Annotated in this window: 40 protein-coding genes; 12 read left to right on the top strand and 28 right to left on the bottom strand. The window is 69.7% G+C overall.

Going from position 1 to position 45,991, the window contains the following annotated elements:
• Positions 1-267 precede the first annotated feature (267 nt).
• From tyrS to ACFFJD_RS17290, 11 genes are all read right to left on the bottom strand, one after another.
• A complete protein-coding gene (tyrS, locus tag ACFFJD_RS17340) occupies positions 268-1,554 on the bottom strand; it encodes a tyrosine--tRNA ligase (RefSeq protein ID WP_382366453.1) in 1,287 nt (428 codons plus the stop codon).
• The gene (locus tag ACFFJD_RS17335) at positions 1,551-1,775 is read right to left on the bottom strand and encodes a Trm112 family protein (RefSeq protein WP_382366451.1); all 225 of its coding nucleotides are present in this window, start codon (positions 1,773-1,775) and stop codon (positions 1,551-1,553) included. Before ACFFJD_RS17335 ends, tyrS begins: the two co-directional genes overlap by 4 nt.
• Positions 1,776-1,802: 27 nt before the next feature.
• Positions 1,803-4,805: an AMP-binding protein gene (locus ACFFJD_RS17330; RefSeq protein WP_382366449.1), complete on the bottom strand. Its 3,003-nt coding sequence runs from the start codon at positions 4,803-4,805 to the stop codon at positions 1,803-1,805.
• Between the two features lie 65 nt (positions 4,806-4,870).
• Positions 4,871-6,313 carry an argininosuccinate lyase gene (gene argH / locus ACFFJD_RS17325; protein ID WP_382366447.1) on the bottom strand — a complete coding sequence of 481 codons (1,443 nt, stop codon included), beginning with the start codon at positions 6,311-6,313 and terminating at the stop codon, positions 4,871-4,873.
• Between the two features lie 51 nt (positions 6,314-6,364).
• Complete coding sequence (locus ACFFJD_RS17320) at positions 6,365-6,868, bottom strand: arginine repressor (protein ID WP_382366445.1); 504 nt, start codon at positions 6,866-6,868, stop codon at positions 6,365-6,367.
• The gene (gene argF / locus ACFFJD_RS17315; protein WP_382366443.1) at positions 6,865-7,788 is read right to left on the bottom strand and encodes an ornithine carbamoyltransferase; all 924 of its coding nucleotides are present in this window, start codon (positions 7,786-7,788) and stop codon (positions 6,865-6,867) included. The genes ACFFJD_RS17320 and argF overlap by 4 nt, the downstream gene beginning before the upstream one ends.
• Positions 7,785-8,981: an acetylornithine transaminase gene (locus ACFFJD_RS17310; RefSeq protein WP_382366441.1), complete on the bottom strand. Its 1,197-nt coding sequence runs from the start codon at positions 8,979-8,981 to the stop codon at positions 7,785-7,787. The genes argF and ACFFJD_RS17310 overlap by 4 nt, the downstream gene beginning before the upstream one ends.
• A complete protein-coding gene (gene argB / locus ACFFJD_RS17305) occupies positions 8,978-9,880 on the bottom strand; it encodes an acetylglutamate kinase (RefSeq protein ID WP_382366439.1) in 903 nt (300 codons plus the stop codon). Before argB ends, ACFFJD_RS17310 begins: the two co-directional genes overlap by 4 nt.
• Positions 9,877-11,064, bottom strand: coding sequence for a bifunctional glutamate N-acetyltransferase/amino-acid acetyltransferase ArgJ (gene argJ, locus ACFFJD_RS17300; RefSeq protein ID WP_382366459.1), 1,188 nt, complete (start codon positions 11,062-11,064; stop codon positions 9,877-9,879). Before argJ ends, argB begins: the two co-directional genes overlap by 4 nt.
• A 41-nt stretch (positions 11,065-11,105) precedes the next feature.
• Complete coding sequence (gene argC / locus ACFFJD_RS17295) at positions 11,106-12,143, bottom strand: N-acetyl-gamma-glutamyl-phosphate reductase (RefSeq protein ID WP_382366437.1); 1,038 nt, start codon at positions 12,141-12,143, stop codon at positions 11,106-11,108.
• A gap of 77 nt (positions 12,144-12,220) precedes the next feature.
• Positions 12,221-12,457 (bottom strand): amphi-Trp domain-containing protein, encoded by a 237-nt coding sequence (locus tag ACFFJD_RS17290; RefSeq protein ID WP_382366435.1) that lies wholly within the window; start codon positions 12,455-12,457, stop codon positions 12,221-12,223.
• A gap of 234 nt (positions 12,458-12,691) precedes the next feature.
• On the opposite strand from ACFFJD_RS17290, the gene ACFFJD_RS17285 reads away from it, so the two are divergent.
• Positions 12,692-14,122 carry a wax ester/triacylglycerol synthase family O-acyltransferase gene (locus ACFFJD_RS17285; protein ID WP_382366433.1) on the top strand — a complete coding sequence of 477 codons (1,431 nt, stop codon included), beginning with the start codon at positions 12,692-12,694 and terminating at the stop codon, positions 14,120-14,122.
• Positions 14,123-14,163: 41 nt separating this feature from the next.
• Here the strand turns inward: ACFFJD_RS17285 and ACFFJD_RS17280 are convergent, their stop codons facing one another.
• The 3 genes from ACFFJD_RS17280 to pheS form a co-directional block, all read right to left on the bottom strand.
• Positions 14,164-15,324 (bottom strand): metallophosphoesterase, encoded by a 1,161-nt coding sequence (locus ACFFJD_RS17280; protein WP_382366431.1) that lies wholly within the window; start codon positions 15,322-15,324, stop codon positions 14,164-14,166.
• Between the two features lie 17 nt (positions 15,325-15,341).
• Complete coding sequence (gene pheT, locus ACFFJD_RS17275; RefSeq protein WP_382366429.1) at positions 15,342-17,840, bottom strand: phenylalanine--tRNA ligase subunit beta; 2,499 nt, start codon at positions 17,838-17,840, stop codon at positions 15,342-15,344.
• Between the two features lie 70 nt (positions 17,841-17,910).
• Entirely contained in the window at positions 17,911-18,963 is a 1,053-nt protein-coding gene (gene pheS / locus ACFFJD_RS17270; RefSeq protein WP_382366427.1) for a phenylalanine--tRNA ligase subunit alpha, read from the bottom strand.
• A 240-nt stretch (positions 18,964-19,203) separates the two neighbouring features.
• On the opposite strand from pheS, the gene ACFFJD_RS17265 reads away from it, so the two are divergent.
• Positions 19,204-21,603 (top strand): protein kinase domain-containing protein, encoded by a 2,400-nt coding sequence (locus ACFFJD_RS17265; protein ID WP_382366425.1) that lies wholly within the window; start codon positions 19,204-19,206, stop codon positions 21,601-21,603.
• A 143-nt stretch (positions 21,604-21,746) separates the two neighbouring features.
• Positions 21,747-22,985, top strand: a complete 1,239-nt coding sequence (locus ACFFJD_RS17260; RefSeq protein ID WP_382366423.1) for a metal-dependent hydrolase family protein — start codon at positions 21,747-21,749, stop codon at positions 22,983-22,985.
• Here the strand turns inward: ACFFJD_RS17260 and ACFFJD_RS17255 are convergent.
• The 4 genes from ACFFJD_RS17255 to infC form a co-directional block, all read right to left on the bottom strand.
• Entirely contained in the window at positions 22,982-23,797 is an 816-nt protein-coding gene (locus tag ACFFJD_RS17255) for a TrmH family RNA methyltransferase (protein WP_382366421.1), read from the bottom strand. The genes ACFFJD_RS17260 and ACFFJD_RS17255 overlap by 4 nt on opposite strands.
• Positions 23,798-23,837: 40 nt before the next feature.
• Positions 23,838-24,218 (bottom strand): 50S ribosomal protein L20, encoded by a 381-nt coding sequence (gene rplT / locus ACFFJD_RS17250; RefSeq protein WP_382366419.1) that lies wholly within the window; start codon positions 24,216-24,218, stop codon positions 23,838-23,840.
• Between the two features lie 33 nt (positions 24,219-24,251).
• Entirely contained in the window at positions 24,252-24,446 is a 195-nt protein-coding gene (gene rpmI, locus ACFFJD_RS17245; protein ID WP_246996383.1) for a 50S ribosomal protein L35, read from the bottom strand.
• 91 nt (positions 24,447-24,537) lie between these two features.
• Entirely contained in the window at positions 24,538-25,092 is a 555-nt protein-coding gene (gene infC / locus ACFFJD_RS17240) for a translation initiation factor IF-3 (RefSeq protein WP_382366457.1), read from the bottom strand.
• Positions 25,093-25,352: 260 nt separating this feature from the next.
• Here infC and ACFFJD_RS17235 point away from each other — a divergent pair, with 260 nt between their 5' ends.
• The gene (locus ACFFJD_RS17235) at positions 25,353-25,730 is read left to right on the top strand and encodes a DUF1844 domain-containing protein (protein WP_382366416.1); all 378 of its coding nucleotides are present in this window, start codon (positions 25,353-25,355) and stop codon (positions 25,728-25,730) included.
• A 22-nt stretch (positions 25,731-25,752) separates the two neighbouring features.
• Here the strand turns inward: ACFFJD_RS17235 and ACFFJD_RS17230 are convergent, their stop codons facing one another.
• Both ACFFJD_RS17230 and uvrA read right to left on the bottom strand, forming a co-directional pair.
• Positions 25,753-26,019 (bottom strand): hypothetical protein, encoded by a 267-nt coding sequence (locus ACFFJD_RS17230; protein WP_382366414.1) that lies wholly within the window; start codon positions 26,017-26,019, stop codon positions 25,753-25,755.
• 32 nt (positions 26,020-26,051) lie between these two features.
• Positions 26,052-28,925 carry an excinuclease ABC subunit UvrA gene (uvrA, locus tag ACFFJD_RS17225; RefSeq protein ID WP_382366412.1) on the bottom strand — a complete coding sequence of 958 codons (2,874 nt, stop codon included), beginning with the start codon at positions 28,923-28,925 and terminating at the stop codon, positions 26,052-26,054.
• Between the two features lie 169 nt (positions 28,926-29,094).
• Between uvrA and ACFFJD_RS17220 the strand changes: the two genes are divergently transcribed.
• From ACFFJD_RS17220 to ACFFJD_RS17210, 3 genes are all read left to right on the top strand, one after another.
• A complete protein-coding gene (locus ACFFJD_RS17220) occupies positions 29,095-29,793 on the top strand; it encodes an MBL fold metallo-hydrolase (protein WP_382366410.1) in 699 nt (232 codons plus the stop codon).
• A gap of 105 nt (positions 29,794-29,898) precedes the next feature.
• A complete protein-coding gene (locus ACFFJD_RS17215; protein WP_382366408.1) occupies positions 29,899-30,642 on the top strand; it encodes a DoxX family protein in 744 nt (247 codons plus the stop codon).
• A 57-nt stretch (positions 30,643-30,699) separates the two neighbouring features.
• Positions 30,700-32,982, top strand: coding sequence for a HelD family protein (locus ACFFJD_RS17210; protein WP_382366406.1), 2,283 nt, complete (start codon positions 30,700-30,702; stop codon positions 32,980-32,982).
• Positions 32,983-32,991: 9 nt separating this feature from the next.
• On the opposite strand, the gene ACFFJD_RS17205 is transcribed toward ACFFJD_RS17210, so the two are convergent.
• Positions 32,992-33,438, bottom strand: a complete 447-nt coding sequence (locus ACFFJD_RS17205; protein ID WP_382366404.1) for a universal stress protein — start codon at positions 33,436-33,438, stop codon at positions 32,992-32,994.
• An 89-nt stretch (positions 33,439-33,527) separates the two neighbouring features.
• Positions 33,528-35,681 carry an excinuclease ABC subunit UvrB gene (gene uvrB / locus ACFFJD_RS17200; RefSeq protein ID WP_382366402.1) on the bottom strand — a complete coding sequence of 718 codons (2,154 nt, stop codon included), beginning with the start codon at positions 35,679-35,681 and terminating at the stop codon, positions 33,528-33,530.
• Between the two features lie 85 nt (positions 35,682-35,766).
• On the opposite strand from uvrB, the gene ACFFJD_RS17195 reads away from it, so the two are divergent.
• Positions 35,767-36,246, top strand: a complete 480-nt coding sequence (locus ACFFJD_RS17195; RefSeq protein WP_382366400.1) for a QcrA and Rieske domain-containing protein — start codon at positions 35,767-35,769, stop codon at positions 36,244-36,246.
• Between the two features lie 16 nt (positions 36,247-36,262).
• Here ACFFJD_RS17195 and ACFFJD_RS17190 read toward each other — a convergent pair whose 3' ends face one another.
• Positions 36,263-37,519, bottom strand: coding sequence for a hypothetical protein (locus ACFFJD_RS17190; protein WP_382366398.1), 1,257 nt, complete (start codon positions 37,517-37,519; stop codon positions 36,263-36,265).
• Positions 37,520-37,618: 99 nt separating this feature from the next.
• On the opposite strand from ACFFJD_RS17190, the gene ACFFJD_RS17185 reads away from it, so the two are divergent.
• The gene (locus tag ACFFJD_RS17185) at positions 37,619-38,059 is read left to right on the top strand and encodes a VOC family protein (protein ID WP_382366396.1); all 441 of its coding nucleotides are present in this window, start codon (positions 37,619-37,621) and stop codon (positions 38,057-38,059) included.
• Positions 38,056-38,574 (top strand): ribonuclease FAU-1 family protein, encoded by a 519-nt coding sequence (locus ACFFJD_RS17180; protein ID WP_382366394.1) that lies wholly within the window; start codon positions 38,056-38,058, stop codon positions 38,572-38,574. The genes ACFFJD_RS17185 and ACFFJD_RS17180 overlap by 4 nt, the downstream gene beginning before the upstream one ends.
• A gap of 5 nt (positions 38,575-38,579) precedes the next feature.
• Here ACFFJD_RS17180 and ACFFJD_RS17175 read toward each other — a convergent pair whose 3' ends face one another.
• The 5 genes from ACFFJD_RS17175 to ACFFJD_RS17155 all read right to left on the bottom strand — a co-directional run bounded on the left by ACFFJD_RS17175 (position 38,580) and on the right by ACFFJD_RS17155 (position 43,906).
• Complete coding sequence (locus ACFFJD_RS17175; protein WP_382366392.1) at positions 38,580-39,944, bottom strand: MFS transporter; 1,365 nt, start codon at positions 39,942-39,944, stop codon at positions 38,580-38,582.
• A 174-nt stretch (positions 39,945-40,118) separates the two neighbouring features.
• A complete protein-coding gene (locus ACFFJD_RS17170) occupies positions 40,119-40,937 on the bottom strand; it encodes a LuxR C-terminal-related transcriptional regulator (RefSeq protein ID WP_382366455.1) in 819 nt (272 codons plus the stop codon).
• A gap of 149 nt (positions 40,938-41,086) precedes the next feature.
• A complete protein-coding gene (gene dmpG / locus ACFFJD_RS17165; protein ID WP_382366390.1) occupies positions 41,087-42,139 on the bottom strand; it encodes a 4-hydroxy-2-oxovalerate aldolase in 1,053 nt (350 codons plus the stop codon).
• Positions 42,136-43,098 (bottom strand): acetaldehyde dehydrogenase (acetylating), encoded by a 963-nt coding sequence (locus ACFFJD_RS17160; RefSeq protein ID WP_382366388.1) that lies wholly within the window; start codon positions 43,096-43,098, stop codon positions 42,136-42,138. Before ACFFJD_RS17160 ends, dmpG begins: the two co-directional genes overlap by 4 nt.
• The gene (locus ACFFJD_RS17155; protein WP_382366386.1) at positions 43,091-43,906 is read right to left on the bottom strand and encodes a 2-keto-4-pentenoate hydratase; all 816 of its coding nucleotides are present in this window, start codon (positions 43,904-43,906) and stop codon (positions 43,091-43,093) included. The genes ACFFJD_RS17160 and ACFFJD_RS17155 overlap by 8 nt, the downstream gene beginning before the upstream one ends.
• A 68-nt stretch (positions 43,907-43,974) precedes the next feature.
• On the opposite strand from ACFFJD_RS17155, the gene ACFFJD_RS17150 reads away from it, so the two are divergent.
• Entirely contained in the window at positions 43,975-44,727 is a 753-nt protein-coding gene (locus ACFFJD_RS17150; protein ID WP_382366384.1) for an IclR family transcriptional regulator, read from the top strand.
• Positions 44,728-44,769: 42 nt separating this feature from the next.
• Positions 44,770-45,708: a dephospho-CoA kinase gene (coaE, locus tag ACFFJD_RS17145; RefSeq protein WP_382366382.1), complete on the top strand. Its 939-nt coding sequence runs from the start codon at positions 44,770-44,772 to the stop codon at positions 45,706-45,708.
• Positions 45,709-45,991 lie beyond the last annotated feature (283 nt).

Below are 45,991 nucleotides of genomic sequence, written 5' to 3'. Positions count from 1 at the left end.
GAACTTCAATGAGCAGAGCTTGTCACTTCAGATCCGCTACCCGACTTGCGGGCAACTTCTCCAGCCTAGCCACCTGGCTTCCTGACTGTCAAACCGGGCTCGGCGACCCCATCCGGGACCACCTGGCTCGACCGCAACCAGTGAAAGTAACTCTAGAAGATTTACTTCCTCGTTGTCAACCCAATCTCTCGCATTTCTGCGGGAAACTTGCTCGCTGACGACTTGGATTAAGTTACACACCGCCGAGTGCGAACACAACTCGGCTGGTCAGCGACCGATCCGTGCACCCGCGAAGGTCTTCTTGCCGCGGCGCAGGACCAACCACCGTCCGTGCAGCAGGTCCGCCGGCGCCGGAGTCCAGTCCGCATCGGCGATCTTGACGTTGTTGACGTACGCGCCGCCTTCGTCGATCGCCCGCCGCGCGGCCTTGCTGCCGGCGACCAGTCCGGAGTCGACCAGCAGTTCCACGATGGTGGGCGTGGCACCGGCGTCGTACTCGGCGATCTGGGTCTCACCCAGCGCCGCGGCCAGGGTCGCCTCGTCGAGTTCGGCCAGTTCCCCGCGACCGAACAGTGCCGAGCTGGCCAGTTCGACCGCGGCGGTCTGGTCCGCACCGTGGATGAGGGTGGTGAGTTCGGCGGCGAGACGCTTCTGCGCTTCACGCAGGAACGGCTTCTCGGCGACGGCGACCTCCAGTTCGCTGATCTCCTCGCGGGTCAGGAACGTGAACCACTTCAGGTACTTGATGACGTCGGCATCGGCGGTGTTCACGAAGTACTGGTACCAGACGTACGGCGAGGTGAGCTCGGGGTCCAGCCACAGGCTGCCGCCACCGGTCGACTTGCCGAACTTGGTACCGTCCGCGGCGGTCACCAGCGGCACCGTCAAGGCGTGCGCACTGCCGCCGTCGACCTTGCGGATCAGGTCCACGCCGCCGAGGATGTTGCCCCACTGGTCGGAGCCGCCGATCTGCAGGACACATCCGAAGCGGCGGTACAGCTCCAGGTAGTCGTTCGACTGCAGCAGCAGGTAGCTGAACTCGGTGTAGCTGATGCCATCGGATTCGAGCCGGCGCTTGACCGTCTCCCGCGCGAGCATCACGTTGACCGAGAAGTGCTTGCCGATGTCGCGGAGGAAGTCGATCGCCGACAACTGGCTGATCCAGTCGAGGTTGTTCACCAGGACCGCGGACGTCGACGACTCGTCGATGGCCACGAAGCGCTGCAACTGCCCGACGATCTTGTCGGCCCAGCCGGCCACGGTGTCGGCGGAGTTCATGGTGCGTTCGCCCACGTCCCGCGGGTCGCCGATGAGCCCGGTCGCTCCACCGGAGAGCACCACTGGACGATGACCGGCCGACTGGAAGCGGCGCAGGGTCAACAGCGGCACCAGGTGCCCCGCGTGCAGGCTCGAGGCCGTGGGATCGAAACCGGCGTAGAGCGAGATCGGGCCGGCGTTCAAGGCCGTGCGCAGTGCCTCGGGATCGGTCGACTGGCCGATCAGGCCGCGCCAGGCCAGTTCGTCGAAGAAGTCGGTGTCCACCGCGTCACTCACTTGTCCTGCCCCTCGCCCACCAGCAGGCGGTGCTCGTCGTCGCCGACCTTGCGCGCATCGGCGATCAGCATGTTCGGGATCCCGAGGTCGTCGATCGCATACGCCACCCGCAGCCGCGGGTTGTACAGCTCGTCCCCGGCGTCGATCAGTTCGCCCAGGTCCTGGGGGCAGACGAGACGCGCCCGCACCACCGGGTCCAGTTGCTCTGCACGTGAGGTCATGTGTGTTCCCTTTCGCCGCGCACCAGGCTACTCGGCGGCCGCGGGGGCCTCCCCGGAAGGTCGGTGCGGCACCGGGGGCGGTGTGGGACGGGACCAGTCGAGGGTCTCGGCCGCCGACTGGGTATACCGCCGGTAGCGGCCGTCCGCATCGCGGAACCAGGTCCGCGCGCCCGGTCGCGGCATGCGTCGGTCGACGACCAGCGGCCGGTACGACTCGCTGACCGGAATGTCCGCGATCACCGTGATCACGTGGGGCCGTTGCCGTGCGGGGAGCTCGCCGAGCGCGATGCGCAGCTGGGTGGGGGTGGTGGAGGTGACCCCCGCGCGGAGCGTGACCGCCGCGACGACGACCTCCGCCCCGGGCTCGCCCACGCTGTAGACCACCACCTGGTCCACCGTCGGTGCCTCGGCCAACGCCTGCCGGATCGGTTCGGGATACACGACGCCGTCGGCGCTGCGCATGAGCGCCGACACCGATCCCATGTACCAGAGGTCGCCGTCGTAGTCGCGCCGGAACAGCAGGCCGGACACCTCCCAGCGATCGTGGCGACGGAAGACGTCGCGCAGCACCTGACCGCTGACCTCGAACCGCTGACCGGCGTGGGCCATCAGCATGCCGACCTCGTTGGGTTCGGTCTGCCGGACGAACCCTGTGTCGGCGTCGACCTCCAGTTGTCCGTGCTCGGTGTCGAAGGCCGCCACCGCCACCGCGTTGGTCTCCGGCAGCGGCTGCCCCATCGCACCGATCTTGCTGCCGTCGATGTTCGACAGGATGGCCGAACCGTCGGCGGTGGCGAAGAACTCGAGCACCTTGGCGCGCGGGAGGCGTTCGTCGATCTCGGTCCACAGCCCGGACGGCAGACCCGATCCCATGAACAGCCGCACGCTGGCCAGTTGCGCCGGATCGAAGCCGGGCGCGTGCAGCACCTCGCGCAGCATGGTCCAGGTGTAGGACACCACCGTCACGCCGTAGCGACGGACCTCCTGCGTGAACCGTTCGGGATCGACCCCGTGCGACAGCGCGATCCGGGAGCGCCCGGCGACGGCGGCGCCCAGCGTGGTCAGCAGGCCCGAGGCGTGGTGCAGCGGGGGCAGGCAGTAGACCGTGTCGTAGGTCGACAGTCCGGCGGCCGCGGCCGCTCCGAAGGCCGACATCGCGAACCGGTGATTGGTCACCGACCACCGGGTCAGACGACCCTCGACGCGGGTGAACAGCACGAAGGCCAGGTCGCCGGCCTGTCCCGGGTCCGGTCGGTACCAGGCCGGCAGGCGCACCTGCTCCGGCTCGATCTGCTCCATGTCGACGATCTGGACACCGTCGGCCCGATCGATGACGCGCTGGTCGCCGCCGCCGAGCACCAGCACGCGGTCGCTGACCGCGGCGGCCGCGTCCAGGTGCACGGGGTCGGTGACGATGGCGCGGGTCTGGGCGATGGTCAGCATCTCGTCGAGGTCGTCGGCGGTGGACAGCAGCACGGCGACCGCGCCGAGCCGCGACAGCGCGGCGATGGCCACCAGCGCACTCGGGCGCGGATCCATCATCACCCCGATGTGCTCACCGGGCCGGACGCCGCACTCGATCAAGCCGGCGACGACGTTGTCGATACGCGTGTTGACCTGCTGGTGGGTGAGCACCCGATCCTCGAACAGGAACAGGTCCGCGTCGGGTCCGCGGCGGTTGTTCTCGCTCATCAGCTTGCCGAGCGAGATCCGCGTCGACGACTGGATCTGGCCCAGTCGGAACAGCCGGGGAACGGTGCGCACCGACTCGGCGGCCACCGCGCGGGAGGTGCGCTGGATGGACTCGACCGCTTCGACGACCTCCTTGGTCAGCGCCGTGCCCGCGCCGGCCACCTGCCCCACCCCGTAGGTGAGGCGGTTGGACCAGCTGATCCCGGTGCCGCTGCCCTGCCGGTCCGGATCCATGGGGACGATCTCGGCGGGCTCCTCGCCCTCACCGTCGCGCCAGCGGATCCATTCGGCGGTGGTGGGCCAGGACAGCCGACCGGCGGTGGAACCGACCACCAGACCGAAGTGTCCGGCAGGCACCAGGGTCTCGTACACGTCCGCGTCCGGCGAGGCGTCGACGATTCCGCGGACGGCGAGCGGTTGTCCGATGTCGTCGGTCTCGCCGACGAAAGCCAGGACGGGGCAGCGGATCTCGGTCAGGGAGACGATGTCGCCGTCGATGACGAAGCCGCCGGAGACCATCCGGTTGTGCGAGACGAACTGGCGCAGCAGCTCGGCCACGGCGGGACCGGACCAGGCGACCCAGCCCTCCTGCTCGATGAAGCGGCGCTGGTCCTCGCGCGGGAGCAGCGCGTCGCGGTCGTGCAGTTTGCGCAGGAAGTCGATGCGGCTGCGTGCGGTCTTGACCGGGTCGGCGAGCTGAAATCCGGTGCGCGCGAGCCAACTCGGAATCCAGAGCCGATTGAAGACCCGGTCGGCGAGGATCTCCGCGCCCGGAACAGCCAGGGCCGCAGGCAGACCCAGCGGGAGCGCGGCCAGCACGTCCACCGGGCTGCCGTAGGTCACGACGCTGGCGATGCCCTCGGACCGGCGATAGGCCGCCGTCTGGTAGGCGAACATGCCGCCCTGCGAGTACCCACCGAGGTGGACGTCCCGGCCCACCACGCCCCGCACGAGGTCGACGACCCGGCTGATCGCCAGCACGTGGTCGGTGAGGGTGCGCTCCATGCCGCCCTCTTCGTGATCGGGCGAGCCGAAGTCGATCACCCACGGGATGATCCCCTGCCGGTGCAGGATCGAGACCGCGCCGTTGTCCTCGGTGACGTCGTAGACGTTGGCCGAGACCATCATCGGCGGGATCAGGATCACGTGCGAGTAGCCGTCGCCCGGATCGTCGGGGAAGTAGCGCCGCAGGCGGTACATCTGCTCGGTCTCGACCACGCGGAACGGAGCCGGTTCGGTGCCGGTCTCGAAGCCTCCCATCCGGATGACTTCCAAACCGTTCTGCGCCGTCGCGACGATCCGATCGATCGTTCCCCCGATGTTCGGCAGTCCTGCCACGGCATTACCTTCTTTCCCCAATGCGATGCCGATCACTCTAGCGAACCGGAAAAGCCCGGCTCACGCTAGGCGAGGGCGGAGCGCAACTGGGCGATGGTGGCGGTGGCGACGTCGATCTGGCGCGCAACCTGTACCGACGCGGTACCGCCCAGCGCGTTGCGGGACTCGATCGAGCCGGTGACCGTGAGAACCTCGCGCACGCCGGGCGTGAGTTCGGGGTGGATGGTCCGGAAGTCCTCGTCGCTCAGGTCGGCCAGGCCCAGGCCGCGCGATTCCGCCTCACGCACGCAGGCACCGGCGACCTCGTGCGCCACGCGGAACGGAACGCCCTGGCGGACAAGCCATTCGGCGATGTCGGTGGCGAGAGTGAAACCGGCCGGGGCCAGCTCGGCCATCCGATCGGCGTGGAACTCCAGGGTGGCGATCAGACCGGTCATGGCCGGCAGCAGCAGATCGAGCTGCGCGACCGAATCGAAGACCGGCTCCTTGTCCTCCTGCAGGTCGCGGTTGTAGGCCAGCGGCTGCGCCTTGAGCGTCGCCATCAGCCCGGACAGGTTGCCGATCAACCGGCCGGCCTTGCCGCGGGCCAGTTCGGCCACATCCGGGTTCTTCTTCTGCGGCATGATCGAGCTGCCCGTGGACCACGCGTCGGCGAGCGTCACATAGCCGAATTCCGGTGTGCTCCACAGGATCACGTCCTCGCCGAGGCGGGACAGGTCCACCCCGATCATGGCCAGCACGAAGGCCGCTTCGGCGGCGAAGTCACGCGAGCTGGTCGCGTCGATCGAATTGTCTGCGGCGCTGTCGAAGCCGAGATCGGCGGCGATGGCGGCCGGATCCAGACCCAACGACGACCCCGCGAGCGCACCGGAGCCATACGGCGAGACGGCCAGACGCCGGTCGGCGTCGACGATCCGCGCCACATCGCGCAGCAGCGGCTGCGCATGGGCCATCAAGGTGTGTCCCAGGAGCACCGGCTGGGCCGCCTGCAGGTGGGTCTTGCCCGGCATGACCACGCCGGGGTGCGCCTGCGCCTGACCGACCAGGGCCTGCGCCAGATCGAGCACATCGGCTCCGACCCGTCGCAGACCGTCCCGCAGCCACATCCGGAACAACGTGGCCACCTGGTCGTTCCGCGACCGGCCGGCACGCAGGCGTCCGCCCAGTTCGGTGCCGACGCGTGCGATCAGGCCCCGCTCCAGCGCACCGTGCACGTCCTCGTCGGTCTCGTCGGCGACGAACTCGCCCGAGGCCACGTCGGCGGCCAGCCGGTCCAAGCCGGCGTGCATCGCTTCGAGGTCGCCGTCGGTGAGCAGACCGGCCCGATTCAACACGCGCGCATGCGCTTTGGAGGCGGCGATGTCGTACGGCGCCAACGCCCAGTCGAAGTGGGTGGACTTGCTCAGCGCGGCCATCGCGGCGGCCGGGCCGTCGGCGAAGCGGCCGCCCCACAGTGCGCCCGCGTTGGTGGCTCCGGCCTCTTGGGTTGCCTTGGCGTCGTCGGCCATCTGGTGATCACTCCTGTGTGTCATGTGTGGATGTCGGTCCGGTGGTGCCGGTCAGACGAGTCGTTCGATGGTTTCGGCGAGCTGGGCCCCGGTCATCGGCTCGCGAGCGAGGACGAAGACCGTGTCGTCGCCGGCGATGGTGCCGACCACCTCGGGCAGGCTCGCCCGGTCGAGGGCGCTGGCCAGGTACTGCGCCGCGCCCGGCGGGGTGCGCAGCACCGCGGTCGGGCCGGAGGAGTCGACCGAGACCAGCAGGTCGCCGAGCAGGCGGGCCAGTCGTGCGGTGCCGCCCACGACGCCGCGGACCGGGCTGCCGTCCTCGGGCACCACGTACACGCCCGCTCCCCCGTCGGCGCCGCGGATCTTGACCGCGCCGATCTCGTCGAGGTCCCGCGACAGGGTCGCCTGCGTGACGTCGACGCCCTCGTCGGCGAGCAGCTGGCGCAACTCCACCTGGCTGCGCACCTCTTGCCGCGTGAGCAGTTCGATGATCCGCGCCAGCCGACCGGCGCGCGTCGCGGCCAGTCGTGGATGGCTGGACACGGACTCGGTCACGCCTGCTCCAGCAGCCACGCCAGCAGCGCCTTCTGCGCGTGCAGCCGATTCTCGGCCTCGTCGAAGACGACGCTGGCCGGGCCGTCGATCACCTCGTCGGTGATCTCCTCGCCGCGATGGGCGGGCAGGCAGTGCAGGACGATCGCGTCGGGTGCGGCGTGCCCGAGCAGCTCGTTGTTGATCTGGTACGGCCGGAACGGGCCGACGCGATCCAGTCCGTCGTCCTCCTGGCCCATCGACACCCACGTGTCGGTGACCAGCACGTCGGCACCGGTGGCCGCGGCCACCGGGTCGTCGATCACCGTGACGCTGCCGCCCGTCTGCGCCGCGTGGCGCTCGACGTCGGCCAGGATCTGCGCGTCCGGTGCGAATCCCGCCGGGCCCGACAGCCGCACATGCATGCCGGCCAGCACGCCGCCCAGCGCCAGCGAATGCGCCATGTTGTTGGCGGTGTCGCCGAGGTAGGTCATGGTCAGCCCGGCCAGGGCCCCCTTGTGTTCGGTGATCGTCAGCAGGTCGGCGAGCACCTGGCAGGGGTGGAAGCTGTCCGAGAGCGCATTGACCACCGGGACGGTCGCGAACTCGGCCAGGTCCTCGAGCCGGTCCTGGCCGAAGGTGCGCCACACCACCGCGTCGACGAAGCGGGACAGCACCCGGCCGGTGTCGGCGAGCGTCTCGTCGCGGCCCATCTGGGTGTTCGCGCCGTCGACGACCACCGCGTGGCCGCCGAGCTGGGCGATGCCGACCTCGAAGGAGAACCGGGTGCGGGTGGAGTTCTTGTCGAAGATCACCCCGATCGCCTTGGGGCCGGCGAACGGGCGGAAGCCGTGCGGGTCGGCCTTCATCCGGGCCGCCAGGGCCAGCACCTGCGCCTGCTCGGCGGGGGTCAGATCGTCGTCCCGTAGGAAATGCCGGGTCATGCCTGCTCCTGTTCGGCCGCCGCAGCGGCCGCGGTGTCGAGAATCGTGGGCAGCGCGGCGACGAAACCGTCGGCCTGCGCCTTGGTGAGGATCAACGGCGGGGCCAGCCGCAGCACGTCGGCCGCCGGCGCGTTGATGAGGAAGCCGTGCTCGCGGGCCGCCACCTCGGCCGCCGCGGCGATCGGGCCGCGCAGCACCACCCCCAGCAGCAGGCCGTCGCCCCGGACGCCCGCGATCTGCGGATGCTCGAGCGCCTCGATGTCGGTGGCCAAAGCCTTGCCCAGGGCATCGACGTGCGCGAGGAGGTCGTGCTCGTCGATGTAGGCCAGCACGGCCAGGGCGGCCGCGGCCGCGGCCGGATTGCCGCCGAAGGTGGTGCCGTGCTGACCGGGCCCGAAGAGCTCGGCCGCCGCACCGGTGGCCACCACCGCGCCGATGGGCAGCCCGCCGCCGAGGCCCTTGGCCAGGGTCATCACGTCGGGCACGATCCCGGCCCGCTGATGGGCGAACATCGTGCCGGTGCGCCCGATGCCGGTCTGCACCTCGTCCAGGATCAGCAGCGCGCCGTGCTCGGCGGTGATCCGCCGGGCCGCGGCCAGGTAGTCCGGTCCCGGGACCACCACACCGCGTTCGCCCTGAATCGGTTCCAGGATCACCGCGGCCGTCTGGTCGGAGACCGCGGCGGCCAGTGCGTCCACATCGCCGTAGGGCACGAAGTCGACGCCGGCCGGCATCGGCTCGAAGGGTTCCCGCTTGCCGGGCTGGCCGGTCATCGCGAGCGCACCCATCGTCCGGCCGTGGAACCCGCCCTCGGCGGCGATGATCTGCGGCCGACCGGTGAGCCGGGCCAGCTTGAACGCGGCCTCGTTGGCCTCGGTGCCGGAGTTGCAGAAGAACACCCGACCCGGCTGACCGAACGCATCGAGCAGATTCTCGGCGAGTTCGACCACGGTCGGCGAGATGTAGAGGTTGGAGACGTGCCCGAGCGTCTGCAGCTGCTCGGCCACCGCGCGCACCAGCTCCGGGTTGGCGTGTCCGAGGGCGTTCACGGCGATGCCGCCGAGCAGGTCGAGGTACTGCTTGCCGTCGGCGTCGTAGACCACCGCGCCCTCGCCGCGCACCAGCGCCACCGGCGGCGTGCCGTAGTTGTTCATGAACGAGGCGGACCAGCGTTCCTGCAGGGGGGCGGTCATGAGGTGGGCCTTTCCTGGTTGCGTGCGGAGGGGGCGACGACGGTGGTGCCTGCGGCGGAGGCGGTGAGCAGCGCGGCCAGTACCGCGTGCGGGCGGCGGCCGTCGATCACGTGGGCCGCGCGGACCCCGCCGCGCACCGCACGCAGGCACGCCTCCATCTTCGGGATCATGCCCGCGTCCAGGCGCGGCAGGAGCTCGGCGACGGCGTCGGTGTCGATCTCGCTGACCAGTGACGAGCGGTCCGGCCAGTCGGTGTACAGGCCCTCGACATCGGTCAGCATCACGAGGTGTTCGGCGCCGAGCGCATCGGCGACCGCGCCGGCGGCGGTGTCGGCGTTGATGTTGTGCACCACCCCGTCCACATCGGGCGCGATGGTGGAGATCACCGGGATGCGTCCGGCGGCGATCAGGTCATCGACGGCGGAGGTGTTGACCGCCGCGATGTCGCCGACCAGGCCGATGTCGACGTGCTCGCCGTCGACCAGCACCGTGCGGCGGGTCGCGGTCAGCAGCTTGGCGTCCTCACCGGTGAGGCCGACCGCGTAGGGACCGTAGGTGTTGATCAGACCGACCAGTTCCCGTCCCACCTGACCGAACAGCACCATTCGCGCCACCTCCATCACTTCGGGGGTGGTGACGCGGAAGCCGCCGCGGAACTCGCCGTCCAGGCCGAGGCGGCCGAGCATCGCCGAGATCTGCGGGCCGCCGCCGTGCACCACCACGGGATGGATCCCGCAGGCGCGCAGCAGCACCATGTCGGCGGCGAAGGCGGCCTTGAGCTCCTCGTCGACCATCGCGTTTCCGCCGTACTTCACCACCACGCGGCGGCCGTGCAGCGCCTGCAGCGCCGGAAGGGATTCGGCGAGGACCGCCGCTTTGTCCAGGGGTGACATGCTCATGTGGTGTAGGCCGAGTTCTCTTCGACGTAGGCGTGGGACAGGTCGGTGGTGCGGATGGTGGCCTCGGCGTCGCCCAGACCCAGATCGGCCACCACGTCGATGCGGTCGCCGGACAGGTCGACCTCGCGGGCGCCGGGGACGCCGGTGCCGTCGACGCAGACGGCCGAGCCGTTGAACGAGACGGTGATGGTGTTCGGGTCGATCACCACCGGAGCGACGCCGATCGCCGCCAGCACCCGGCCCCAGTTGGGGTCGGCACCGAACAGCGCGGTCTTCACCAGGGAGTCGCGGCCGATGGTGCGTGCCACCGCGAGCGCCTCGTCCTCGGTGCGTGCCCCGGTGACGGTGACCGAGCACCTCTTGGTGACGCCCTCGGCATCGTTCTGCAGTTGGACGGCGAGGTCGTCACAGACTGCGAACACCGCCGCGTCGAGCTCCTCCTGGGTCACCTCGATCTGGCTCGCGCCCGAGGAGAGCAGCAGCACCGTGTCGTTGGTGGAGGTGGAACCGTCGATGTCCAGACGATCGAAGGTCAGGGCGGTGGCCCGACGCAGGGCGGTGTCGAGCATCGCCGGCGCCACCTTGGCGTCGGTGGTCAGCACCACGAGCATGGTGGCCAGCGACGGCGCCATCATGCCCGCCCCCTTGGCCATGCCGCCGACGTTCCAGCCGCCGGGATGGTGCAGGGCGACCTGCTTGGGCACGGTGTCGGTGGTCATGATGGCCCAGGCGGCGTCGGTGCCGCCTTCGAGCCCGCCGCCCATCTCGTGGACGATCTCGGTGACCCCGGCCAGGATCTTGTACATCGGCAGCCGCTCGCCGATGATTCCAGTGGAGCACACCGCCACCTCGACGGGCCCGGTCTCGGTGCCCCAGTTCGAGAGCGTCGAAGCGACGGCCTCGGCGGTGGCGTGCGTGTCCTGGAAGCCCTCCGGTCCGGTACAGGCGTTGGCTCCGCCGGAGTTGAGGATCACCGCGCGGACCCGCCGCGACTTGATGATCTCTGCGGTCCAGAGCACCGGCGCGGCCTTCACCTGGTTCTTGGTGAAGACGGCCGCGGCACCCAGGTCGGGGCCCTCGTTGAAGACCAGGGCGAGGTCGGGCTTCCCGGACGGCTTGAGGCCCGCGGTGAGGCCGGCCGCGCGGAAGCCGAGCGGCGCGGTGACTCCCTGCCGCCGCACCATGCGCGCGCCGATCAACTGCTCCAGATGTGTGTCCTGCACGCTCACGGCGCCACTCCCACTGTCGTCAGGCCTTCGGTTTCGCCCCAGCCCAGGGCCAGATTCATCGACTGCACGGCGGCGCCGCCGGTGCCCTTTGCCAGGTTGTCGACGGCGCCGACGGCGATCAGCCGGCCGGCCCGCTCGTCCACGGCGAGTCCGATCTGGATCGCATTGCTGCCGATCACCGAACCGGTCTCGGGGAACCGTCCCTCGCCGAGCACGTAGATGAACGGCTCGTCGTCGTAGGCCTTCGCATAGGCGGCCCGGATCTCGTCGATCGACGCCGTGGTGGGTGCGCTGACCGTCGCCAGGATGCCCCGCGACATCGGCACCAGCACCGGGGTGAACGAGACCTCGACGGGTGACTCGGCCACCGCCGAGAGCGCCTGGATGATCTCCGGGGTGTGCCGGTGCACGCCGCCCACTCCGTAGGCGCGGGCCGAACCCAGCACTTCGGAGGCGAGCAGGTCGGCCTTCGGCGCCCGGCCGGCGCCGGAGGTGCCCGACAGCGCCACCACGTTGACCTGCGGCGCCACCAGCCCCGCGGCCAGCGCGGGAGCGATGGAGAGAATCGACACCGTCGGGTAGCAGCCGGGCACCGCGATCCGGCTCGCCCCGGCCAGTTCGGCCCGGTTGTCGAGCAGTTCGGGCATGCCGTACGGCCACGTACCCGCGTGCTCGCCGCCGTAGTAGCGGGTCCATTCGTGCGCGTCCCGCAGCCGGAAGTCGGCCCCGCAGTCGACGATCAGCGTGGTCGGGGGCAGCGCGTTGGCGATCTGTGCGGACTGCCCGTGCGGCAGACCGAGGAACACCACGTCGTGCCCGGCGAGCACCTCGGGCGTAGTCTCAGCGAGAACGCGATCGACCAGCGGCAGCAGGTGCGGGTGATGCTCACCCAGGCGCGTGCCCGCATTGCCGCCCGCCGTCAAGGCACCGATCTCCAGTTCACCCGTCGCCAGGCGCGGATGACCGCACAGGAGGCGAAGAATCTCGCCGCCCGCGTAGCCACTGGCCCCTGCTACCGCAATCCGAACAGTCATGTCGATCATTATGCATGATGGTGCAAGTTCATTCACTCAGCCCCTGCCCGGCGTCGCCGCAGACTTCGGCCACGCCGTCACTCGCGCCAGGACAGCTTCACTTCCAGCTCGGACTTCTCGCCCGCGACGCCGCGCTCCATCTCCACCTTCAGCCGCACGCGGTCGGGGACGTCGATGCGCACCGTCTTGTTGTTCTCCACGAACGAGACCTCGTTGTGCCGGGCGATGGTGTCGGCGAACTCGCGCAGTTTCGCGGCGGCCTCTTCGCGGGTGAGCTCTTCCTTCGTCTCGTACTCGAACAGTTCGTCGCTCATGATGGATCCTCCCAGATCTGAGACTTTTGTGGGCTCGCCCACCATCATGGCAAGGCATACCGGCCCGCGCCACGAAGGGGCGACGAGGTCGATCGAGTCGGGGCTTTGGTCGCGGATCGGCCGATTCCGTGCACGGCGGGCCCGGATCGTGGTCGACTTCCCCAGAGATCTACGACCAGCGGTCGACGACGAGAGGTCGACGACCAAAGCTGCACGACCAGAAGGGAATCGGGGATGGAACGGCTCACCGGTTTTGACGCGCTACCGGTGAATGCCGAAGCGGGAGCGATGAACATTCACATCACCTCGCTGCTGGTGGTGGACCCGCGGCGGGCCGGGCCCGGCTTCGATGCCGAGCGCCTCTACGACCTGCTGGTCCAACGGCTGCCGCTCAATCCGCTGATCCGGCTCCGACTGGTGCACAAGCCGTTTCGCATCGGGCAACCGGTTTTCGTGGACGACCCCGATTTCGACGTTCGCAAACACCTGTATCGCCTCGCGGTCCCGGCCCCCGGTGAGCCGGCGCAGGTGGCCGCGCTGATCGACGACATCCACCGGCATCGACTCGGGCACGACAAGCCGCTGTGGGAGGCGTGGGTGGTGGACGGACTGGCCGGCGGCCGACTCGCCGTGGTGTTCAAGTTCTCCCACACCCTCGCCGACGGCGTCGGTGCGGTGAACCGGCTGCTGCCGACGGTGCTCTCCCCCGACCCCGACCACGATCCGGAACTCCCCGAACCGGTCGCGCCGGCACCGCTGCCGGGAACCGGGGTGCTGCTGGCCGACTGGATCGCCGAAGCCGCCGGGAACGTCGTGGGTGCGGCGCGGGTGGTCGGTCGCGGCACACCGCAGCTCGGGCGCATGGTCGCCCGACGACTGATCGACATGGCCGGTGCACCCCTGCGCCCGCGTCCCGGCGACGACGCCGATCCGCGGCTGCGTGCGGCCCCGGCCGACACCCCGCTGAACAGACCGATCACCGAACGGCGCAACTCAGCATACGCCGACGTGAGCTTGGACCGACTGCGCGACATCGCCGCCGCCTACGGCGGGACCGTGAACGATGTCTTCGTCGCAGCCTGCACGTCGGCCCTGCGCCAGTGGCTGCTGGTGCACCACACCGTGCCCGATGCGCCGTTGCAGGTCTTCGTCCCGATCTCCACGCGCAGCTCCGCCGATGACGACGCGTTCAACGACTGGAGCCTGGCGCTGGTGCGGCTACCGGTGTTCCTCGAGGATCCGGTGGAACGGATGCAGGTGATTCACGGAGCCATCAACCGCGTGAAGTCTGATCGCGGCCCCAGCGGCCCGGCCGTGGATGTCGCCGATCTGTTCCAGTTCGTCCCGCCCTCGCTGCTGACGCTGGCCGCCAACACCTATGTGCGTGAGGAGGTGGCGCCGCTGCGGCCCCCGTTCTTCCACGCCTGCTTCTCCAATATCCCCGGCCCGCAAGAACCGCTGTGGCTCGGCGGTGCGCGGCTGGAGGGGATCTATCCGTTCGCACCGCTCTTCGAGGACATGAATCTGAATCTGACGGCGGTCTCGTACGACGGCCGCTTCGGGCTCGGCGTGGTCGGCTGCCCGGACAACGTCCCCGACGTCTGGGAGATCACCCGCGCGTGGGAAGCCGGCATCGACGAACTGGACCGGCTCCGACCCCAGTGACCCGGTGGTTCGGTGACCCCGTGGTTCAGTGCCCCTGCGGTTCAATGCCCCTGCGGTGAACGCAGGGTGATCACGACGATCTGCGGCGGCGCCCCCACGCGGACCGGCGGCCCCCAGGCCCCGGTGCCGCGGGAGGTGAACACGCTCACGTCGCCCACTTGGCCGAAGCCGCTCACCACGGGCTGCTGCAGCGCCACGGCGTAGCCGAACGGCCACAGCTGGCCGTCGTGCGTGTGTCCGGACAGCTGCAGATCCACGCCGCGGCCGCGGACGTCCTCGGCCTGCAACGGTTGGTGGGCCACGTAGATCAACACGCGGCTGGTGTCCCGCCCGGCCAGGGCGGCGTCCGAATCCGGCGCGTACTCGTCGGGCGCGGTGCGGTCGTACACCCCGGCCAGATCGATCACCGCGCCGTCGCGCCGCAACTCGACGCGCTCGTTGCGCAGCGGAACCACGCCCAGCGTCTCCCAGAAGTCCAGCCAGTTGCCGCCGTCGTCCTCGGCCAGGTACTCGTGGTTGCCGCTGACCCCGTAGACACCCATCGGCGCCACCAGGTCGCGCAGCGGCTCCAGGTCCGGGCCCACCGCGGCCACCGTGCCGTCGGCCAGGTCGCCGCCGAGGATCACCACATCGGGCCGGGCCGCGTTGACCTCGTCGACCACCCGGCGGGTGAAGCCGACACCGCGCGCCGGCCCGACGTGCAGGTCGGTGATGAGCGCGACACGCAGGCCGTCGAGCGACCGCGGGAGTTTGGCGATGGTGGCGGTCTCCTCGGTCACCTGCACCCGGTTCGCCTCGGTCAGGCCGTAGCCCACCGTCGCCAACGCCGCCACCACGATGAGCGCCGTGCCCAGTTGCAGCCAACGCTGCGGGCCCTCCGGACGCTTCGCCCCGGTGAGACGCGCGGTCAGCCGCACCGCGAGCGCGATGAGGCCGATCAGCAGCACCCCGAGCATCAGGTAGAAGACGACGGCCCACCACGTGTAGCCGACGAAGCCGAACGGCCGCGCCCACGAGGGATCGAAGAGTCCGGCCCCGAGCAGGAAGGCGAAGACGCCCAGCAGCATGCCGGCGATCAGCACGCCGTCGACCACCACCGCCCAGCCGCGCGGCAGGCCCGTGGCCACCACCAGTCGACGATGCAGCCAGAAGGTGATCGCCACCACGACGAGCAATGCGACCAGCGCGACGACCCAGACCACGACTCCCCCCGACTCGGTCAGCGCAGGCGTGCGCCGACGGCCCCGCCCGCGTAGTCGACCGCCGCGAGCTTCGCGGCGTTGGCATCCTCTTCGGTGAGGGTGCGATCGTCGGCCCGGAAGGTCAGGGCGAAGGTCAGCGATTTGTTCCCCGCCCCGACCTGCTCGCCGACGAAGACGTCGAACAGGGCGATGGACTCCAGCAGTTCACCGGCCCCCACCCGCAAGGCGTCCTGGACCTGCTGGGCCGGCACCTCGTCGGCCACCACCACGTTCACGTCCTGCAGCACCGCCGGGTAATGCGAGACCTGCGGCGACGGCAGCACCTGGGTCAGGGGCAGCGCGTCGAGATCGATCTCGAGGGCACACAGTCGGGCGGGCAGTCCGGCCCGCTCCAGCACCGCCGGATGCAGTTCACCGGCGAAACCGACCGGCTGTCCGTCCACCTCCAGCCGCGCGCATCGACCGGGGTGCCACGGCAGTTCCTGGTCGGCCACGAACGTCAGCTCCACCCCGGACGCGGCGGCGATGGTGCGCGCCGCCTCGAAGGCGTCGTAGGCATCGGCGGCTCGCCCCGGCCCCCACGGTCCGGCGGGGTCGCGCAGTCCGGTCAAGACGGCGGCCACGTGCACCGGCTGCTTGGGCAGCGAGGCGTCCAGGGCCGCCAGGTCCTCGTCGCTGGGCCGTCGGGTCACGTCGAGCGCCGGGACCACGGGCCCCTGGTCGCCGCCGAGCACCACCTGGCCGACGGCGAACAGCGACAGGTCGCGGTTGCCGCGGGCCAGGTTGCGCGCGGTCATCTCCAACAGCCCGGGCAGCAGGGTGGTGTTGAGTTCCGGGCGGTCCGATTCCAGCGGGTTGAGCACCTGCACGGTGGCCCGGCGCGGATCGTCCTGGGCCAGGCCCCACACGTCGAAGACGCCGGCCGGCAGGAACGGGTACGGCAGCACTTCCACGAAACCGTTGGTCGCCAGCGCGATGCCGACTCCGCGGCGACGACGCTGCCGCGGGGTCAGGCCGGTGCCGCCGGGGGCGCTCGGCAGGACCGCCGGAATGCCCTCCAGGCCTTCCAGTCGCAGGACCTCTTCGACCAGGTCGGCGGGCTGCGTCAGGTCCGGGCGCCACGTCGGCGGCACCACGGTCAGCGTCGGGGCGGTCGCCTCGGCGGTGACGTCGTCGCCGGTCACCTGGCAGCCGACCTCACGCAGGCGGGCGGCGGTGGTGCCCGTCGGGTAACCGATGCCCGCGACCGCATCGGGCAGGTCGGCCGCGATGACGATCGCCGCGGTCGGCTCGGCGGCCGCGCGCACGTCGGACAGGTCGCCGACCACGCGTCCACCGGCGATCTCGGTGATCAGGGCGGCCGCCCGATGCGAGGCCACGGCGGTGACCTCCGGATCCACCCGCCGCTCGAAACGCTTCGCGGCTTCGGAGCTGAGCTTGTGGCGCTTGCCGGTCCGGAACACTCGGACCTGGTCGAAGTCGGCCGATTCCAGCAGAATGCGGGTGGTGCTCGCGGTGACCTCGGTGGCGGCGCCGCCCATCACGCCGGCCAGGGCGATCGGCCCGGAGTCGTCGGCGATCACCACGTCTTCCGGGTCCAGGGTGCGCACCACGCCGTCGAGGGTTTCCAGCTTCTCCCCCGCGCGGGCCGCGCGCACTCGCACCGTGCCGACCACCTTGTCCGCGTCGAAGGCGTGCAACGGCTGACCCAGTTCGGCCATCACGTAGTTGGTCACGTCCACGATGCCGGAGATCGGCCGGATCCCGGCCACCATCAGGCGCTTGGCCATCCACCACGGCGAGACGGCGGTGGCGTCGACGCCCTCGATCACGCGGGCGGTGTAGCGCACGGCGCGGCCGTCGTCGTCGAGTGCCACCGGCCACGGCTCGCCGGCCGCGGCCTCGGGCGCGGCGATCGCCGACGCCGGGTCGGCATAGGGCACGGCGAAGGCGCTGGCCAGTTCCCGGGCCAAGCCGCGCATGGAGAAGGCGTAACCGCGGTCCGGTGTGACGTTGACGTCGATCGCCACATCGTCGAGTCCCAGAATGTCGTAGGCGCTCGCACCCGCCTCGGCGGTACCCGGCGCCAGGACCAGGATGCCGGAGTGATCCGAGCCGATCCCCAGTTCGGAGACCGAACAGATCATGCCCGCCGACATCTTGCCGTAGGTCTTACGCGCGCCGATCTCGAATCCGCCGGGCAGCACGGCACCGGGGAGCGCCACGACCACCAGATCTCCGACGCTGAAATTCCTTGCGCCACAGACGATTTCCTGCGGAGTGTCGTTGCCGACGTCGACCAGGCAGAACCGGATCGGCTTCTTGAACTCGGTGAGTTCCTCGATGTCGGCCACCCGGCCCACCACCAGCGGACCGGTGATCGTCGGGAAGGGTTCGACGTCCTCGATTTCAAAACCGACGCGGACGAAGCCCGCGTCGATGTCGTCGGTCGACGCCGACCAACCGGGGGCTCCGGCCTGCAGTGCTTCGGTCAGCCAGGACTGGGAGAGGCGCACGGGGAACTTCTTTCGCGTCGGTGCCGTGAGGGTGTGGGTGAGGATGGTGGTTCGGGCGGGCGGCGCCGAGTTACAGGGCCGCGCCGAAGGGTTGGGTGAAGCGCACGTCGCCCTCCACCATGTCGCGCATGTCCGGCAGGTCGTTGCGGAACTGCAGCGTGCGCTCCAGGCCCATGCCGAACGCGAAACCGGTGTACACGTCGGGGTCGATACCGCTGGCGCGCAGCACGTTCGGGTTGACCATGCCGCAACCGCCCCACTCCACCCAGCCGGCGCCGCCCTTGCGGCCCGGGAACCAGACGTCCACCTCGGCGGAGGGCTCGGTGAACGGGAAGTAGCTCGCCCGCATGCGGGTGGTGGTCTCCGGCCCGAACAGCGCCTTGGCGAAGGTCTCCAGGGTGCCGCGCAGGTTCGCCAGTGTCAGCCCCTTGTCGACAGCCAGGCCCTCGATCTGATGGAAGACCGGAGTGTGGGTGGCATCGAGCTCGTCGGTCCGGAAGGTCCGTCCGGGGCACGCGACGTAGATCGGCACCTCGCGGTCGAGCATCGACCGCACCTGCACCGGCGAGGTGTGCGTCCGCAGCACCTGCCGCGACCCCTCGGGTGCGATGTAGAAGGTGTCCTGCATCGATCGGGCCGGATGATCGGGCAGGAAGTTGAGGGCATCGAAGTTGTGGTGCTCGGTCTCCACCTCGGGCCCCTCGGCGATCTCCCAGCCCATGGCGACGAAGACGTCGGCCACCTGGTCGGCGATCACCGTGATCGGGTGCCGCGCACCGCTGCGCCGGCGCGGCGCGGACAGCGTCACGTCGATCGATTCGGCGACGAGCACCGCCGCATCGCGTTCGGCGGAGAGCACCGCGGTGCGGGCCTCGAGGGCGGCGGCGACGGCCGTGCGGACCTCGTTGACCAGCTTGCCGGCGCTGGACCGCTCCTGCTTCGGCAGCGCGCCCAGCGCCCGCCGAGCCAGGGCCACCGGCGACCGGTCACCGGTGTGCGCGGTCTTGGCCGCGGCGAGTTCGTCCAGGTCGGCGGCGGCGGCGAAGGCCGCTTCGGCGGCAGCGACCGCGGCGTCGAGAGCCTCGGGGGTCGGGAACTCGAGCTGGTTGTTCTCGTCAGCCACGGATTGAGTGCTCCTCGCAAGATCAGACGACTGGTGTCACCAGCAGATTCTAGTGGACTCGCGCCGCCGGATCCGCACCGGCCCGACGCGTCACAGATGGGCGTCGAACCCGGCCGCGCGCCGCCCAACTCCCCAACTGTTTCTGAAAGGAAGGTAAGTTGATCCGATCTAGCCGTAACTCCGGGTAGCCCCCGGGGTACGACCGCCGCGCACGCTCGGGCGCGCAATAAGGGAGGCATTGTGCCGGTCGCACCAGGTTCGCAAATCGCGGGGTATCGCGTGGTCGCCCAACTCGGCTCGGGGGCCATGGGCGATGTGTACATCGTGGAGAATCCACACCTCATGCGTCGCGAGGCCATGAAGGTCATCTCGGTGGGCGGCTCGTCCAATCCGGACTTCCAGCAGCGGTTCACCAACGAAGCGCGCACCGCCGCTGCGCTCGATCATCCGAGCATCATCACCGTGTACGCCTACGGCGTCGAAGACAGCGCACCGTGGTTCACCATGAGCTATCTCGACGGCCCCGACCTGGCCTCGGAGCGACTCTCGGCCGCCGATGTGGTGACGGTGGTGGGCCAGGTGGCCGATGCCCTCGACTACGCGCACGCGCGCCAGGTGGTCCACCGCGACATCAAGCCCGCCAACATCGTGATCACCCGCGAGGACAGCGGCGCGCTGCGGCGGGCCGTGGTGCTCGACTTCGGTATCGCCCGCCTCTCCGATTCCCCGCAGCTCACCGCCGCGAACTCGGTGGTCGGCACCATGGCGTACACCGCGCCGGAGATCATCTCCGGACACCCCGCCGACGCCCGTTCGGACCAGTACTCGCTGGCGTGCACCACCTACACCCTGCTGGCGGGCACTTCCCCGTACCACGGCGACACCTCGGCGTCGATCATGATGGCGCACTTGCAGCAGCCGGTGCCGTCCATCGCACACGTCCGGCCCGATCTCGCACCGCTGGCACCGGTCCTGCAGCGTGCCATGGACAAGAATCCGGCCAACCGCTACCCGGACTGCCGCTCCTTCGCCGCCGACCTTCAGCGCGCGCTGGCGCACACGCAGGCCGGCACGTCTACCACCATCGCACCGGTGCCGCCGCCCACCGGCCACACCTCGCATCCGTCGGCGCCCGGTTCGCAGCCGTCGGTGCCCGGTTACGGCTCGCAGCCGTCGATGCCCGGCTACGGCTCGCAGCCGCCCGGGTACGGTTCTCAGCCGGCCGCGGCGGGCTACGGTGCACAGCCCTCGATGCCCGGCTACGGTTCCCAGCCGTCGACGCCCGGCCAACCCGGCACCATGCCCGACGGAACCATGCCACTGTACCCGCCCGGTCACCCCGCGGCCGCCCAGGCGTGGGCGCCGATGCCGGGTATGCCCGGCCAGCCCGGCGGCGCGCCGCCGAAGAAGAGCAAGAAGGGTTTGTTCATCACCCTCGCCGTCGCCGCGGTCGCGCTCATCGCCGTGGCTGCGACCTCGCCGCTGTGGTGGCCCAAGTCCGATCCCCCTCCGGTGGTCGCGACGGCCTCCGCGCAGGCCACGCTGGCCTCCTACCTGGGCACCCTGTGCTCGATCGAGGACGCCTCGCTGTACTGCTGGGGCGCCAACGGCGACGGCCAGCTCGGTGACGGCTCGGAGAGCAACCGCGTGACCCCGGCCAAGATCGGCACGCTCAGCGACGTCACCGCGATCGCCTTGGGCGGCTACAACGAGAGCGACGAACCCGAGGTCACCGCGTGCGCGGTCGCCGAGAACGACGCCTACTGCTGGGGTTCGGGACTGTTCGGCGTGCTCGGCAACAACGCCAGCAGCAGTTCCTCGGTCCCGCTCAAGGTGAACGGCCTCGGCAAGGTCACCGCGATCAGCACCGACAAGTACACCACCTGCGCGGTCTCCGACGGCGACGTCTGGTGCTGGGGCTGGAACTCCCGCGGCGAGGGCGGCGCGGACTCGGCGTCGGAGATCGAGATGCCGACCAAGGTCGACGGCATCGCCGACGTCACCTCGCTGCAGGTCCGCAGCGGCACCACCTGTGCGGTCACCAAGCAGCAGGAACTGTTCTGCTGGGGCGACAACGGCAACGGCCAGTTGGGCGACGGCACCACCGATCGCAAGCCCACCCCCACCAAGGTCGGCGGCCTCGACAAGGTCACCTCGGTCTCGGTGGGCTCCGGCACCGCCGACAAGGTGCGTTTCTCGCAGGTGTGCGCCGTCGCCGACGGCGACGTGTACTGCTGGGGCGCGCAGTTCGAGGGCGACTCCAGCACCGCGACCGACCAGCGCTCACCCAAGAAGGTCGACGGCCTGCCCGGCTCGGCCCGCACGGTCAGCACCGACATCAACACCATGTGCGCCACCGCCGACGACAGCGTCTACTGCTGGGGCAACGACCGCCTGGCGCAGGCCGGCAACAACGCCGCCGCCGACGTCATCAGCACGCCCACCCAGGTCAAGGGGCTGGGCAAGGTGACCGCCGCGATCACCGGCACCAGCACCTCGTGCGCCATGTCCGACGATCAGACCTACTGCTGGGGCTTCAACGGCGGCGGCCGGATCGGTGACGGCAGCACCCCGAACGAGGGCCCGAACGACGAGTCGCCGAAGGTGGCGACCCCGGTCCGGGTCGCCATCCCGGACTGACCGGCCGACTCGGATCGACCACCGCGGGGACCCGGGGCGCTTTGCGCCTCGGGTCCCCGCTTTTGTGCCGTCCTGGCCCGCGCCCTCCCGACGCCGGTGTCCGGGGCACTCGCGCGTGGCACCGACCGTGTACAACAACAGGTATGACGACGACTGTGCTGCACAATGCCCGCTTGATCGACGGCACCGGCGCCGAACCGGTGACCGATGCCGTCCTCGTGATCGACGACAGCACCATCACCTACGCCGGACCGGCCGCCGGCGCACCGAAGGTCGACGACGCGGCCACCCGCCTGGACGTCGGCGGCAACACCCTCTGCCCCGGCTTCTTCGACGTGCACGTGCACCTGTCCCTGCCCGGCACCAAGGGTTCCCCGATCATGGCCGCGATGGTTCCGCCCTCGTACCGCTACTTCGAACTCATCGACCGGCTCAAGGTGACGCTGGAGGCCGGCGTGACCACCGTGCGCGACCTGATGGGCATCGACACCGGTGTGCGCGACGCGGTGGCCCACGGCCTGATCGACGGCCCGCGTCTGCTGGTGGCCGACAAGATGATCAGCCAGACCGGTGGGCACGCCGACTTCCACATCCCGTCGGGGCTCAGCGGCACCGGCATCGTCGGCGGCGTGCTGGTGGACACCGTCGACGAGGCCCGTCTGGAAGCGCGTGAACTCTGCCGCGAGGGCGTCGACGTGATCAAGGTGGCCTCCAGCGGCGGCGTCACGTCGATCAACGACGAGCCCGACTACCTCGGCGCCCGCGAGGAGATCGTCTCGGCGCTGGTCGAGGAGGGCGAGGCCTACGGCGGACGCCCGGTCGCCGCACATGCGATCGGCCTCAAGGGCATCACCGCGGCGATCCGCGGCGGCGCGCGCAGCATCGAGCACGGCTATGCGATCACCGACGAACTGCGTCAGGAGATGGTGGCCAACGGCCAGTTCCTGGTGCCGACGCTGCTGGAGACCATGCACCCGGACACCGCCACCCCGCAGGCCGTCGCCAAGAGCGAGAAGTGGCATGCGATGGCGCAGGAGTCCATCCGCAAGTCTGTCGAGGCAGGCATCAAGATCGCCACCGGCACCGACGCCGGGCTCGTGCCCGACCACGGCACCAACCTCGGCGAGGTGGGCCTGCTGGTCAAGTTCGGCGGCATGACCCCGCTGCAGGCGATCAGCGCCGGCACCAAGGTCTCGGCCGAACTGTGCGGCGTCGACGACAAGCTGGGCACGCTGGAGGCCGGCAAGCTGGCCGACGTCGTGGTGGTCAAGGGCGATCCCAGCGTGGACGCCGACCTGGTGGGCGACAACGCCAACATCCTGCTGGTCCTCAAGGAGGGCCGGACCAAGAGCAACCGCGGCGGCTTCGCCTCGCTGAGCTAGGCCCCGTGCTGGGCGGTCGCGCTCGCGTACAGACAGATCGCGGACGCGGCCGCCAGGTTCAGGCTCTCCGCCCGGCCGTGGATCGGGATGGACACCCGGTGGTCGGCGGCCTCCACCACCGATCCCGGCAACCCGTGCGCTTCGTTGCCGAACAGCCAGGCGTGCGGACCCGCCAGCAAGGCATCGGCGGCGGGTAGCGCCACTTCCCCGAGCATGGTGGTCGCCAGCGTCGCGAAACCGGCCGCCCGCAACCGCGCGAGAGCGGCGTCGACGTCCTTCTCGGTCACGATCGGCACGTGAAAGACGCTGCCGGCGCTGGCTCGGACGCATTTGCCGTTGTGCGGATCCACCGCGTCGCCCAGGAACAGGACGGCCGCGGCGCCCATCGCGTCGGCGCACCGGATCAGGGTGCCCGCGTTCCCCGGCTCCCGCGGCTCGACGGCGACCACCACGAACGACGCCGCGCCGGAGCGGTCCCGGCCGGTCAGCTCGAGGTCGTCGAGCCCGACGGACAGCAGCTCGGCGACCGCGAAGATGCCGGGCGCGGTGGTGGTTTCGCTGAGTTTGTCGGCAGCGCGCGCGGTCACCCGGTAGACCGGGAGACCGGCGTCCGCGGCACGTGCGAGCAGATCTCGGTGACGGTCGGCGTCGTCGTCGCGCACCAGCAGCGACTGCGCCCGGCCGGTCGAGAGCGCGGCGTGGACCGCGTTCGCCCCCTCGGCGAGGAAGATCCCTTCGGTGCGTCGGACCGACGCCCGGTGAAGTTTGGCCAACGAAACGACCCGCGACGAACGTTCGGTGAGAACATCCATCGCGGGTCGCTTCGTGTCTACGGTGTCGACAGCGGTCCGATCAGGCGACCGGAGCGTTGACGTCGTCCGGCAGCGCCTTGCGGGCCACCTCGACCAGACCGGCGAACGCGGCCGGATCGGTGACGGCCAGGTCGGCCAGGACCTTGCGGTCCACCTCGACGCCGGCCAGCTTCAGGCCCTGCATGAAGCGGTTGTAGGTCATGTCATGCGAACGCGCGGCGGCGTTGATGCGCTGGATCCACAGCTTCCGGAACTCGCCCTTGCGCGCACGTCGGTCGCGGTAGGCGTAGGTCATCGAGTGGAGCTGCTGCTCCTTGGCCTTGCGGTACAGGCGCGAGCGCTGACCGCGGTAGCCCTTCGAGGCCTCGAGAATAGTCCGGCGCTTCTTGTGGGCGTTGACGGCCCTTTTCACACGTGCCATGAGATTTCAGTCCTAACTAACGATTCTTACTAGTCACTTGTTCAGCAGGCGCTTGATGCGCGGGGCGTCGGCCTCGCTCACCACGACGGTGCCGTCCAGGCGACGCTTGACCCGCGAGGACTTGTGCTCGAGGAGGTGGCGCTTGCCGGCCTTCTGGCGGACGATCTTGCCGCTGCCGGTCACCTTGAATCGCTTCGCGGTGCCCTTGTGAGTCTTGCTCTTCGGCATGGTTTTCCTTCATTCGGGCGAAGACCAGCGCCGTGCCGGGTTGACCGGCGCGGTACTGACTCCGCGTGAGTGGGGTGCGGGGGTGGGCTGCTTAGCTGTCCGTCGCGGACTGCTGAGCCTGCGCCCGAGTCTTCGAGCCCTTGTGCGGGGCAAGGACCATGGTCATGTTGCGTCCGTCCTGCTTCGCCGAGGTCTCGACGTAGCCGAATTCGGCGACGTCGTTGCCCAAGCGCTGCAGCAGCCGGAATCCCAGCTCGGGACGGGACTGCTCACGACCGCGGAACATGATGGTGACCTTGACCTTCGAGCCCGCTTCGAGGAACCGGACGACGTGACCCTTCTTGGTCTCGTAGTCGTGGTCGTCGATCTTCGGACGGAGCTTCTGCTCCTTGATCACGGTCATCTGCTGATTACGGCGGGACTCGCGCTTCTTCTGCGCCGCCTCGTACTTGAACTTGCCGTAGTCCATGATCTTGCACACCGGCGGCCGCGCGTCGGGCGCGACCTCAACCAGGTCCAAGTCGGCTTCGTAAGCCAGGCGAAGCGCATCTTCAACACGCACGATGCCCACCTGCTCACCACCGGGTCCGACAAGACGGACCTCGGGGACGCGGATGCGCTCGTTGATGCGGGTCTCAGTGCTGATGTGGCCTCCTCCATCGGGTTTTCACTGCCGACCACACGGGACGGAGCGAAGTAGCGAGAGGGGCGTCGAATCGAAGACACCACCGCGGACGCGGGCGACAGCATCCCTTGCGGGCTGCCGCACACCGTCATCGTCATGCGATGATGTGACCTTCGACCGCAAAACTGCTTGTCAGAGACAGCGTCGGGCGGTGGGATTACGAACATCCTCTTGCTACCCCGGCAACGCCAGGGCGGTCATGCTGTGAAAGTCTAACAGTCGTGAGCGCAGATTCCTATTCCACCGACCCGTCCGACTCGCCGGAGGCGACCGGCCCCGACCAGGTGCGCGAACTCGCCACCATTCCCTCGATCGAGGTGATCTCCCGTGCGGCCGTGATGCTGATGAGCGCGGCCGCCGAAAAGATCGGCCCGGAGGCCGGGGGCGACGAGCAGTACCGCGACCTCCCCGAGGCGCGCACCCTGATCACCGCGCTGGCCGGCCTGGTGGTGGCCGCCTCCCCCGATCTCGGCGTGCACCGCAAGCCGATCCGGGACGGTCTCAAGGCACTGCAGCTGGCCTTCCGCGAGGCCAGCGCGTTCCCGGATGCGCCGGGCGAAGGCCCCGGCGAGAAGCTGACCGGCCCCGTCCGGGGCTGATCGCCGCCGGCGTCGGCGCCGGTCAGCCCATCGACTTGCGGATCTCGTCGAGTTTCGCCTTGGCGGCCTTGTCCCGCTCGGCGAGGACGTCCTCGAGCTCGCGGCTCTCCGGCATCGCGGCGGCCAGTTCCTCGGCGCCGATCGCGACGGCCGCGCGCTTCTCGATCTTGTCGCGCACGAAGTCCAGGGTGGGCTCGCCCGACTTGGTGTAGCCGGTGACCTCCTCGTACGAGGGCGCCTGCACGCCGGGACTGAGGGCGTCGTCGAATTCGGATCCGGGGGTCGTCATGTGATCCATGCTACGGCTCCGGTCGGCCCGCCTCAGCTGGCGGATTCGGCGGCCGGCAGCAGGTCGGCCAGGAAGCCGCCGGTGTGCGAGCCCGGCGTGGCCGCGATCTGCTCCGGGGTCCCCTGCGCCACGACGGTGCCACCGCCGCTGCCGCCCTCGGGACCCATGTCGATCACCCAGTCGGCGGTCTTGATCACGTCGAGATTGTGTTCGATGACCACCACCGAGTTCCCCTTCTCCACCAGTCCGTTGATCACCACCAACAGCTTGGCGATGTCTTCGAAGTGCAGGCCGGTCGTCGGCTCGTCGAGCACGTAGACGGTGCGACCGGTGGACCTCTTCTGCAGTTCGGCGGCGAGCTTGACGCGCTGCGCCTCACCGCCGGACAGGGTCGGGGCCGGTTGGCCGAGGCGGACATAGCCCAGACCGACGTCGACCAGGGTCTTGAGATACCGGTGGATGGAGGTGACCGGCTCGAAGAACTCGGTGGCCTCCTCGATCGGCATGTCCAGCACCTCGGCGATGGTCTTGCCCTTGTAGTGGACCTCGAGGGTCTCCCGGTTGTACCGCGCGCCGTGACACACCTCGCACGGCACGTAGACGTCGGGCAGGAAGTTCATCTCGATCTTGATGGTGCCCTCGCCCATGCACGCCTCGCAGCGGCCGCCCTTGACGTTGAACGAGAAGCGTCCCGGCTGGTAGCCGCGCACCTTCGCCTCCGTGGTGGCGGCGAACAGGGTGCGGATCTTGTCGAAGACCCCGGTGTAGGTGGCCGGATTGGATCGGGGCGTGCGCCCGATCGGCGACTGGTCCACCCGCACCAGCTTGTCCAGGTGCTCGAGGCCGGTGATGCGGGTGTGATGCCCGGGCACCTGCCGCGCGCCGTTGAGTTTGTTGGCCAGCACGGTGGCGAGAATGTCGTTGACCAGGGTCGATTTACCCGACCCGGACACGCCGGTGACCGCGGTGAGGACGCCGAGCGGGAACTTGACGTCGATGCCCCGCAGGTTGTTCTCGCGGGCGCCGACCACGGTCAGCTGCCGTTTGCGGTCGACGGGCCGACGCGAGGCCGGCACCTCCAGCGATTTGCGCCCGGACAGGTAGGCGCCGGTGATCGACTCGGTGTTCGTCAGCAGCCCCGGGTAATCCCCGCTGTGCACCACCTGACCGCCGTGCTCACCGGCACGCGGACCGATGTCGACGATCCAGTCCGCCGCGCGGATGGTGTCCTCGTCGTGCTCGACGACGATCAGCGTGTTGCCGAGGTCGCGGAGCCGGACCAGGGTGTCGATCAGGCGACGGTTGTCGCGCTGATGCAGGCCGATCGACGGCTCGTCGAGCACGTACAGCACCCCGGCCAGACCCGCGCCGATCTGCGTGGCCAGGCGGATGCGCTGGGCTTCGCCGCCGGACAGCGTGCCCGCCGCTCGCGCCAGCGACAGGTACTCCAGGCCGACGTCGAGCAGGAACGTGATGCGGGCCTGCACCTCCTTGAGGACGCGGCCGGCGATCGCGGCCTCCCGTTCGCCCAGCGCCAGGCCGTCGAGGTACTCCGCGCATTCGGCCACCGACAGCGCGGTGACCTGCGCGATCGAATAGTCGCCCTGAACCGGGTTGTGCAGCGTGACCGCCAGGATCTCCGGGCGCAGGCGGGTGCCCGCGCACGCCGGACACGGCACGTCGCGCATGTAGCCCTCGTACCGATCCTTCATCTGCTCGGACTCGGTGGCGTCGGCGCGCCGTGTGAGGAAGGCCATGACGCCCTCGAACTCGGTGTAGTACGAGCGGGTCCGTCCGTAGCGGTTGCGGAACTTGACGTGTACCTGGTGCTCGGAGCCGTCCAGGAGCGCCTTGCGCGCGTTGCGCGGCAGCTTGTTCCACGGCGTGTCCAGGTCGAAGCCCATCTGCTCGCCGAGGCCGCCCATCAGGCGACCGAAATACTCGGCGTTGTGCCCGGACGACCAGGGCGCGATGGCCCCCTCGGCCAGCGTCATCTCCGGGTCCGGGACCACCAGCGTCTCGTCGACCTCCTTGCGGACGCCGAGACCGTCGCACTCCGGGCAGGCGCCGTAGGGCGAGTTGAAGGAGAAGCTGCGCGGCTCCAGGTCGTCGATCGCGATCGGATGGTTGTTGGGGCAGGCCATCTTCTCGGAGAATCGGCGCGTGCGGTCGGCGGCATCCTCGTCGCGATCGACGAAGTCGAGCACCACGATGCCGTCGGCCAGCCGCAGCGCCGTCTCCACCGAATCGGTGAGACGCTGACGCGCGGTCGCCTTGACGGCGAGGCGGTCGACGACGACGTCGATGTCGTGCTTCTCCTGCTTCTTCAGCTTGGGCGGATCGGACAGCTGATGCACGGCGCCGTCCACCCGCGCACGCGCGAAGCCCTGCGTCTGCAGCTCGGCGAACAGGTCGACGAACTCTCCCTTGCGGGTGCGCACCACCGGCGCGAGGACCTGGAATCGGGTGCCCTCCTCGAGCGCCAGCACCTGATCGACGATCTGCTGCGGCGTCTGTCGGGCGATCCGCTCCCCGCACGTGGGGCAGTGCGGGGTGCCCGCGCGGGCGTAGAGCAGGCGGAGGTAGTCGTACACCTCGGTGATGGTGCCCACCGTCGACCGCGGATTGCGGTTGGTCGACTTCTGGTCGATGGAGACCGCCGGCGACAGGCCCTCGATGAAGTCGACGTCGGGCTTGTCCATCTGCCCGAGGAATTGGCGCGCGTACGCCGACAGCGATTCGACGTAGCGCCGCTGCCCCTCGGCGAAGATGGTGTCGAAGGCGAGCGACGATTTACCCGAACCGGACAACCCGGTGAAGACGATCAGCGAGTCGCGCGGTAGATCGACGTCGATCCCGCGCAGATTGTGCTCTCGCGCACCCCGGACGATCAGCCGATCAACCACCTGGCACTCCCATTCCTGCTCGACCCGTTCCTGCTCACGCAGCCATCGGCGAAGCGAACTTCCCCAAGTGTTCAGGGTACGCGGAGGTACCGACAAGATCGGTGTCGAGCGCTGCGCTGTGAGCGGACTCCCCCGGCCGGCCTGTGACGATCGACACTAGGCTGGGGTCATGAGCATCCAGGTCAACATCTCCGACGACTACACCGGCGACACGACGCCGTCCGCCGATCATCACGACGTCCGGGCCCAGCGCCGCACCCTCGACAACGCGACCATCGTGAAGATGTCGGTGGGCCCGATGGACAACAACGTCTACGTGGTGACCGACGCGGCCACCGGCGCCGCGCTGCTGATCGACGCCGCCAACGACGCCCCCTCGATCCTGGCCCTGCTGTCGACGCTGGACGCGGATCTGCGGGAGATCGTCACCACCCACGGGCACTTCGACCACTGGCAGGCCCTGGAGGAGGTCGACCGCGTCCGGCAGGTACCGACCGCGGCAGGCGCCGCCGATGCGCCCGAACTCCCGGTGACCCCCGATCGCCTGCTCGCCGACGGCGACACCGTCACCGTCGGCGACCTGACCCTGGACGTCATCGGCCTGGTCGGGCACACCCCGGGCTCGGTCGCCCTGGCCCTGACCGAGGCGAGCGGCCGCGTCCACCTGTTCACCGGCGACTCGCTCTTCCCCGGCGGGGTGGGCAAGACCTGGCAGCCCGGCGACTTCGAGATCCTGCTCAACGACGTGGAGACCAAGCTCTTCGGCCGGTACGGCGACGACACCGTCGTCTACCCCGGCCACGGCACGGACACCGCCTTGGGCGCCGAACGTCCCGCACTGCCCGAGTGGCGCGCCCGCGGCTGGTAGTGACCTACACCGCACGCCGCGGAGATTTTGCCTACGCTCGGTACAAGGCCCAGAGCCCAGCTCGGGCCTGACCGAGACAAGTAGCTCCCAACGGAAGGTCCACCCGTGATTCTCCGCAAGATCGCCCGTCCCCTGCTCGCGTCCGCATTCGTCGCCTCCGGCGCCGAGGCCCTCCTCGCCCGACAGCCCGTCGTCACCACCGCGCAGCCGCTGGTCGACGCCGGCCGGGACGCCCTGCCCGCCGAGGTGGCGCAGGTGGTGCCTGCCAACGCGGCCACCGCGCTGCGGATCAACGGCGCCGTGCAGATCGGCGGCGGCCTCCTGCTGGCCACCGGACGCATCCCGCGGGTCGCGTCCGCGGTGCTCGCCGGCACCCTGGTCCCGGCGACCGTCTACGACGGCGCCTTCTGGACCGAGACCGACCCGCTGCGCCGCGAGGTCCGCAAGGTGTCCTTCGTCAAGAACCTCGGCCTGCTCGGCGGCGTCCTGCTGGCCAGCGCCGACACCGAGGGCAAGCCGTCGTTGGCCTGGCGCGGGCGGCGCACTGCGCACGAGGCCAAGATCGCGATGGCCGCGGCGCTCCCGGGCAGCACGGACGCCCACGAGCTCGGTGACCGTGCCGCCGAGTGGGCCGACCGTGCCGCGGAGTGGGCCGACGTCGGTCGCGGACGCGCCGAGATCCTGGCGGTCAAGGCGGCCGAGCGCGCACCCCTGGTCGCCGAGCAGGCTCGGCACCGGGCCGAGGAGATCGCCCTCATGGTCGGCGATCGGGCACCCGTGGTGGCCGACGAGATCCGCCACCGGGCGGAGGATCAGGTGCGGGGCATTCGGCGCCGCCTGCGCAGGTAGCGGTCGCGAACCTGGGCCGATGCCGGGGGCTGCGCGCGTGCGTACACTGGTGCGACTGTGACCCCCGATCCCCGCCTGGCTGAAGAACAGGTACATCTCGACGCCGTGTACGCGCGGCTGGACCGCATGCGGGCGACCGCGAACCGTCGGCTTTCCGAGACCCTTCTCGAGTCGGCGGGGACGCCGCAGGCGCTGTCCGAACGCGAATCGTACGAGCGGCATTACACCCAGATGCTGACCCGCATCGACGCCGCCGAGCACAACCTCTACTTCGGCCGACTCGACCTGACCGAGCCGGACGAGACGGGCAGCTCCCTCGCCCGGATCGGCCGGATGGGCATCCTCGACGACGACCAGGTGACCACGCTGCTGCTGGACTGGCGCGCGCCGCTGTCGCGGCCGTTCTACCTGGCCACTCCGGCCTCGCCGGAGGGCGTTCAACGTCGGCGCCACCTGCGCACGCGCACGCGCGCGGTGCGCAGCGTCTCCGACGAGTACCTGCTCTCCGGCGAGGTCGACAGCGGCGACGGACACGACGCGAGCGTCGTCAACGAGATCGCCCTGGTGGCCGCGCTCAACGCCGCGCGCACCGGTGAGATGACCGACATCGTCGAGACCATCCAGCGCGAGCAGGATGAGATCATCCGCAACCCGCACCGCGGGGTGATGGTGGTCCAGGGCGGTCCCGGCACGGGGAAGACCGCGGTGGCGCTGCACCGCGCCGCGTACCTGCTGTACACCCACCGCGACGTGCTCTCCCGCAGCGGTGTCCTCATCATCGGGCCCAACGAGACGTTCCTGGACTACATCGCCCAGGTGTTGCCCTCCCTCGGTGAGACCGGCGTGCTGCTGTCCACCGTCGGGAATCTGTTCCCCGGCATCCGCGCCCGGGCGATCGACTCGCGTCGTGCCGCGGAACTGAAGGGCGACGCCGACCGCATCCTGGGGGTGCTGCGCGCCGCGGTCCGTGCTCGGCAGGCGCTGCCGCCGGCCGGGCTGACGGTGGATTTCGACGGCTACCGTCTGCCCGTCGACTCGGCCGTGATCAAGGCCGCCCGCGCGGCCGCCCGCTCCACGCGGCGTCCGCACAATCTGGCGCAACGCACCTTCCTGCGGACCGCGTTCGACGAGTTGGCCGTCGTCCACGCCCGCAGACTCGGCTCGTCCACCCTGGACGGTTCCCAGCTGCTCACGGCCGCCGATCTCGACGACATCCGCGCCGAGTTGGAGAGCGACGACGCGGTGGTGCGGACCGTCCTGCAGTTCTGGCCCACCCTCAACCCGCAGGACCTGCTTCGAGACCTGTACTCCGACAGTCGATTTCGCCGCGGTGCCACCCGCGGCTGGAGCGAGGAGGATCGCGCCGAACTGCACCGCGAGGCGGCGCCGCTGCCCGAGCACGCCGACATGTCCCCCGCCGACGTCCCGTTGCTCGACGAGCTCGCCGAGCTCATCGGCTACCGGACCGACGAGGCTCAGCGCGAGCAGAAGGCCCAGTGGCGACGCCGGATCGCCGAAGCGCAGGACGCGCTCGACATTCTCACCGGCTCGGCGCCGCAGGATCTCGAGGACGAGATGGACCCCGAGTTGCTGATGGCCTACGACCTGATCGACGCCGAGCAGTTGGCCGAGCGTCAGGAAGTGGCCGAGTACCGGACCACCGCGGAACGCGCCTATGACGACCGGAGTTGGACCTTCGGGCACGTGATCGTCGACGAGGCCCAAGAACTCTCGACGATGTCCTGGCGAATGATCATGCGCCGCATACCGAATCGTTGGATGACGATCATCGGCGACACCGCGCAGACAGGCGACCCGTCGGGCACCACGTCGTGGGAACGGATCTTCACACCGTACGTCGCCAACCGCTGGCGGCTGCGCGAGCTGACGGTGAACTATCGCACCCCGAGCGAGATCACCGAGTACGCCAATCGTCTTCTGGCCCTGATCGATCCGACGCAGACCCCGCCGAAGTCGTTGCGCAGCAACGGAATCGAACCCTACCGAATCCAGGCACCCGCGGACCGCGGTCTACGCACCGCATTGGAGGCGGCCGAGGCGGCGCAGTGGCCGGGCCTCACCGCGATCCTGGTCGCCGACACCCGGGAGGCCGAGGCGGCGGCAGCGGACCGCACCGACGGGGTGCGCGTGCTGTCGCTCCACGCCGCCAAGGGCCTCGAGTTCGACAACGTGATCGTGGTGGACCCCGACGAGCTGCTGTCGACGTCGCCGCGCGGTCTCAGCGACCTGTACGTCGCGCTCACCCGCGCCACGCAGCGGCTGGTGGTGGTGCACCACGAGGATCTCCCCGAGGTGCTCACCGACCTACCTGAGCACTGAGCCCAGCGACTACGTGGTGTGAACGATCAGCACGTCGCTGGAAGCCTTGCGCGCGACGTCGGCCGGGACCGAGCCGAGCAGGCGACCGGCGATGGAGTTCAGGCCCTTGTTGCCCACCACGAGCAGGTCCGCCTGTACGTCGCTGACCAGCTGCAACAGGGCCTCGACGGGGGCGCCCTTGACCGCGCGGGTGGTCACTTCGGTGGCCCCGGCGGCGACGGCGCGTTCCTTGGCCGCCCGCAGGATCTCCTCGGTGGGCGAGGACCCCATCACCTGGTAGGCATCGGCGCCGAGGGCATCGCCGGCGGCGCTCGCCGAGCGGCCGTCGTTGGGGAAGTAGGCGCACGCGATCACCAGCGTGGCGGAATCGCCCGCGATGGCTCCGGCACGCGCGACGGCGTGCAGCGAGGAATCGGAGCCGTCAGTTCCGACGACGACAGTTCTGTAATCGGCCATTCTTGCTTCTACCTCCGACGTCTACCCACCCGGCATCTCCGGGCGGGGTCGATGTTGTAGAACATACCCTGCGCCCCCGCGACCACGGCCTACTTGATCCCGGCCGCGTCCATTCCGCGCAACTCCTTCTTCAGGTCCGCGATCTCGTCGCGTAGGCGTCCGGCCAACTCGAACTGCAAGTCGCGGGCCGCGTTCATCATCTGATCGGTGAGTTCCTGAACCAGATCGGCCAGTTCCGCACGCGGCATGGCCGACGTGTCGCGCTGCTCGAACACGCCCGCGCTGACCGGACGGGAACCCTCGCCCTGCGCTCGGCGGCCGCGGCTGGCATTGCGTCCCGAACCGCCGATCTCCACGGTGTCCTCGGCCTCGGCGTAGACCTGATCGAGGATGTCGGCGATCTTCTTGCGCAGCGGTTGCGGGTCGACGCCCTTCTCCTTGTTGTAGGCGATCTGCTTGGCCCGGCGCCGATCGGTCTCGTCGATGGCGTTGCGCATCGAGTCGGTGATCTTGTCGGCGTACATGTGCACCTCGCCGGACACGTTGCGGGCGGCACGACCGATGGTCTGGATCAGCGAGGTGGTGCTGCGCAGGAAGCCCTCCTTATCCGCGTCGAGGATGGCGACCAGCGAGACCTCCGGCAGGTCCAGGCCCTCGCGCAGCAGGTTGATGCCGATGAGCACGTCGTACTCGCCGGACCGGAGCTGTCGCAGCAGTTCCACGCGACGGAGCGTGTCGACCTCCGAATGCAGGTAGCGGACGCGGATGCCGAGTTCGAGCAGGTAGTCGGTGAGGTCCTCGGACATCTTCTTGGTCAGGGTGGTGACCAGCACCCGTTCGTCGCGTTCGGAGCGTTCGCGGATCTCGTGGATGAGGTCGTCGATCTGCCCCTTGGTGGGTTTGACGACCACCTTCGGATCCAGCAGGCCGGTGGGTCGGATCACCTGCTCGACGAACTCGCCGCCGGACTGCCCGAGCTCGTAGGCGCCGGGGGTGGCCGACAGGTACACCGTCTGACCGGTGCGATCGACGAACTCGTCCCAAGTGAGCGGACGATTGTCCACCGCCGAGGGCAGCCGGAAACCGAACTCCACGAGGTTGCGCTTGCGCGACATGTCGCCCTCGTACATGGCTCCGATCTGCGGCACCGTCACGTGGGATTCGTCGATGACGAGCAGGAAGTCCTCCGGGAAGTAGTCGATCAGCGTGGCCGGGGCGCTGCCGGCGTCGCGGCCGTCGATGTGCCGCGAGTAGTTCTCGATGCCCGAGCAGAAGCCGACCTGGCGCATCATCTCGATGTCGTAGTTGGTGCGCATGCGGAGCCGTTGGGCCTCCAGGTGTTTGCCCTGCTCCTCGAAGACCGCGAGTCGCTGCTCGAGTTCGGCCTCGATGCCGTCGATCGCCCGGGCCATGCGTTCGGGGCCGGCCACGTAGTGGGTGGCCGGGAAGATCCGCAGGCTGTCGACCTGCCTGATCACATCACCGGTGAGCGGGTGCAGGTAGTACAGCGCCTCCACGTCGTCGCCGAAGAACTCGATGCGGATGGCGAGTTCCTCGTACGACGGAATGATCTCGACGGTGTCGCCGCGGACCCGGAAGCCGCCGCGGGTGAACGCGACGTCGTTGCGGTCGTACTGGATGTCCACGAGCAGCCGCAGCAGGGCGTCCCGGTCGATCTGCTCGCCCACCGACAGCTCCACCGACCGGTCCAGGTACGACTGCGGGGTGCCCAGACCGTAGATGCACGACACCGACGCGACCACCACCACGTCCCGGCGGGACAGCAGGTTCGAGGTGGCCGAGTGCCGCAGCCGCTCGACATCGTCGTTGATCGAGCTGTCCTTCTCGATGTAGGTGTCGGTCTGGGCGATGTACGCCTCGGGTTGGTAGTAGTCGTAGTACGAGACGAAGTACTCGACGGCGTTGTTCGGCAGCATCTCGCGCAGTTCGTTGGCCAACTGCGCCGCGAGGGTCTTGTTGGGTGCCATCACCAGGGTGGGTCGCTGCACCTTCTCGATCAGCCACGCCGTCGTCGCCGACTTGCCGGTGCCGGTGGCGCCCAGGAGCACCACGTCCCGCTCACCCGCGGCCAGGCGTCGTTCCAGCTCGGCGATGGCGGTCGGCTGGTCCCCGGCCGGCACCAGGTCGCTGACCACCTCGAGCGTGTTCCGCGAGCGCTCCACGTCTCCGATCGGCCGATACTCCGAGTGCGCGACGACCGGCTGTTCCGCTGCGAATGCCATATCTCCAGGGTAGCGGCTGGTACCGACACCGCTTCGGGTCGCGCGGGTGGCAGAATGCATCAGTGAGCCCGTCAGGGAAGGACGCATGATGAATCAGCCCCACGATGCACCCGACGCACAGGCCTGCGAGGGCTGCCCGGGGACCGACCGGCACCCGAACTTCGGTCGACGCGCCGTCCTGGCCGGCGCGGGCGCCGCGGCGGTGACGTTGACCGCGGCCGCGTGCACCACGTCCCCGCCGCCGAAGAAGCCCGAGCCCACCGTCGAACTGCCGGACGGCTCGGTGATCCTGACGACCGTCGACCAGGTCCCGGTGAACAGCGGGCTGCTGGTCGGCGACACCGAACTGGTCCTGGTGACCCAGCCGGAGGCCGGCACCTTCCGGGCGTTCTCCGCGGTGTGCCCGCATGCGGGCTGCACGGTCAACGTCAGCGGCGCCGAACTCGTCTGTCCGTGCCACGGCAGTCATTTCACGCTCGACGGCAGCCGCACCGAGGGCCCGGCGCCCAGCGGCCTGGAACCGATCGACGTCGAGGTGCGCGGCACCGACATCGTCCGGGTCTGAGCGCCTCGCCCCCGCCTCAGCCGGTGACGCCGGTCAGTTCGAGGGTGGGATCGTCGAGGGTTCGTTCGGCCAGGATCGTGCCGTCGTGCAGACTGACGGCGAGGATGCGCTTGCTGTTCGGGTCGGTCACGTAGGCGGTGGAACCGAGCACGAACAGGTCGGGCGCGGGCGCCTGCCAGTCGTCGGGCTCGGTCCACGCGCCGATCACCGGGTAGGCGGCCCGTTCCGTGCCGCTGACCGGATCGATGACGTGCAGGGCACCGTCGGTGCCCAGCAGGAGCGCCTCACCGGCGGGCCCGCGGCCCAGCGAGCGGTAGCTGTAGCTGTAGTCGATGTCGACCACCTTGATCGCCCCGGCCCCGACGGTGTCCACCAGCGCGAACTTGTCCGGACGCTCGAGTTCGGCGTCCGCGTCGGTCTTGTAGTCGGTGAGCACGATCGGTGAACGCTCGCTGCCGGCCTGGTTGCCGAGGCGGGCGTACCGTTCGGCGGCCGACACCTTGACGATGTCGTCACCGCGCACCACCAGCGCACCGTCGGTGCAGCCGAAGGTCAGTGCGCCGTCGGCGGCCGCGGCCTCGCCGTGCAGCCCCGGGCAGTCCCCGTTCCGGGCGATCTCAGCACCGTCGGCACCGAGGATCGCCAGCGCCCCGGCCTTCTCGCCGCGCGGCTGCGACACGACCGTCGAACCGTCGGCTCGGGCCACGGCGACGCCGTGGTGCGCGGGCACGCGCAGCTCCCGCACCAGCGCGTCGGGTGCGCCGATCCGCGCCGTGTCCAGGATGCGGATCTCCCCCGTCCCATCGGTGAACAGGGTCGTCCGGTCCTCGTGCACCACCACGTGGCCGGGCTTGGCGCCGGCGTAGGTCCGACCGGTCCGCGTCGGCTCGGCGGTGTAGTAGTGCGCGTGGCCGTCGTGCGGTTCGCGCCAGGTCCCGAGGTCGACGAGCTCGAAGCCGGTCGACGTGGAGACGAAGACGTGCCGCCCGTCGCCGGCCGGATTCGCTCGGATGAAGCCGTCGTAGTCGAAGTCGGCGACGGTGGCCAGATCGCTGCCGTCGAGCACGGTGAGACCGCCGTCGTGGGTCAACACCAGGCGGGGCTGGGCACTGGACTGCTCGACCGGGGCGGACGGACCCGTGCCGGGCGCGGCGGTGCCGCCGTCGCCCGCGGAGCACGCGGTCACGCCGAGCAGGGCCGCCCCGAGCAGGGTCGTGCCGAGCCGAGTCGCCGCCGACGACGACAGGAACATGAGGTTGGGAGAGGTACGCATGGCGACAGTGAATCGCTTAATGATAATTATTGTCAATAACGCATACATGCATGCGTCATCGGGCCGATTTCCGTCGGTGCCCCGACGTAGTGTGGGGGCATGACCGGCACCCCCATCCCCCACGTCACCGCCGTCACCCTCGGTGTGCGCGACGTCGACACCTCGGAGCGCTTCTACACCGAGGGCCTGGGTTTTCGTCCCGTGGACCGCGTGGCCGACGAGATCGCCTTCGTCCAGGCCGGACACGGCCTGCTGCTGGCCCTGTGGAACGTCGCGAGCATGCCGAGCGAGTACGGCGACGTCGGCCACGGCCCGCTGGCGCCGCCGATGTCGTTGGGCCACAACGTCACCGACGCCGACCATGTGGAACGGCTCTATCGGCGGGCGCTCGATGCCGGCGCGACCTCGATCGGTGCACCTCGCCGCCAGGACTGGGGCGGGGTGAGCGCCTGCGTCGCCGATCCGGACGGCTTCCGGTGGGACTTCGTCTTCAATCCGTCCTTCACCGTCGACGCCGACGGCCGCATCCAGGGGGTATGACCGTCCACCCGCCCAAGCGCGAGGTCTTCGACGTTCCGGCGATGACCAACACCGACAACAAGGGTTTCGTGCGACCGGTCGAGGAGTATCGCGAGACGCCCTACGGCCTGTACATGTCCCGCAGCGCCGACCATCCGCGATTCCATCACCTGGAGAGTTGGCTGCTGCCGTCGCTGGGCTTGCGCGCCAACATCTTTCACTTCACCGACGGCTATCGCTCCGACCAACGGCTCTACCTCGACGTGGGCCGCTTCCACGGCCCCGACTCCCGGGGCCGCTGGCACGCCGTCGACTGGTATCTGGATCTGGTCGACGTCCCGGGCTCCGACTTGGCGCTGATCGACGTCGACGAGGTCTTCGCCGCCCATGCCGCGGGCCTGCTGACCACCGCCGAGGCCACCGAAGCCACCGAGGTCGCGGTCACCGCACTCACGGGAGCGGCCGCCGCCGGCGACATCCAGACGTGGCTGGATGCGCAGGTCGGCGGCCGACTCGACTGGCGCAGCGGTCCCTGAACCGCTTACGCGGGCTGCAGCTCCTCGGCGTCGTCGCCCGGCAGCGCGACGGGCTGGGAAGCACTGACGTCGGTATCCTTGGTCTCGGTCATCAGGTAGGTGCAGAGCACACTGACCGAGGACAGCGCCGCGAGCATGATGCCCACCCAGATCGCGCCGGGGCCGGCGATCAGCGGCACCGCGATCAGCGGCGGGATGGCGCCGCCGAAGATGCCCGCCAGGTTGTAGCCCATACCGGCGCCGGTGTAGCGGTAGCGGGCCTGGAACAGCTCCGGAAGCAGCGCGCCGGCCGGACCGTAGGCGATACCGAAGATGAGCAGGGTGCCGATCAGGCCGACGATGAAGGCGAGCTCGCCGCCGACGTTCAGGATCGGGAACAGCAGCAGCGACCACGGCACCGCCACGATCACCGACACCATGATGACCCGGCGCCGGCCGAAGCGGTCGGAGTACACGGCCGAGGCCGCGGTGGACAGGCCGAAGAAGACGGCCGCGATCATGCCCGAAGTCAGCACGAAGTTCCGGGACAGACCCATGTGGTCGGGGTTGGTGGCGTAGCTGGTGAGGAACGCGGTGCCCATGTAGAACAGCGAGAACAAGCTGGCCAGCGCGCCGCCGGCGATGACGATCTCCTTCCACTGGAACTTGACCGCGTCGAGGAACGGCAGGCGGGTGACCGCCTGAACCGGCGCCTTGGCGCGCTGCGCCTGGGCCTGCTGGAAGACCGGGGTCTCGGCGACGGCCAGGCGGACCCACAGGCCCACCAGTACCAGCACCATGGACAGGATGAACGGGATACGCCATCCGTAGTCGAGGAAAGCGTCGCTGGCGGTGCCCACGGTGAGACTGGCCACCAGGAAGGTCAGGCTGGACAGGAAGAAGGCGAAGGCCGGACCCAGCTGCGGGAACATCGCGTACAGCCCGCGCTTGCCGGCCGGTGCGTATTCCGACGTCAGCAACGTGGCGCCGGCCCATTCACCGCCCACCGCGAAGCCCTGCAGGAAGCGCAGGACCACCAGTGCCGTGGGCGCCCAGATCCCGATCCCGTCGGAGAACATGCCGAAGGCGCCGGTCTGGTAGCCGGGCAGCAGGCCGATGGCCATGGTGGCCAGACCCATGATCAGCAGCGTCCACACCAGCGTGCGCTTGCGGCCGATGACGTCACCGAAGTGCCCGAAGATGATCGCGCCGACCGGCCGCGCGAAGAACGCGACGGCGAAGGTGGCGAACGACGCGAGCGTGCCGGCGGTGCCGTTGGCCTCCGGGAAGAACACCGTCGGGAAGACGAGTGCGGCCGCGGTGCCGTAGATGAAGAAGTCGTAGAACTCGATGGTGGTACCGATGGAGCTGGCCGCAGCCACCCTTTTCATACTGGTACCCGTTGCCGTCGGGGCCGTTGTCACGGAAATCCTCGCTCCTCTCGTGTCGTCGACCTCACAGTCGACGATCTGCGTAATCTCGCTCACAGTAAGGCGAGGCCGCGGAGAGGCAACACCCCCCGAAGGGGGGTCGGTTAATGAAAACTAACCGAGAATTCTCGGGTGTCAGCCCGGCAGCACACCGGCGCGGCGGGCCAGGACCACTGCTTCCAGCCGCGTGCGGGCATCGAGCTTGCCCATGGCCGCCTTCATGTAGCCCTTGACGGTCTCGGCGGTGACGCCCAGCTCCCCGGCGATGCGCACATTGGAATAGCCCAGCGCCGCCAGCGCCAGCACGTCCTGCTCCCGCGGCGTCAGCGTCACCGACATCGGGCCGCGCAGGCCCGGATCGTCGAGAAGACACTCGGTGATGCGGGCGATCTCCTCGGCCAGCACCGCATCGTCGACGCTGCGCGCCAGCAGCCGCAGCCGGGTGTAGGCCTGCGACATCCGATCGCGCAGCATGTCCACGTCCGGGGCCACCCCCGCGTCCGCCTCGATGAGGGCGCGCGAGACCGCGACCTGCTGCTCCAGGGCCCGCGCCTCGGTCACGAGGGTGTCGAAGAGACGCCCGCCCACCGGGTTCGCGCAGTGCAGACCGCCGTAGAGCACGGCCACCACCCGCCCGTCGACGATCGCCGGCACGGCGGCGACGGCACGCAGGCCCTCCGCGGAGATGGCGGGGTTGTAACGGTGGGTGATGTGCGGGGTCTTGAGGTAATCGTCCACCGCCAGCGGACGATTGAGCCGCAAGACCTTGCCGCCGAGCCCGTGCCCGGCCTCCACCGACAGCCCGTCGAGGACCCCGCTGGTCCGGCCGACGAAGTGCGCGAGGGTCACGCTCGAACCGTCACGCACCACCCCGGCGAAGGCCAGCGAGACGCCGCTGGTGCGACGCACCCGCTGCAGCGCCTCGGTGATCGGCCCCGCCAGTGATTTCTCCACCACCGCACCCACCACCTCTCGCACGAATCACACCCCGACCAGTGGTCGGGGTGTGATTCATCTTACCGGGAAGGATTTCCGGCGGCTGCCGTCACAGACCCGGCGCGACTAGCGGCGGATCGGGAGCGACGGGCGGTCGTGCCCGGTGGTCAGGCGTTCTCCAGCGCCGCCTCGCGCTCGGCGACCAGGTTCAGCGCGATGTCGACGATCATGTCCTCCTGACCGCCGACCAGACGACGCTCACCGCAGACGGTGAGGATGTCGCGCACGTCGAGGTCGTAGCGCGCGGCCGCGGTCTCCGCGTGCCGCAGGAACGACGAGTAGACACCGGCGTAGCCGAGGGTCAGGGTCTCCCGGTCCACCCGCACCGGGCGGTCCTGCAGCGGACGCACGATGTCGTCGGCCGCATCCTGCAGCTTGTTCAGGTCGCAGCGGTGCTCGAAGCCGAGCAGGTTGGCGACCGCGATGAACGGCTCGATCGGGCAGTTGCCCGCACCGGCGCCGTGTCCGGCCAGGGACGCGTCCACGCGGTAGACGCCGTTCTGGACGGCGACCACCGAGTTGGCCACCGACAGCGACAGATTCTCGTGCGCGTGGATGCCGATCTCGGTCTTCTCGTCGAGCACGTCGCGGTAGGCCTTGACCCGAGCCTCGACGTCGCCCATGGTCAGGCGCCCGCCGGAGTCGGTGATGTACACGCAGTCGGCACCGTAGGACTCCATCATCTTGGCCTGCTGGGCCAGCGAGGCGGGGTCGCTCATGTGCGAGAGCATGAGGAAGCCGGAGACGTCCATGCCGATCTCCTTGGCGGCACCGATGTGCTGCGCGGAGACGTCGGCCTCGGTGCAGTGGGTGGCCACGCGCACCGACCGCACACCCAGGTCGTAGGCGCGCTTGAGTTCGGTCACGGTGCCCACGCCGGGCAGCATGAGGGTGGTCAGCCGCGCGTTCTTCAGCACGTCGGCGGCCGCTTCGATCCACTCCCAGTCGGTGTGTGAGCCGGGGCCGTAGTTGACCGAGCCGCCGGAGATGCCGTCGCCGTGGGCCACCTCGATGGCGTCCACACCGGCCTCGTCGAGCGCGGACACGATGCGCTGGACGTTCTCGGTGGAGATCTGGTGGCGGATGGCGTGCATGCCGTCGCGCAGGGTCACGTCCTGCACGAAGATCGCCGGGCCGGTCGTGTTCTGCTGCGCGGTCATGCGATGTCCCCTTCGTTGGCGGCACGCGCCGCGATCCGCTCGGCGACCTGCAGGCCGGCCGAGGTCATGATGTCCAGATTGCCCGCGTAGGCGGGCAGGTAATGGGCGGCGCCTTCCACTTCCAGGAAGACCGACACCTGATGCGTCGGGCGGGACTCGTCGTCACCGGCCAGCAGGGTCTCCACCGGGCTCGACTCGGGAATCTCGGTGATCTGCACCTTCTGCTTGAGCCGGTAGCCGGGCACGTAGGCGGCCACGTCGTCGACCATCTTCTCCACCGACAGGCGGATCTGCTCCTGGGTGTCCTCGTCGGGCGCCTCGACCAGCGTGTAGACGGTGTCGCGCATCATCAGCGGCGGCTCGGCCGGATTCAGGATGATCACGGCCTTGCCACGCCGGGCGCCGCCGACCTGCTCGATGGCACCGGAGGTGGTCTCGGTGAACTCGTCGATGTTGGCGCGCGTACCCGGCCCCGCCGACTTGGACGAGATGGAGGCGACGATCTCGGCGTAGGCCACCGGGGTGACCCGCGAGACGGCGGCGACCACCGGGATGGTGGCCTGACCACCGCAGGTCACCATGTTCACGTTGGGCGCGTCCAGGTGATCGTCGAGGTTCACCGACGGCACCACGAACGGTCCGATGGCGGCGGGCGTCAGGTCGATCATCCGCTTGCCCAGGGGCTGCAGGATCGACGCGTTGTACTCGTGCGCCTTCGCCGAGGTCGCATCGAAGACGATGTCGATCTCGTCGAAGTTCGGGAGCTTCACCAGGCCTTCGACGCCCTCGTGGGTGGTCGGAATGCCCAGGCGCTGCGCGCGGGCCAGCCCGTCCGAGTCCAGGTCGATACCGACCATGGCACCCATCTCCAGGTGCTTGGCGTTGCGAATCACCTTGAACATCAGGTCGGTGCCGATATTGCCCGATCCGATGATCGCGACCTTGGTCTTCTTACTCATGGGGGTTTCCTTCACTGAATCGGGCGTTGACGGTTCCGAGGCCGCTGATCTCGACGGTCACCTGGTCGCCGGCGGCCAGCGGCCGCATGGGACCGAGGGCGCCGGACAGGATCACCTGGCCGGCGCGCAGCGGTTCGCCGAAGTCGCGCGCGGCGCGGGCGAGCCAGGCGACGGCGTTGAGCGGATCGCCGAGGCAGGCGGCACCGTTGCCGGTGGACACCTCCTCGCCGTTGATGAGCATCCGCATGCCCACCTCGACGGGGGCGAACTCGTCGAGGGTCTTGCGATCGGTGCCGAGCACGTAGACGCCCGACGAGGCGTTGTCGGCGACGGTGTCGGCGAAGGCGATGTCCCAGCCCTCGATCCGGCTGTCGCAGATCTCGATGGCGGCCACGCCGTAGTCGATGGCCGCCCGGATCTGCTCGGTGTCCAGCGGCCCCTCGGCCAGGTCGGCCTTGAGCACGAAGGCCACCTCGGCCTCGGCCTTGGGCTGCAGCAGGCGGTCGATGGGGACCTCCTGGCCGTCGGTGTAGGCCATGTCGTCGAAGAGGACGCCGAAGTCGGGCTGATCGACGCCCATCTGCTCCTGCACGGCCGCGCTGGTGAGGCCGATCTTGCGGCCGATGATGGCGGCGCCGGCCGCCACCCGGCCCGCGGTGAGGCGTTCCTGGACGCGGTAGGCGGCGGGCAGGTCGGTGGGGCCGATGTACTCGCGGACCGGCGCACAGGCCGTGCGCGTCTGCAGCGCGGTCAGCAGTCGGGCCGCCGCCTGCGCCTCGGCGGCTTCGTTCTCGACAGATGTGGTCATGTCTCGATGATCACCCTCGGCCACACGACCCGAAAGCAAAGCGTCTCGCTCAGCGATACGCTGACCTCATGAGTAGTTCGGTTCTCGACAAGGTGATGACGATCCTGCACGCCTTCGAGGTGGACGACCACGATCTGACCCTCGCCGAACTGGTGCGCCGCACCGGTCTACATAAGGCCACCGCCCACCGCCTCTGCGGCGAGATGGTGCAGGCACACCTGCTGGACCGTACCCCCGGCGGCTACCGGCTCTCCGGCGGTCTCTTCGAGCTCGGCATGCGCGCCTCGGTGGAGCGCGGCCTGCTGGAGATCGCGATGCCCTTCCTGCAGGACCTGTACGAGCGGACCCGCGAGACGGTGCACCTGGGCGTCCTCGACGGGCACGAGGTGATGTACGTGGCGAAGATCGGCGGCCACCGTCAGGCGAGCGCCCCGTCGCGCACAGGCGGACGAATGCCGTTGCACTGCACCGGAATCGGGAAGGCACTGCTGGCCCACACCGACCCGGAGACCCGCCGCGAGGTGCTGAGCGCCCCGCTGGTGCGCCGCACGCCGCGGACGATCATCGCGCCCGGACTGCTGAGCCAGCAGCTCGACGCCGCGCGCGAGAGCGGCGTGACCTTCGAGTACGAGGAGTCCGCACCCGGTATCGCGTGCGTGGCCGCCCCGATCCTGGATGTGGGCGACAACTCGCTCATCGCCGCGATCAGCGCGACCGGGCCGGTGCACCGCTATCGGCCCGAACAGCACGTCGCCGCGGTGCGCGCGGCGGCCGGCGGGATCGCCGCCACGCTGCATCGGCGGCGCGCCCTGCAGCACTGACCGGCCAGACGGCGACGCGTCGGGCCTGTCACACTGGACAGCGTGATTCGAGTGGGACTGACCGGCGGTATCGGCGCCGGCAAATCGACCGTGGCCAAGACCTTCATCGAGCGGGGCGCCTATCACGTCGACGCCGACCGCATCGCCCGCGAAGTGGTGGAGCCGGGCACCCCCGGGCTCGCCGCCCTCGTCGAGGCGTTCGGCCCGGAGATTCTGGCGGCCGACGGATCCCTGGACCGGCCGGCCCTCGCCGCGCGAGCCTTCGCCGACCCCGAGGGCATTCAGACGCTCAACGGCATCACCCATCCGCTGATCGGCGCCCGCACCCAGGAGCTCAACGAGGCCGCGCCCGCCGACGCGGTGATCCTGCACGACGTCCCGCTGCTGGTGGAGGGCCACATGGCGCCGTTCTACGACGCCGTCATCGTGGTGCACACCGATGCCGACGTGCGGTTGGATCGGCTGGTGAATCTGCGGGGCATGGACGCCGCGGATGCGCGGGCCCGCATCGAGGCGCAAGCCACCGATGAGCAGCGCCGCGCGGTGGCCGACATCTGGCTGGACAACTCGGGCAGTCCCGACGAACTCGCCGCCCAGGCCCGGCGCGTGTGGACCGACCGCCTGATCCCGTTGCGCGACAATCAGCTCGCCGGCGTGCCCGCCGAGTTGCCGACCGAACCGGTCCCTGCCGACCCGCAGTGGCCCGCCGTGGGCACCCGCGTGGTGAACCGGCTCTGGGCGCTGCTGGGCGGCACCGCCACTGCGATCGAGCACGTCGGCCCCACCTCTGACCCGACCGTGCCCGCCGCGGTCGGAGTGATCGACGCCCGGGTCACCGTGGCCGACGCGGCCGCCGCCGACCGGGCCGCCGAGCTGCTCTCCGCGGGCGGCTTCCCGCCGCTGCCCGGCGCCGAGCCGCGCGTGCACGCCACCGTCGATCCCGGCCGCCCGGCACGGGTGCGGATCGTCGTCGCCGACTGACCGCCCCCCACCCCGGGGTGCCGTGTCGCGACCCGTGCCTCGCGTCGCCGAGGCTGCACGCGCTTTGCCACCCTGTTGGTGAGACTTCTGGGTGGCTGCGTGTGGGGAGGGAGTGACGATGATTTTTAGTGTTCGTACCGAGAAGGAGCGTGCGGAGGAGATCGCGGCGCTGAAGTCGCGGATCGGTACGGCCCCGTTGGGTGGGCGGTCGTTTGATCTGGAGTTCCGGGCTCGGTTTCTGCAGTTGTGGGATTTGTGTGTGGAGCGGGGCGACAAGACTCGG

Origin of the sequence: Gordonia phosphorivorans (assembly GCF_042432625.1) — a bacterium.
GTDB lineage: Bacteria > Actinomycetota > Actinomycetes > Mycobacteriales > Mycobacteriaceae > Gordonia > Gordonia phosphorivorans.
This window is presented reverse-complemented; position numbering and strand designations above follow the sequence as displayed.

Coding starts and splice junctions, on each gene's coding strand:
- ACFFJD_RS17230 (WP_382366414.1), bottom strand. CDS start 26,019: ATGACGACCCCCGGATCCGAATTCGACGACGCCCTCAGTCCCGGCGTG.
- ACFFJD_RS17160 (WP_382366388.1), bottom strand. CDS start 43,098: ATGAGTAAGAAGACCAAGGTCGCGATCATCGGATCGGGCAATATCGGC.
- argC (WP_382366437.1), bottom strand. CDS start 12,143: ATGACTGTTCGGATTGCGGTAGCAGGGGCCAGTGGCTACGCGGGCGGC.
- ACFFJD_RS17150 (WP_382366384.1), top strand. CDS start 43,975: ATGAGTAGTTCGGTTCTCGACAAGGTGATGACGATCCTGCACGCCTTC.
- ACFFJD_RS17180 (WP_382366394.1), top strand. CDS start 38,056: ATGACCGTCCACCCGCCCAAGCGCGAGGTCTTCGACGTTCCGGCGATG.
- ACFFJD_RS17155 (WP_382366386.1), bottom strand. CDS start 43,906: ATGACCACATCTGTCGAGAACGAAGCCGCCGAGGCGCAGGCGGCGGCC.
- ACFFJD_RS17290 (WP_382366435.1), bottom strand. CDS start 12,457: ATGAGCGACGAACTGTTCGAGTACGAGACGAAGGAAGAGCTCACCCGC.
- ACFFJD_RS17260 (WP_382366423.1), top strand. CDS start 21,747: ATGACGACGACTGTGCTGCACAATGCCCGCTTGATCGACGGCACCGGC.
- ACFFJD_RS17285 (WP_382366433.1), top strand. CDS start 12,692: ATGGAACGGCTCACCGGTTTTGACGCGCTACCGGTGAATGCCGAAGCG.
- argB (WP_382366439.1), bottom strand. CDS start 9,880: ATGAGCATGTCACCCCTGGACAAAGCGGCGGTCCTCGCCGAATCCCTT.
- rplT (WP_382366419.1), bottom strand. CDS start 24,218: ATGGCACGTGTGAAAAGGGCCGTCAACGCCCACAAGAAGCGCCGGACT.
- ACFFJD_RS17220 (WP_382366410.1), top strand. CDS start 29,095: ATGAGCATCCAGGTCAACATCTCCGACGACTACACCGGCGACACGACG.
- ACFFJD_RS17255 (WP_382366421.1), bottom strand. CDS start 23,797: ATGGATGTTCTCACCGAACGTTCGTCGCGGGTCGTTTCGTTGGCCAAA.
- ACFFJD_RS17195 (WP_382366400.1), top strand. CDS start 35,767: ATGATGAATCAGCCCCACGATGCACCCGACGCACAGGCCTGCGAGGGC.
- dmpG (WP_382366390.1), bottom strand. CDS start 42,139: ATGACCGCGCAGCAGAACACGACCGGCCCGGCGATCTTCGTGCAGGAC.
- ACFFJD_RS17310 (WP_382366441.1), bottom strand. CDS start 8,981: ATGACCGCCCCCCTGCAGGAACGCTGGTCCGCCTCGTTCATGAACAAC.
- ACFFJD_RS17335 (WP_382366451.1), bottom strand. CDS start 1,775: ATGACCTCACGTGCAGAGCAACTGGACCCGGTGGTGCGGGCGCGTCTC.
- rpmI (WP_246996383.1), bottom strand. CDS start 24,446: ATGCCGAAGAGCAAGACTCACAAGGGCACCGCGAAGCGATTCAAGGTG.
- argJ (WP_382366459.1), bottom strand. CDS start 11,064: ATGGTGCGGCGGCAGGGAGTCACCGCGCCGCTCGGCTTCCGCGCGGCC.
- ACFFJD_RS17175 (WP_382366392.1), bottom strand. CDS start 39,944: ATGAAAAGGGTGGCTGCGGCCAGCTCCATCGGTACCACCATCGAGTTC.
- ACFFJD_RS17190 (WP_382366398.1), bottom strand. CDS start 37,519: ATGCGTACCTCTCCCAACCTCATGTTCCTGTCGTCGTCGGCGGCGACT.
- ACFFJD_RS17185 (WP_382366396.1), top strand. CDS start 37,619: ATGACCGGCACCCCCATCCCCCACGTCACCGCCGTCACCCTCGGTGTG.
- argF (WP_382366443.1), bottom strand. CDS start 7,788: ATGACCCGGCATTTCCTACGGGACGACGATCTGACCCCCGCCGAGCAG.
- uvrB (WP_382366402.1), bottom strand. CDS start 35,681: ATGGCATTCGCAGCGGAACAGCCGGTCGTCGCGCACTCGGAGTATCGG.
- argH (WP_382366447.1), bottom strand. CDS start 6,313: ATGGCCGACGACGCCAAGGCAACCCAAGAGGCCGGAGCCACCAACGCG.
- ACFFJD_RS17205 (WP_382366404.1), bottom strand. CDS start 33,438: ATGGCCGATTACAGAACTGTCGTCGTCGGAACTGACGGCTCCGATTCC.